This is a genomic window from Paenibacillus sp. TC-CSREp1 (assembly GCF_050171015.1).
GTDB lineage: Bacteria > Bacillota > Bacilli > Paenibacillales > Paenibacillaceae > Paenibacillus > Paenibacillus silvae.
Map to the genome: position 1 here is coordinate 341265 of NZ_JBNOKM010000003.1, position 57671 is coordinate 398935.

The following is a 57671-nucleotide window of genomic DNA, read 5'->3' on the forward strand; positions in this document are numbered from 1 at the left end:
TGCGGAAGGAAATTACAAAGATAACCTGACCATTTCTGTAGCGAACCTGACTGAAGTGAAAAACGGAAACATGGACAATGAGTTCCACAAGTTCTGGGAAGACAAATTCAACATTAAATGGGATTACAACTATATTGACTGGGATTCCTGGGGTGAAAAGCTTCGTCTGTGGATCAACTCTGGCGACCTGCCGGATGTAGCGGTATGGAACTATGTACACGGCGATGCAATCAACAATATTGATCAAGGCTTGTTCTACAAGTTTCCGGATGACTGGAAAGAGCGCTGGCCAAACGTTGCTGCAGCATACAAGCTGACAGGACTTGGCGATAAGCTGGAAGAACTGACAGGCGGTACGTATGTGCTTCCTAGACCGATTTATTTTGAAAACAAACCGGCAGACCCGTTGACGAACCAAATTGGTGTTATCGCTCTTCGCAAAGACTGGGCCAAAGCCGTTGGTTTTGAACTGAAAGATGCGTACACAACTTCTGAATTGAATCAGTTCGCTGAACTCGTGAAAGAAAAAGACCCGGGCAAGGTGGGTAATAAACTGGTGCCATTGTCTTACAATGCTGCCGATGCAATGACAAACATCATTATGCCTAACAATGTTCATGCAATTACAGATGTTCCTTTCTACAAAGGCGAAGATGGTAAGTTCCATTGGGGTCCTGCAGATCCGGAAACACTGACAGGCCTGAAATTGATGCAAAAAGCATACAAGGATGGTCTGCTTAACCCAGAGTTCTACACTTGGAAAAACAATGAAGGACAAAACAACTTCAAAGTAACAGGTACTGCAGCTGTAACCAGTCTTGGTGGACTCGCTTCATACAGACAAGGTCTGGATTCCGATATGAGAAAAAATCTTGGTGTCGACAGTGATGAGCTTGTTCACACAGCGATCGTGCTGGGCGATGATGGAAAATACCGCAACATGGAACAAGCGAACTTCTGGTCTGCTCTGATCTTCAATCCGAATATCAGTGATGAGAAATTCGAACGTATCATGGATCTGATCGATTACTCCGCAACCCAAGAAGGACAACTGCTCATCAATATGGGCTTTGAAGGAAAAGACTGGAAATATGATGACAACAAAGAGCTGGTAAGCTTGCTGCCTGAGGGAACTGTACTGGAAGACAAATATCCTGCACGTTTTGAAGGACTTTATCTTCTTGGCGATGACTTCAGTGTTGTGAATCCTGCAATCAAAAAAGATTACCGTGACAGAGCTGTGGAATTATTCCAAGAGAAAGCGAAGTTGGGTACAGAAGGAAAATCGTTGGCACCATACGATTGGGATGTTAACCTGTACGATTCCAAAGCGAAGAGTCAAGCTACTTTCGATTACCAAAACGAATACGCCAACTTGATCCTCAAAGGCGGAGACCTGGAAGCCAACTGGAAAGAGTGGGTTAACAGCAAAATGTCATTGGTTCAACCATATCTGGATGAACTGAACGAGAAGTTCAAGTAAAAACGTAAAGCAGTAAAGAACAGAATGGGGATGGCAGGAGCGTTCTGTCTCTCCGTCCGATTGAACCCGGTGCGCGGTCTCTCCCCGAACGCAGCCGGGTTCTTTCAATTAAAATGTAGTGGAGGATGGTTACGTGAATAATCAGCAGTTGATGGATTTGGTGAATCAGATGACGCTGGAGGAGAAGGTAGCCCAGTTGCTGCAGCTGACTGCCAACTTCTATGAGGGAACAGATACACAGGGTCAGATTACAGGGCCGATGGAAGAGATGGGCATTACAGAGCAATCGGTCAACGCAAGTGGCTCGATTCTTGGATTGTCTGGAGCACAGGCCATTATGGATGTGCAGCAAGCTTATTTGAAAAAAAGTCGTCTAGGCATCCCGCTGCTGTTTATGGCAGACGTGGTGCATGGTTTCAAAACGATCTTTCCCATTCCGCTGGCAATAGGCTGCTCATGGGATCTGGAGCTTGCGGAGAAAAGCGCCGAGATTGCGGCGCGCGAATCCGCGGTATCCGGGCTGCATGTTACCTTTGCACCGATGGTTGACCTGGTGCGTGATCCACGTTGGGGCCGTGTAATGGAAACAACGGGTGAAGATCCGTATTTGAACAGCTTGTTCGCTGCTGCTTTTGTACGCGGTTATCAGGGAGACAACCTGACGGAAGAAGTGGATCGTCTTGCGGCCTGTGTCAAACATTTCGCAGCGTATGGTGCAGCTGAGGGCGGTCGTGATTATAACACGGTGGATATGTCCGAGCGTCAGCTTCGGGAGTATTATTTGCCAGCATATAAAGCGGCACTGGATGCAGGTGTGGAGATGGTGATGACCTCCTTCAATACGGTTGACGGTATCCCGGCCAGCGGCAACGAGAAATTGATGCGCGGCATTTTGCGTGATGAATGGGGCTTTGACGGAGTGTTAATCTCCGACTGGGCCTCGATCCGCGAGATGATAGCCCATGGCGCGGCAGAAGACGATCGTGAGGCAGCATATCGTGCTATTCGTGCGGGTGTAGATATGGAGATGATGACACCATGTTATGTTAATCATCTGCCAGAGCTGATTCAGAAGGGGGAAGTGGAGGAGCAGCTAGTGGATGAAGCGGTGCTGCGAATTCTGCAGCTCAAAGACAAGCTGGGGTTGTTTGATAATCCGTTCCGCGCTGCTGATCCTGTACGTGAACGCGAGATTGTTTTTTCCAAGGAACATCGTGAGGTGTCGCGAGAACTTGCGGCGAAGTCCGCTGTATTGCTGAAAAATGAAGCGCAGGTTCTACCGCTTCAGCCCGATGCAAACGTTGCGTTAATCGGACCGTTTGCCCAAAGTGAGGATATTCTCGGCTGGTGGGCTTGTGAAGGCGTCAAGGCTGATGCAGTGAAGCTGGGAACTGCACTTCAGGAACGTCTGCCGCAAGGTACGGTTCGAACAGCGCAGGGCAGTGATGTACACACGATTACGGACGAGCAGATTGCTGCGGCGCTTGAGGTTGCACATCAGTCGGATGTGATTGTGCTTGCGCTCGGTGAAGATTCCGAGATGAGTGGGGAGGCTGGATCGCGGACAGATATTCGTCTGCCAGCAGCGCAGCTGCAGCTGGTACAAGCGCTGAAGGCAACGGGTAAACCGATTGCCAGTGTTATTTTTAACGGTCGTCCATTAGACCTGCACGGAGTGGTGCATGAATCACATGCTGTGCTGGAAGCCTGGTTCCCTGGTAGTGAAGGTGGGGCAGCTATTGCTGATGTGCTTACAGGCGCGGTGAATCCGTCAGGCAGACTTACGATGTCTTTCCCTCAATCGGTTGGACAAGTGCCGGTGTATTACAATCATTTCAATACGGGTCGCCCAATCAACCCGGATAACACCGAGAATCGTTATGTTTCCATGTATCTGGATAGTGTTAATGAACCGCTGTTCCCGTTTGGTTACGGACTTTCTTACACTTCATTCGTATATGGTGACGTTGAGGTTTCGGCTGAAGAGATGACGGCAAACAATCCGCTGACTGTTCAGGTTTCTGTAACAAATACCGGTGATCGTCATGGTGTGGAAACTGTGCAACTCTATGTTCGCGATGTGAGCGGTGATGTCGTTCGTCCAATGCGTGAGTTGAAGGATTATGTGAAGCTGTCTCTTGCGCCGGGTGAGCGCGGAACAGCAACCTTTACCTTGTCTGAGACTCAGCTCCGTTACCACCATGCTGATCTTGGATATCGCAGTGATCGCGGGGAGTTCCGCATTATGGTAGGACCAAATAGCAGCGATACACAGAGCCGTACGTTTAAGCTCGTTTAAAGCATTTTGTTCTATGGTGTAACACCAACCATAAGCTATATTTAAAAATCAGGTCTTTCAGTAGTGAAAGGCCTGATTAACATAACAGAGGAGCGAAGAATATGGTCAGTATCAAGGATATCGCCAAAAAGGCGGGAGTTTCCATCTCGACCGTATCATACGCGCTGAATGGAAGCAACAAAGTGACCGATGAGACCAGTTCCAAAATACTGGCGATTGCCAAAGAGCTGAATTATGTGCCCAATGCGGCGGCCAGAACATTGAAGAAGCGAGAATCGCGGATTCTGGGTGTGTTTCTTACGGATTTCAGCGGTGATGTATACGGGGATCTGTTAAGTGGCATGAAGGCGGTATGCAATGCTCAGGGATATGATCTGATCGTATGCAGCGGCAAGCAGTCCCATCGGATGCTGCCCGAAAGAATGATTGATGGTGCGATCATTCTGGATCATACGTTTGCAAGTGAGGAACTTATGCAGTATGCCGATCGAGGGCATAAGATCGTTGTGCTTGACCGCGAGCTGGAGCATGCCAACATTAATCAGGTGCTGCTGGATAACAAGGCTGGAGCTACACTGGCGATGGAATATTTGATAGAAAAAGGGCATAAAAAGATCTATGTCGTGACGGGGCCGGAAGGTTCATTTGACTCGGTACAGCGCTTGAAGGCCGTAAGACAGGTAGCAGAGCGTGAAGCGGAGGTGGAGTGGATCGAGATTGTCGGTGATTTCGAGAAAAGCGGAGGAGAACGGGCTGCAGATCAAATTGTGCAGACGTATACGGAACCGGCCGCTGTATTTTGTCTAAACGATGAGATGGCGATTGGATTATGTGACCGTCTTGCGGAAAGTGAATTAAAGGTGGGCAGGCAGATTGATGTCATAGGCTTTGACCATATTGAACTCAGCAATTACATGCAGCCTAGGCTGGCAAGCATCGATTATTCCAAACGCAAGTGGGGTGCGCTTGCAGCAGAGCAGTTAATTAAGATCATAGCTGGAGAACCTGTAGATCACGAGCGAATCTATGTCACCTTGGTAGAGGGAGAGTCTGTAACGGGGCCGAAACAGGCCGATTCCCTGTTGTCCTTGCCTGGTGAACGTGCAGTAAGCTATTGATCAGATATGGCGTCTCGCCCGGTGACTGCCTGTCAACATTAGAACGTTATAGCAAGAGACAAGCTTTGGAGGAATGGCGCTGTTCTTTCAAGACTTGTCTTTTGCTGTATGCGGAGACATGAAAAAAGCCTCTCCGGGGAGAGGCTTTGCCTTACAGGCCTTTTGTTTTGTCTTGGTTGTAGGATGCAGTGAGAATGCCTGTGATAAATAGCGTTAGTACAACTGCAATAATCCAGAATGTCAGTGAAAACGACATGCACTTTGCACCTCCTGCACAAGCTCATTTACTTCTATTATAACCATAATAGGTAGAAAAGGAATGCTTTACCCTGTCATTTGTAAAATAAAAAGTGGGTAGGTACAGGTCTCAGATTGCCATCTGAAGGTTTATTGATGACCCGGTTGTTCAGAATCAGGGAGGAGGAGCCGCCCCCATCCAGATTATAAGCGTCTATTACACCGAGCTTGGCCAATCTGCCCTGCATCTCTTCCAGTGTTGCGCCGGAGCTTCCATTTTCATTATATCCATCAACCACAATGATTAATAGCTGATCATCCTTGTAGTTGCCAATGACGGTTCGAGGTGCACGCTTGGGAGATACCTTCCATTTGTCCGGAATAATCGTTTTCTGTCCATTTTTCATAAGTACGGGTACAAAGGTTGCTCCGAATTGTGGCCGCAAGCGGTCCAGAGAGCCTTGATCAAAAAATTTGCCTCCGACAAGCTTGCCAGCATCGTTAAGTCCGACGAAGAACAGGTCCTTGAAACTGGCTTGAAAACCGTTCACATATTTTCCGTTCATTACAGTTGTACTCAAAGGGTAACGTTTGCCGCCACTGTCTGCGAATCCGCCAGCGTTAATACCCGCAATGGCTCCGCTTCGTTTCACGGCCTGCATCGTTGTCTCGGATCGTCCAGGCTCACTGTTCAATGCCATCTGCATCGCGCTGTGATCTTTCAGTTTGACCTTCATCGCATATCCGGTATAGGTACCCGGATTGACTCGATACATCTCAATCGTAATCCGGTCGCTGTCTACTCGTTCAAACGGCACACCAAGTTTGGAGGTAATCCGCTTGTTGTAGATCGTTTCCGGCCTGGATGCCTGAACGGAAGCCTTCTGCACAATAGTAGACATGGTACTGGTCGTTTGGTTATAAAGCTGTGTTGTTCTTTTAATAGAAGAAGAAGTTTGAATCGCGGCCTCCTTTGCTCCCGCCAGTTCCTTGCTGATTGTTTTGGTCTGAGCAGTAACATGCTCTTCAGGCAAGTTAGCAGGAAGCAGAGTGCCTGTATCAAGTTCAGGACGTAATAGCAGCAAACAGAAAATTAACCCAATGAAAGGAGCGAGCGCAAGCATAAAAAAACGATTAACCTGTTTGACGGGTGTAATCATTTGAGCAGATCCATCTTTTTCTGGAGTGCGTCCAGTTGTTTTTTCACTTCGCTCAGTTGGGTATATAATTTGTTGCTGTTATCCGTTTTGTTGCTCGCATTATCCTTTGTAAAAGTGAGCAGTTCATTGAAGGATTGAACCTGTCCCTGCAATGCGGCTACTTCGGATGAAATGGTAGAGAGCTGCTTTTCATAATCGGTTTTCAAAGCATCGATCTGCTGCTGTGTATGAACCTGAAGCTTGCTGATCATCTGTTGCTGAAGATGGTTGCTATAGTAGTAGGTACCTACAACTCCTAAAGCAATGAGAATGATCCACATGACAAGAAACAATTTGACGGATGATCCAGCCTTGCCTTTGGCGCTCCGGGTGTGATGGATGTCAGAAGACGGATCGGATAAATTCATAACATCACTCCTGGTTTTGATATTAAGGTTAAAAAATTACCAATTCTCATTCTATCATGCTGTTATTCATTACGCAAAAATGAAATTCTTTAAATAATAGAATAAAAAGAGATTGCATCGGAAGGAAGTCCTAGGATACAATTTCTTATAGATGCAATAAGTAGGAACTTTGGGCGGGGTTTTCGACTTTTTTAGATAGAAATGCAGGAAAATTATACTAGGTTTTGATTATTTCAGGCATGTAAGAGTATCTATCTGGGCGTTTTCGTAGTGAGATACAGTCAGGAAACAGAGCTTTTGAGCGTCTGAAACCTGTATTTTCCTATTATTCGACACAATCCGACTTTTACTTCATCTATACTCGGACTGTCGCATAAACTGCGAAAAGGATATGGATGGATAACAGAAGCCAATTGTCCAATACATAACAGGAGGAAGCACAATGAAAAAAGTATGGCAGGTGGTCATCGTAGATATCCACCCCACCAGCATGCTGGGTACAAAATTAATTTTGGAAGAGCAGCAGGATTTGAGCGTACAGGGTATGACTTCGACCGGAACAGAGGGTCTTGACCTGGTGAGTCTGCACAAGCCAGATCTTATTCTTATGGATTACCGTCTTCCGGAGGGGCAGGCAGATCAATATATCTCCAGGATCAAAGAGCTTTCGAAGGATACCCATGTCATCATTCTGACCGATGAAGACAATGTGAAGCTTTTTCGTCATCTGATGGCCCTTGGGGCCAGCGGTATGTTATCCAAACAGGCCTCCCCGAGCCAACTTATTCATCTGATCTCCGGCCTGAGGGAAGGGTACGTTTCTATTCCTTTGTCATGGCTTGATAGTGCAGAATGGGGTCAGCCTTCCGAACCTCCTTCAGAGCAATACGCAGTTGAGTTAACAGAAACGGAAACTTTTATCATGGAAAGGATTGTTCAAGGGGTAACCTATGATAAAATAGCGAGTGAAATCAATGTGAGCAGACGCTCGATTGATAATTACTTGCGTAAAATCTATGTGAAGCTGGATGTCAGCAGCAGAGCACAGGCCATCGAACGTTATGCCTTGCATGCAAGGCAGTCCAAGACGGTATCCTGATTATCGCTTGACAGGTGATCAATCATGTATCGTCCGGTATATTTGGTGTCTGGCTGGAATAGGTTGTAGGGCGGCTGCGAGAACAGTTTCGGAATAGAATAAAGGGGGATCTATCCATGAAATATTTCTTTGCTTCCCGTACCAACAGGCTTTTGTCATCACCGCTGAGGGATATACGCGATATGTCAGGCAAGGAGTATTTCATTTCACTCGCTGAAGAACTGCCCGCGGAGGAATTGTTTCCGTTTAAGCTGCTGGAGCAAGCGGCACTGTCTGTATTTAGTTCAGGCCCTTCTGCTTTGCAGTATGGAGAGCCGGCAGGTTATCCCCCGCTCAGGGAATGGCTGAACAAGGATTGGAATGTACGTAAAGGGATACGGACTGTATCCGATCAGATTCTGTTGACAACAGGCACGCAGCAAGCAATTGACCTGGTGATGCGTCTGTTGCTTGAGCCGGGAGATTCCGTGCTTGTAGAGCACCCTACGTCCCCCGGCTGTCTTGAGGTATTGGAAATGCAAGGCGCAACCATTGTACCAGTATTTGGCGATCAGGATGGCATTCTGCCGGATTTATTGGAACAGCACATGCAGCAGGTCAGACCAAAGCTGCTTTTTGCTGCACCCAGCTTTTCCAATCCTACAGGAATTCTGTGGAGTATGGAACGACGAGAAGCTGTCCTTGATCTGTGCGCGCGTTATGGTGTTCTGCTGGTTGAGGATGATTCATACGGTGAGCTGCATTTTGACGGTTTGGAGCCCGCTGCGTTCTATCACAAGTACCCTTCGCTCTTTGCACTCGATACTGCCGATCAGGGTGGACATGTTCTCTACATTGGCTCCTTCAGCAAAACAGTGGCACCTGCACTTCGCACAGGCTGGGCTGCCGGACATCCAGCCTTGATTGAGGCTATGACATCTCTGAAACGAATTGCAGACGGACAGTCCAGTCCTATGAATCAACGACTGCTGTACGAGTTGCTTGCGCAGTCTCCTTTTCGATGGGGGGATCACTTATCCATGCTGAACAGGGAATATAAAACAAGGCTCAAACTGATGCTTGAACTATTGAAGAGACCTGGCTGGAAAGGGTGCAGCTACAACATACCTCAAGGTGGCATGTATCTGTGGGTACAACTTCCGGAAGGACTGAACAGTGAGGCGCTGCTCAAAGCAGCTTTGTTGAAGGGAGTTTCGTTTCTGCCTGGAACATTATGCTCTACAGGAACGCTTGATCAACGTTATATCCGCTTGAATTTCAGCCGTCCGGGACGTGACGAGCTGTTACTTGGCATGAATCTGATCAGCGAAGCGATCTCGGAATTTACGGCACGGAGCTAGGGATGTAACAGGTTGTTCACTTTGTCATCCAATTTGTATCACAATTTATGAGATTACGTTATTGCATCCACTAACATTTTTATATATAATGTGAATTAATGAGTTGTTGGTTTCTTTATACTAGCAGCAACGGTTGCGAGTTCAGAATACGCACTCATATATTTTAATTATTGGGGGAAATTTCAACATGTCTAATGTTCTTTTTATTAAAGCTAATGACCGTCCTGCGGATCAAGCAGTTAGTGTTCAATTGTACGATGCATTCCTGAGCGCATACAAAGAGTCCCACCCAGGTGATACAATCACTGAGCTGGATCTCTACAATACAGATCTTCCTTACTACGGCAACACTGTAATCACTGGTGGTTACAAAGCAGCTAACGGTATCGAAGCAACTCCAGAAGAGCAAAAAGCAGCAGCGCTGGCTGCACAATTGCAAGATCAATTCCTGGCAGCTGACAAAGTGGTATTTGCGTTCCCACTGTGGAACTTCACTGTTCCAGCACCACTGGTGAACTACATCTCTTACCTGAGCCAAGCAGGTAAAATGTTCAAATACACTGCTGAAGGCCCTGTAGGTCTGGTAGGCGACAAAAAAGTAGCATTGCTTAACGCTCGTGGTAGCGTATATTCCGCAGAGCCTATGGCATCTGCTGAAATGTCCGTTCGTTATGTAACAAACGTACTCGGCTTCTGGGGTATCCAAAACCCTGAGGTTGTTGTTGTTGAAGGTCACAACGCTTCTCCTGATCGTTCCCAAGAGATCGTGGCAGCAGGCTTGAAACTGGCTAAAGAAGTAGCAGCAAGCTTCTAATCCATTTTAATATCGGTTTAAAGAAAACGCCTGTTGTCTCCTAAAGAGATGACAGGCGTTTTTTTTGTGCTGTTGGGCATGGAAATGGAGATGCATCCGACATGTATCGGCATACACTGGCATGTTTTTCTATACATTTTGTGGTGTGAGCGTGGGCGTCATTTTCTGGTACTGTTCAGGAGATAACGTTCAGAAACCTCGGCAATCTGAGGAAGCTCCTCCAGCGAATGTTCCGCAGCAGTATCTGGATCAGCATAGGTTATTCCGGTATGAACGTTCCATATATGCTCGTCGCTAGCTGCCTGTCCCTGATTTTGTATCATCAGCGTATGCTCGGTTAAGGCCTCCACGCCTTTGACCGTCAGTATGTATTTGCCGCGAGAAAGACGTTCGAACCAGCCGTAATAATTTTTCTGCAATATGGCTGCAGCCGAGCCTACTCCGGTCAGACGGGCAAGTGCCGCAGGTGAGGATTCACCACTGGATCTCAGTGCAGCCGCGACACGTATCGCTTTTTCGCGATAAGCTGTCATCAGCTGCCGGCCTGTGCTGCCGCCCGTGTTATAATCCCCGCTCCGCTCATCGAATTCCTTGAGCAGACGCTGGCGGCGGATACCGCTTCTTCGAGCTGACAGAACACTTCTGCTTGAGCTTGTTATGACCGCAGGCTCACATAAGACATCAATCAGTGGGGCCTTCGTTTTGTAAAAGGTGACTGTGATCAGCCCGAGGCCGAGCTGGCTGCACAGTGCTGTAAGCTCACCCCAGCGCTGGTTGACAGCTCCGCGTTTGCTTCGGTTACGCTCTACCGCCAGATAGACGAGCGGGCTGAGCTTGAGGCGCTGCATGCCCTGCAGAAGCAGAGACAAGTTAAACGTTTTTTTCATCTCCACAATGAGTGGTTCATCCTGATCCGCCCTGACTCCAACCAGGTCACAATGCTTGACCTCGGCCTTGACCTCGAATCCCCGCTGCTCAAAAAATGCTTTGACGGGGGAGTACAGCTCCGTTTCATATTGTACAGCCATGCGTTCTGCTCCTTTCTTGTAATATGTGTCTGCCTGATGGCATTGTCCGCTTTTCTTCAATAGAACCTTTATTATAGCATATTGATGCTTTTTTTTCTGAGGTCACAAGATGTCTGATAGAACAGGGCATACGTAAAATTCAGGGCGAAGGTTTGAAAAAAAGAGGTCAACTTATCCAAGTTGCCGCATAGGTATGTAATACACTTTTCACATCATTAAAAGACGTTTGCATCAAACCAGCGGGACTAAGCCGGACCGCAGAAGGGTATTCAAGCAGGAGCTGCAACTCTATTGATTTCTTCATACCATTCGGAATGGTTGACAATCACACTAAAGGAGCCATGGGAGGTACCAAGCATGAATATTTTTGAACGCGTTGCGGAATATCGGGCAGAGAGTGACCGTTTGACATGGAACGGAACATTTGAAGACTATATTGCACTGCTGAAGGAGGACCCGACTCCGGCAATGACGGCTCACGCACGAGTGTATCAGATGATTGAATCGTATGGCGTAGAAGAGGTCGGGGGACATAAGCGATACAAATTTTTCGAGCAGGAGATTTTTGGACTGGATCGTTCCATTGAGAAACTGGTGGAGGAGTATTTTCATTCCGCTGCACGCCGTCTGGATGTACGAAAGCGGATTTTGCTTCTGATGGGGCCGGTAAGTGGAGGTAAGTCCACACTGGTAACGTTATTGAAACGGGGACTGGAGCAATTTTCACGTACGGAAAAAGGGGCGGTCTACGCGATTGAAGGCTGCCCGATGCACGAGGAGCCGCTTCACCTCATTCCGCTGGAGCTTCGCCCCGAAGTCGAGAAAGCGATTGGTGTACGCATTGAGGGCAATCTGTGCCCATCCTGCCAGATGCGAGTACGGACCGAGTATGGTGGTGATATCAGCAAAGTGCGGGTGGAACGTGTCATTATCTCCGAGGATAACCGGGTAGGAATCGGTACCTTCAGTCCTTCGGACCCGAAATCACAGGATATCGCCGACCTCACAGGCAGTATTGACTTCTCCACGATTACCGAATTTGGATCGGAATCTGATCCTCGGGCATACCGTTTTGACGGCGAGCTGAACAAGGCCAATCGGGGGCTGATGGAGTTCCAGGAGATGCTGAAATGTGATGAAAAGTTTCTGTGGAACCTGCTTTCCCTGACGCAGGAAGGTAACTTCAAAGCGGGCCGTTTCGCACTGATCAGTGCGGATGAGATGATCGTGGCACATACCAACGAGTCCGAGTATAAATCATTTATTTCCAATAAGAAAAATGAGGCGTTGCAGTCCCGGATGATTGTTATGCCGATTCCGTATAACCTGAAGGTGTCGGAAGAAGAGAAAATTTATGCCAAGCTGATTCAGCAAAGCGATATGAAGCATGTGCATATTGCACCGCATGCGCTGCGTACGGCAGCTATTTTTAGCATACTTACCCGATTGAAAGAAACGAAAAAACAAGGCATGGACCTTGTCAAAAAAATGCGGATGTATGACGGTGAAGAGGTTGAAGGTTACAAGGAAGCTGATCTGCGCGAGATGCAAAATGAATATTTGGATGAGGGCATGTCCGGTATCGATCCACGTTACGTCATTAACCGGATATCCAGCGCTTTGATCAAGCAAAACCTTCAGTGCATTAACGCGCTGGATATCCTGCGTGCCATCAAGGACGGGTTGGACCAGCACGCTTCCATTACAAAGGAAGAGCGTGAGCGTTATTTGAACTTTATCGCCTTGGCCCGCAAAGAGTATGATGAGCTGGCGAAGAAGGAAGTGCAGAAGGCTTTCGTTTATTCTTTTGAGGAATCTGCAAAAACATTATTCGAAAATTATCTCGATAACATCGAAGCCTTCTGCAACTGGTCAAAAATTCGTGATCCGCTGACAGACGAGGAGATGGACCCGGATGAGCGACTGATGCGCTCTATTGAGGAACAGATCGGCATTTCGGAAAATGCCAAAAAAGCGTTCCGCGAAGAGATTCTGATTCGGATCTCGGCTTACTCTCGTAAAGAGCGCAAGTTCGAATACAGCAGTCATGATCGTCTGCGGGAGGCCATTGAGAAGAAGCTGTTCGCTGATCTGAAAGACATCGTGAAGATTACAACCTCTACGAAGACACCGGATGCCACACAATTGAAACGTATGAATGAAGTAATCAAACGCCTTATTGAAGAGCACGGTTATACGGCTGCCAGCGCAAATGAACTATTGCGATACGTGGGGAGTCTGCTTAACCGCTAAACTGCTGCACCATTCCGAACTAGGTCCTGTAGATTTGCTGCGAGGCTCCTTCGCAGCAATCTCAGGGCCTTTTTATATTGAGATTGAGTCCAAAATAAATAATATTTTACAAAAATTATTATAGTTTACAAGTGAATTAGTTCTTATGGTATATGAATGTTTAGGTATTTTAGTCTATAATCAATTAACATATTTACAATTAGGAATAAAAAATGACAAGGAGTTGATCTAATCAGATATGGGGAGCATTTCAGCAGATCGGCAGAAGCAATTGGATTATATGGGTTTAGGTGTACGGGACTTGAAGCTGCTTGCGGATCATCGGCCTGTCTTTGAGAAGGTGGTTGAGGAAGTGGTGGATCATTTCTACAATCATGTAGGCAATTACCCGGAACTGATGGAACTGATTGCACGCTTCTCTAATATCGATCGGTTGAAGGAAACGCAGCGAATGTACTGGTTATCCATGACAGACGGCATTGTGGACGATGCTTATATTGAGCAGCGCATTGCAATCGGATTGGTTCATTCCCGAATCGGTTTATCTGAAGATTATTATCTGGGTACATATATGGTTTATTTGGACATTGCAACAAGTATATTTCAGCAGGTTATTCCGGATTCATGGCACCTGGTTGTACAGGCATTAAGTAAAATGTTTAATCTGGATTCACAGCTGGTGCTTGAAGCATATGAGAAAAAAGAGAAAGAGAAGCTTCACCAGCTTGCTGCGGATCAGAATAATACACTGCTGGCGATTACGCAGATTACCCAACAGCTTACTGGCATGATCAGTGAATTGAACGAAAATGCCATGTCCATCTCGAGTGTAGCGAATGAAACGGCTGTATCTCAGGAGCAGGCGCATACACTTCTGGAGGAACTGACGGGAGAGATTCATCAAATAGGCAAAATGGGCGAGCTGATTCGTGAGATTTCGGATCAAAGTCATCTTGTCGGTTTGAACGCTGCGATCGAAGCAGCACGGGCAGGAGAGTTCGGCCGAGGATTTGAAGTGGTCGCAAGCGAGGTCCGCAAACTGGCTGCCAGTTCCCGTGAGGCACAAGGTAAAATTCAGGCCAATCTGCAGCAGATTATGAGAAAACTGAGCAGCGTGCAGCTGGAGTCCGAGCGTACGTCCAAGGGCGCAAGAAGCCAGGCCTCACGTTCATCCGAACTTGCCGTATTTGCGACAACGATGGAGAAGCTGGCGCTGGATCTGAAAAAATTGGAGCAGTAAACTGGATTCGCAGAGATTCATGGCGCATCCATTACCGTTTCGGCATGTAATAAGCTATAATGAGTAGACAAACCTGCCAATGGTATAGATAATATAGCCGAAGACAGGCGATTTATGAAGAGGTTGAGGTGATTAGATGGCTTCTATCCATGATGTGGCCAAAGAAGCGGGCGTATCCGTTGCAACCGTTTCCAAAGTAATAAATGACTACCCGGATGTTAGCGAAAAAACACGTAAAAAAGTGAATTCAGCCATCGAATTATTGAAATATCAACCCAATGTGGTCGCGCGTGGACTGGTTAAGCGCCGTTCATGGACAGTGGGTGTGCTGCTTACCGTTCCGTTTACGAATCCGTTTGTTGCCGAATTACTTGAAGGTATCAAAACAGCCCTGGAAAACAGCGGTTATGATCTCGTTCGCTTATCTACAAGATTTGATGATCCTACATATTCATTTATTAAGCATTGCCGCAGCCGAAACGTGGATGGTGTTGTTGTTTTCGGGGAAGGCCGGGAAAATACAAGTATTCAGGAACTGGTTACAGCCGAGATTCCGACCATGTTTATTGACACAGATTTGTTTGGCAAACGTGCGGGTTACATCACAACAGACAATGTCAACGGAGTTGCGATGGCGGTCAAACATCTCTATGAGCTGGGGCATCGTAAGATTGCTTACATTTCAGGCACGCTGGGACCTGCTGTAGCTAATCTGCGTCTGGATGGGTACAAGGAAGGACTTCGTTTATGTGGTATTCCGTATGCAACGATATATCTTGAGGTGTGTGATTATTCCTTTGATGGTGGTGCGAAGGCAGCACGGCGTTTATTGGCTCTTCGCGAGCAGCCTACAGGTATCATCTGTGCATCGGATATGTCTGCCTTTGGAGCTATTCATGAGATTGAGAAGCATGGTTTTAGTGTACCGGAGGATATTTCAGTCGTGGGCTTTGATAATACGTATTACGCGGAAGTGTTCAAACCAAGTCTGACAACGGTGAATCAGAACATTTATACGATCGGCATTCGGGCGATAGAATATCTGATTGCTATGATTGAAAATCCTTCTTACACACCGCCAGTGGTTACGGAGCCTTCGAATTTGATTGTTCGTCAAACGACAGCACCTGTGAATGAAATGTATTCTGAAGCACCTGCACAGCCATAAGGCTGTGCTTTTTTAATGAGGCAGGCAAGTCAGTTTTTCGTTAAATAGACACAACAAAGGTAATCAGAAATATAAAAAGAGGGGGTTGGACACTAAATTTCCATATTTACAATAAAAGGCACGATGGCATAAATTTGAATGTGTAACCGCTTACTTTTTTTTGAAGGGCAGGTTCCCCAGGGCATTATCGGGCTCACTTGAGGAGGTTAAGGACCGTGCATTGAATGTTCCTGATCCCATCCGTGCAATCGTGTTATGGTTGCCAGCGAATAAAACCAGCAGAGGATATCCATGCATGCAGAAGTGTGTCGTGAAAAGCCTGATGTTTGACCGCGTTACAGGATGGATGAAGAAATTCATAAGGAGGAGTTTACGTGCGGGGAAGATGGTTGAGGTTATGCTTGGCAGCGGTTTTGATCGTTAGTTTGCTGCCAGGTCTCGGAGCAGGAGAATGGAAGGCAAGTGCAGCGAATGCGGGGGATATTCTGTTATCTCATTCGTTTGAGGATGGTACGACGCAAGGCTGGACAGCCCGAGGTGGAGTGAAGGTCGATGTGACAGCTGATCAGGCGTATCAAGGCAAACAGTCCCTGCAAACAACGGGCCGTACAGAGGCTTGGAATGGTCCTTCATTATCCTTGAGCGATGTCGTTCATAAGAATGAAGTTGTAGAAATCTCCGGTTACGTGAAACTGGTAAATGGCTCAGCTCCGGCTGATCTGAAATTTACTGTGGAGCGCCGGGATGGTAATGGGGATACGCAATATGATCAGGTCAACGCAGCTGAGCAAGTGACGGATCAGAAATGGGTGAAGCTGCAAGGTCAGTACAGCTATGAGCAAGGCAGCAACCTGCTCCTCTACCTGGAAAGCACGGATGCAAAGGCATCTTACCTGCTGGACGAATTCCAGATTCGTCTCGTTAAACCTGCGCCGGAGAATCCGGGTGAGCCGGGAGAACCAGGCCAAGTGCTGTTCAATGCTGATTTTGAAGATGGAAATGTCGGAAACTGGCGTGCCCGGGGTACGGAGAAGCTGGAGGTTGTCAGCGGCATCGGACATAATAGCAACCGCAGCTTGAAAACCTCCTCCCGCAGCGAGACTTATCATGGGCCGCTTGTAGAGGTGCTGCCTTATCTGCAAAAGGGAAGCACGGTTCATATCTCCTTCTGGGCGATGTATGATGAAGGACCTGCAACACAGGTCATTAACGGCTCCCTGGAGAAGGAGTTCAATGGTGACACAGCAAACCTGGAATATGCTACGTTTGCTTCTACAACGTTGAACAAAGGCCAGTGGAAGAAAATTGAAGCAGACATTATTGTGCCAGCCGAAAGCACAGGCATCAGCGGCTTGCGTATGTATGCCGAAACACCGTGGAAGCAGTCTTCCGAAGTGACGGAAACAGATACGATTCCTTTTTATATTGATGATGTACAAATTACTGCAACCGAAGCGATTGCTATCGAGAAAAATATTCCGGACTTGGCCAAGACGCTAGGTACGTCGTATGCGCTTGGCGCTGCCATTGATCAGACGGCACTGGACCCTAAAGACCCACACTCTGAACTGCTGACGAAACATTTCAAAAGTATTACGGCAGGCAACTTCATGAAAATGGATGCAATGCAGCCTACAGAGGGCAACTTTGTCTGGTCTGAGGCGGATAAGCTTGTCAACTTTGCTGCAGCGAACAACATGCAGGTGAGAGGTCATACGCTGCTCTGGCACAGCCAGGTGCCGGATTGGTTCTTCACCGATCCAAATGATCCATCGAAGCCAGCGACGCGTGAACAGCTGCTGCAGCGCATGAAAACACATATTCAAACGATTGTGAGTCGTTACAAAGGTAAAGTACACACATGGGATGTAGTTAATGAAGTTATCTCGGACGGTGGCGGTCTGCGTAATCAGGCGAGCGGTTCGAAATGGCGTGATATCATCGGTGATGTGGACGGCGACGGGGATGACAGTGACTACATTGAACTGGCTTTCCGTTATGCACGAGAGGCTGATCCGGATGCGGTATTGGTCATCAATGATTATGGCATTGAAGGCAGTGTCAGCAAGATGAATGACATGGTTAAACTTGTAGAGAAGCTGCTGGCGAAAGGCACACCGATTGATGCTATTGGTTTCCAAATGCATGTATCCATGTATGGACCAGACCTGAAGCAAATCCGTGAGGCATTTAACCGGGCTGCGGCTCTGGGGGTTCACATTCAGGTAACGGAGCTGGATATGTCCATCTATTCCGGGAACTCCGAACAGGAAAAACCGGTCACAGACGAGATGATGCTTGAGCAGGCATATCGTTATCGTGCACTGTTTGATCTGTTCAAGGAGTTTGATGATCGCGGTATAATGGATAGTGTAACGTTATGGGGACTTGCGGATGACGGCACATGGCTGGATGATTTCCCTGTCAAAGGCAGAAAAGATGCACCACTGCTGTTTGATCGCAAGCTGAAAGCGAAAAAGGCTTACTGGGCACTGGTTGATCCTTCAACGTTACCCGTATATCGAAACGAGTGGACGGCATCCCAAGCGAAGGTATCCTTGCCTGATCGTAAAGGACAGGAGGATGTTCTCTGGGGAGCGGTCAGAGCTCTGCCATTCTCTCATGTTGTGGAAGGTGCTTCAGGCACGACAGGAGAAGTAAAAACGTTATGGGATGGAAAAAAACTGAATCTGCGCATTGAAGTGAAGGATGCTACACGTCTTAAAGGTGACCAGGTTGAGGTTTTTGTAAGCCCGGAGAATGTGACCGCCGGCAAGAAAAACAGCACACCGAAGGACGGACAATACATCTTTAACCGGGATGGCGGGAAAGGCAAAGATGAGAAGCTGTATCAGGTAAAGGAAAACAAGTCGGGATATGTTGTCTATGCATCCCTGCCGTTATCCTCTGCTGACCTGGCGGCAGGCAAGGTACTGTCTCTCGATTTCCGAATTACAGATAAACAGCCTAATGGCAAAACCTCGATTGTGGTATGGAATGACACGAACAATCAACAGCCGCAGAAAACGGAGAATCGGGGCAAGCTCAAGCTAGGCTCTGACTTGAAACAAGCTAAAGTTACGTACGGAACACCAACGGTGGATGGCAAGGAAGATAAACTGTGGAAGAAAGCCGTGACGATTGCAACAGACGTCAAGGTAGAAGGCAATTCCGGTGCCAAGGCGAAGGCAAAGCTGCTTTGGGATGAAAAGTATCTTTATGTATGGGCTGAAGTCAAAGACCCGCTGCTTAGCAAAAAAAGCGCCAATGCACATGAGCAGGATTCCATTGAGCTTTTTATTGATCTGAACAAAAATCAGACGAGCAGTTATGAGGACGACGATGCCCAGTACCGGGTCAATTTTGACAATGAAACTTCCTTTGGCGGTAGCCCGCGTAAAGAGCTGTTCAAATCAGCTACCCGTCTGACGAAGGAAGGATATGTTGTTGAAGCGGCGATTCCACTTGAAAATGTGCGCGCCAAGGAAAGCAAATGGATTGGTTTCGATCTGCAGGTGAATGATGATGGTGCAGGAGACGGAAAACGCAGCAGCGTTTTCATGTGGAGTGACCCATCGGGCAATTCATACAGGGATACATCCGGTTTCGGCAGTTTGCTGCTGATGAAGAAATAGCATTGTTGTGTTCAAGCTCTGAAAAGGGGTGTTAAGACTAGGCTGAGACACCGTAAATGAGGGATAAACAGGCTCTGCTTCTGGAAATAAGTGTTGATTTTCAGGGCTGGGACGTTTAGACTATAGACATTCAACATAAGCGGGTTTCAGATGTATGCCATCGGTTTAAACTAAGTCGCTGGTCGCAAAGTCAAATGATGCGGAGGGAGTGCCTGTCATCCGGACAGCGCACTCGCTTCTTTTTTACATTTAACATACATATGAGGTATTGCCCGGCTGAAAGGACAGAGTGAGTGGAGCACATACATGGCACGTACAATCTACAACTTGTTATTTTATCCTATATCATTGCTTCGTTAGCCTCTTATGCAGCACTTGATCTTGCAGGCCGTGTATCCATGACGAGCGGAAGGGCGCGTCACTGGTGGATTGCTTGCGGTGCCATCTCTATGGGACTGGGCATCTGGTCCATGCATTTTGTGGGCATGCTTGCGTTTGTGCTGCCTATGCACGTTTCGTATTCGACGGATAAAGTTATTTTATCCGTGCTGCTTGCTATTGCTGCATCGGGAGTCGCGCTGGATTTTGCTGGACGGAAGTCTAATAAAATAAGCAGGCTGGTGATTGCAGGACTGCTTATGACCACTGGCATCACTTCTATGCATTATGTGGGGATGGCAGCGATGTCTACACCAGTGACGTACAAACCGATCCTTGTAGCTTTATCGGTTGTCATTGCAGCTGTAGCTTCCTTTGCGGCCCTATGGCTCATGTTTTATTTTAACCGCCGCGATTCAAAGCATGACTGGATCTACAAAATTGGCAGCGGACTCATCATGGGTGTGGGCATTACAGGCATGCATTATACCGGGATGGCAGCAGCTCATTTTCATCAAAGTAGTGTAATTCCTGATACGTTGACCCGACAGATTGAGTCGGAGGTACTTGCATATTTGATTGCTGCGGGCACCATTATTGCGATCGGGCTTACGTTGTTCGGAAACTTTATCAATCAACGGATGTCCCAGAAGGATCAGCGTATTCGTGAGAACGAGCAGTGGTATCAGGCGCTGTACCATAATCATTCAGATGCCATCATTTCGGTGGACAGAGAAGGCATCATTAAAGGGATGAATGCAGCGGTAAGCACAATCACAGGCTACTCTGAGAGAAAGGTGATTAATCGCCCGGTTCATCAGATTGTAGAGCAAATTGAGATAGAGTGTACGAGTAGTGATAACATGTACGCATGGGATAGTCGGGATAAGGAACAGAAGCATTATACGGCAAAAATGAGAAATGCACAAAATGAACTGCTCGACCTGAGTATCGCAGTCATTCCAGTCATTATTGATGATTCCCATGTGGGCAGCCACATTCTGATTAAAGATATTACGGAGGAAACGCAGGCTCAGGAAAACATTCGTCATCAGGCTCTGCATGATCCACTTACAGGGCTTCCTAATCGGCGTAAATTGGACGAGGTACTGGCTAAGACGATTAACGTTTTGGGAAAAAAGCAAGCCAGATTCGCTGTTATGGTGATGGATATTGACCGCTTCAAGATGATTAACGATTCTCTGGGTCATTCCATCGGAGACGTGTTTCTCAAAGAAGTTAGCGACCGGATTGTAAGCACTATCGAAGCATCTCATCCTCAGGCGATGTCCAATGTTACGCTGGCCCGTATGGGCGGGGATGAATTTACGATGGTGGTTACAGGAGAGCAGGCGAACGAGCAAGAAATTATTAGGCTTGCCGAAGAAGTCGTTAAATCGATCCAGCAGCCGTATCGTTTGAAGGAAAATGATTTTTATGTTACTGCAAGCATCGGGATTGCGATGTATCCTGAGCACGGGGCAGGAACGGATGCGCTGATTAAACATGCCGACTCCGCGATGTATGAAGTGAAGAAAAATGGCAAGAACGGTTATCAGTTCTACACAGCCCAGCTTGACTCGGAACTGTATGAGCGGATTGAGCTGGAAGGTTATCTTCGGAAAGCGCTGGAGCGAAACGAAATGTTACTGTACTATCAGCCCCAGATTCGAACTCACGACAGCCGCATGATTGGAGTCGAGGCTTTGATTCGCTGGCAGCATCCAATGAAAGGGCTGCTTGCACCGAATGTATTTATCCCGCTCGCCGAGGAGACGGGGCTGATCTATGATATTGGTAACTGGACGCTGAGGGAAGCCTGCAGACAGATGAAGCTGTGGCATTCCAGCGGTGGGCCGCTCATACCGGTATCTGTGAACTTGTCCAGTCAGCAGTTTCACCAGTCGAACCTGGTGGAGCAGGTCAAAAATGCATTGATCGAGACGGGGCTGGAGGCCCAGTATCTGGAGCTGGAAATTACGGAGAGCATGATGATGGATGCTACCGTATCAACGGCGATTCTCAATGAGCTTACTACCCTCGGTGTGAAGATCAGTCTGGATGATTTCGGTACGGGGTACAGCTCCCTGAGTTATCTGAAGCATTTTCCGATTCACAAGCTCAAGATTGATCGCTCCTTTGTGACCGACATTACGGAAAGCCATAGCGATCAGGCCATCGTGGCTACGATTATCTCCATGGCTCAGAACCTCAAGATGGAGGTCATTGCTGAGGGGATTGAGACCAAAGGACAGCTGGACATCCTGATGCAAAATGATTGCAGAGAAATTCAGGGATATTACTTCAGTCGCCCGTTACCGGCAAGCGAAGTAGAGCACAGTTTCTTTGTACCGCTTCGCATGCTCGGAAATAGCAATGAGGCACTTCATTCTTTATAACATCGAAAGCGGCAAGTTCCCGACCTGTATCGGGGACTTGCCGCTTTTTCAGTTACCGTGAATATCAGTGCTGATGAAAGCTTCAACATCAGTACTCATAAAAACTTGCGATGGTGCTTTTTGCCGTCGTAGGTGAACCAGATTGGTTTTTCCTCCACACGGGTCTCGACATGCACCGTGCGCCCCCAGAGGCGATACAGATACGGAAGTGTACGTTCCATGTATTTCAGGTCCAGCTCAATGCCCTCATACTGGTGTTTCAGCACCAGCTCGCCAGTACGCAGGTAGTCTGCGTCTTGTACGACCAGATACGGCGAACCGCCGTTAATGCGGGAAAATACAAGCTGGTCGCGGATGTTCTCCCAGGATTTGTCGGTGATCTTCCAGTCCGGGCCTTTTTTCTCGAACACGTAGAGATCCAGGTCTTCCGTTAACTTCTTGGTCATGTAGTTGCGGATAAAGGAGGTGTCCGAGTCGAACTCGCGTACTTCGAACATTTTTGCCCGGCCTTGACCCGGCTGTCGGCCCCAACGTTCCTGCTCTTCGCGTGTGGGATGATCCCAGCGGCGTTCGATGTCCTCGAAGATTTTCAGTCCCAGATAATATGGATTCAGGCTCTGCTTGGATGGCTGCACGACAGAAGAATTCAGCTTGGCAAATTCGATCGTATCCTCACTGCTCAGGTCGAGCTCGCGTATAATACGCTGATGCCAGTAAGAAGCCCAGCCCTCGTTCATGATTTTGGTTTCCATCTGCGGCCAGAAGTAGAGCATTTCTTCGCGCATCATACTCATAATGTCCCGCTGCCAATCGGTGAGCACCTCGGAGAACTCCTGAATAAACCACATAATATCCTTCTCCGGCTCCGGCGGGAAATGATGCACCTGCACACTGTCAGCCGGTTTTTCTTCAACCTGCAGCTGGTCGAGTGACCACAGATCGTCATATTGACCTTCCGGTTTGGGTGTTTTCTCCCCACGCTGCTCACGGATTTTCATCTCCATGTAGCGCTGTTTATCCAGGTGTCGCGGTTTGATGAGCTGCGGGTCTACATGCTCCTGAATGGCGAGAACGGCGTCGATGAAGGATTCCACAGCCTCTGTACCATATTCCATCTCATAGTTGCTGATGCGGTCTGCCGTGGCGGCCATGCTTTCCACCATATTGCGGTTGGACTTGGAGAAGCGGGCATTGTTTTTGAAAAAGTCGCAGTGAGCCAGCACGTGGGCTACAATCAGCTTGTTCTGGATCAAGGAGTTGCCATCGAGCAGAAAGGCGTAACAAGGGTTGGAGTTGATCACGAGCTCATAAATTTTGCTAAGACCAAAATCGTACTGCATCTTCATCTTGTGAAAGGTTTTGCCAAAGCTCCAATGGCTGAACCTCGTTGGCATGCCGTACGCACCAAAGGTATAGATGATATCCGACGGGCAGATCTCGTAGCGCATCGGGTAATAGTCGAGGCCGAATCCATCGGCAATCTCCATAATTTCGGCAATGGCGTATTCCAGTTCGCGGATTTCATCGGTCATCCCAGGCTGCCTCCTTCTCTTTTTTGAAAAAAGCTGCGCAACGCTTTGTACACTTCACCTTTTTCCTTGATGACGTAATACATAAATTGATCGATCTTGATATGGCGATAAGCGGACATCAGTGTGCTGCTGCGGTTGTACTGGTTCACCTCACCGTACCCGAACATGTTGCTGCGCTTCATCAGCTCTCCGATCAGCTTCACGCACCGTTCATTATCCGAGGTCAGATTATCACCATCCGAGAAATGGAACGGGTAGATGTTATAGCTGGAAGGCGGATAACGCTTATCGATAATATCCAGTGCCTTCATATATACAGAGGAGCAGATCGTGCCGCCGCTCTCGCCGCGAGTGAAAAATTCCTCTTCGGTCACTTCCTTGGCTTCGGTATGGTGAGCCAGAAACACGATCTCGACTTTCTCGTACTGACGACGCAGGAAACGGGTCATCCAGAAGAAAAAGCTGCGGGCGCAATATTTTTCAAATGACCCCATCGACCCTGATGTATCCATCATGGCAATAATGACCGCATTGGACTGAGGGATAATTTTGTCTTCCCATGTTTTGTAACGAAGATCGTCCGGACTGATATGGTGGATGCCCGGATTGCCCGTGGTTGCGTTGCGGCGCAGGTTCTCCAGTATCGTACGTTTCTTGTCGATGTTGGACTGCATGCCTTTTTTGCGAATATCATTGAAAACGACGGTATGTGTCTCGATCAGATCTTTATCTTTCTGTTTCAGGTCCGGCAGCTCCAGCTCGGCAAACAGAATGTCTTCCAATTCTTCGATGCTGACCTCGGCCTCGACAATGTCATGGCCAGGCTGATCGCCGGCTTTTTCGCCCTTGCCAGGCTTTTGGGATGCAGGGTCACGACCAATGACATCGCCAACCTGGCTGTCCCCGTCGCCTTGACCGACATGTTTTTGCTTCTGGTAGTTATACACAAAACGGTACTCATCCAGACTTCGGATTGGTACCTTGATGATTTGTTGTCCATCGGACATGATAATATTTTCCTCAGTAATCAGATCAGGCAGATTCTGCTTAATGACATCTTTCACCTTTTGCTGATGGCGCTGCTGGTCCTGGTACCCTTTGCGGTGAAGCGACCAATCTTCCCGGGATACGACGAACGAGTAAGGCTGGTGTGAATTTGACATGTAGGCACCCCCCATTGATTACGCGGCACAGTTTGGCCTGTCGGTAATTAAGTATATTCACGGGCGGGGACGATATGTGATGCGGACGCAACTAAAATGAATGAAATATGCCGGAATCGCCTTACGATACGCTGATCAACGGTACATGCCGGAAATTTTACAAAAATCATGATCCAATGTGATGTCTTTCCTTTACAATAGAGGAAATAGACTGATTCTGAGCATCGAATTCTGATGCGTGTAAAGGAAGGATTATGTGTGGATAAACGTGCGGTAAAAGCCTGGGTTATGTATGACTGGGCCAATTCGGCTTATGCAACAACGGTACTGGCAGCAGTGCTGCCTGTATTCTATGCTTCTGTCGCAGCGGCGACAGTGGATAAGGATACCGCAGCTTCCTACCTTGCTTATACACATTCGATCGGAATGCTGTGTGTGGCCCTGTTAACGCCTTTATTGGGAACGCTGGCTGATCTGTCTGGACGAAAAGGCAACTTTCTGCGTGTCTTTACGATCACTGGAGTTATCGCCACATTAGGTTTCAGTGTAATCGGAGAAGGGGATTGGCTGCTTGCCTCTGTACTTCTGGTGTTATCCACGATTGGTTTCGCCGGGGGCAATACGTTTTATGATGCCATGCTGCCCGATCTTGTCCCGGCAGAACGAAGGGATATGGTGTCTTCCAAAGGGTATGCCTATGGTTATATTGGCGGTGGGCTGCTGCTTGCCATTAATCTGCTGATGATTCAGCAGCCGGGCTGGTTCGGGTTGCCGGATACACTCGCTGGCACAAGAATTGCATTTGTTTCGGTTGCGTTATGGTGGCTGCTGTTTTCCGTCCCCATCTTCCGTCATGCACCTAGACGACCAGCATCTCCCGAGCTGCCTGCATCGTGGACGGGATATGCCAAGGTGGGCGTACGGCGCTTACGTCAAACCTTTGGTCAGATTCGGCGTTTTCCGCAGCTGCTTCGCATGCTGGTCGCATTCTGGTTTTTCAATGATGGCATTAACACCATTATTCTCATGGCAACGATCTATGGCACAAGCATTGGCATAGGGACAAGTGATCTGATGCTGGCGCTGCTGCTTACACAGTTCATCGGTTTTCCGTGTACACTGCTGCTTGGTGCATGGGCGCAGCGGTGGGGAGCGAAGCGGGTGTTGATTGTAAGTTTAAGCGTATATATCTGTATTGTCATTCTGGGGTATTTTATGACCCAAGCGCTGCATTTCTATATTCTTGCCGGGCTCGTAGGGGTGGTGCAGGGGATAAGTCAATCGACCGCTCGTTCTCTGTTTAGCAACCTGATGCCGGCTGGTCGCACGGGAGAGTATTTCGGCTTTGTTAATGTTACAGGCAAATTTGCTTCAATCTTTGGTCCGTTTGTATTCGGTTATGTTGGACAGATTACAGGCTCCACGCGCTGGGGCATTCTGTCACTGATTTTCTTTTTTGCGGCAGGCATTGTCATGCTGTTGATGGTGAATGTGCAAAGAGGGATACGGGACGCCGGGTTAGCTGATCAGGAGGAGCAGGAACGCATCCGAGGCATGAATATAGCGGGGAAAGCGACAGGTGTACCATTTACTCATTAAATGCCGTCCGGCTTGTGCACTGAAGTTTTATCAAGGCTCCAGACACTGTTCCTGACAGAACAGAGGTCCGGGGCTTTTTGGCATGCACACATAAGCAGCATTAAATGAAGAACCAGTGAAGTGAAGAAATTATGAAAAGGTGAAAATAAAAGATTGACATGATACATATTGTATCATAGAGTAATGGTATGAATACATACTGTATCTGAGAGTGTCGAAACGGCCTGTCAATGAGAAACATAATTACCCGGTCGATCCAAGTCCACATCGCATATTTATTAATATACAGAGGAGAGGCTGCCATTGATAGATACGCAAGGAAACGGACTTGTCTTTTTGTTATGTGTTCCCCGAAGCGGCAGTTCGTTATCTACAGTGATGCTGCAAAATCACAGCCGTATATTTGCCACGCAGGAGATGTGGTTCCTGATGAATCTTGTTGATTTATCCAGGGCTGACGCTCGCGCATACGGTGGAAGTTCCATTGTTCGTCAATTTTATCAAGCGATGGTGTCCGAAGAACATTACGAAAAGGCATGCAGAAGCTTTGCTCTTGAAATATATAATGGGTTCCTGGAAGGGAGCGGAGCAGACTTCATCGTTGATAAATCTCCGCGGTATTATTATATGCTGGAATGGCTCGACCGACTGTTCCCGCAATCCAGACGTATCCATCTGCAGCGCAACCCCCTTTCTATAGCGGCATCCTTCAAAAAAGTAAACCGCCATATCGGCGAAGGCTTTAATCTGACGGAGAGTCTTCACAGCTCAAAGCTTAATATGAGGGCTATTGATCTTACGCTTGGATTAGCTCGTTTGGATGCGTACTTTAGCGAGCCCCATCCCTTAGCTTATGCATTGAAGTATGAGCAGTTGGTGATGAAACCGCAGGAAGAGCTTGAGAAGTTATGTGCTTTTCTCGGTATTTCTTATGAACAGGGCATAGAACGGTACGGACAGTTTGTGAACAGTACCAAAGCCGACATGTTTTATAGTATGGGGGTGGGAGATCCTTTCCTTTCAACCCATGAGGAAGCACATCAGGGTTCTGTTAACAACTGGAAAAATATACTCGATCGGCAAGAAATTGAATTGTACTGCCGTGTACTGGGTGCGAATCTGTTTCACCGGATGGGATATAGTGAGCAGCTGGTGGAAGCGGAACAATGGACAGGAGTACGGGTGGCGGCTGAGCCCGATCATGAAATTATGGAGCGGCTTCACCAGCAGCTGGCCGCAGCAACGGGGTGCAGCTGGGAGCCGGACTACCGCATGAAGGCACCGAGCAATGGTGACATCGTGAAAGTGGACTCGGTTCAAAGCGACGCAGGGGCTGAGCCTTCTGTGAAGCCGGACCCGACACTTGAGGCGATGGTTACGATTAGACAGCTTCAGGCGGCACTTAGGGCAGCAGATCAACGCCTGGAGCATGGCTATACCGAACAGCAGCGTTTGAGGAAGCAGCTTGCCTCTGCTCATTATAAATTGCAGCGAATTAAATCATGGATACCATTTGGTCATCAGATCAGCGCGTGGGCATCCCAGCGTAAGATGGTTCGGGGAGGAAAGTCATGAGTGCCATAGCGGGAATTGTACATATGCATGGTCAACAGGCGCTATGGGAGGATAGCTGGCGGTTATATGCCAGCCTTGGACATATCCCGGCAGATACGACGGGGGTATGGAAGGGGGATGAAGCCTTTCTCAGCTGTCATGCCCAGTGGATCACACCCGAGTCCATCTACGAGAGATTACCTCTGTATGACGAAGAGAGCAGATTGACGATTACCGCTGATGCCATTCTGGATAACCGTGAACAGCTGGCAGAGCAGCTGCGGATTCCAAGATCAGCACTCAGCGCTATGGCCGACAGTGAGTTGATACTGCTGGCATATCAGCGCTGGGGAGAAGAGGTAGCTTCATATTTGCTGGGCGACTTTGTGTTTGCAATCTGGGATGAACGCCGCCGCACACTGTTTGCCGCGAGAGATATTACGGGCATGAGAACCTTATATTACCGTCTTGATGGTCCGCGGTTTGCATTCTGTACGTTGATGAAACCCCTGCTTGAACTTGAAGGGGTCCAGAAGTCACTTGATGAAATCTGGTTATCTGATTTTCTGGCGATACCTGACATGCTTGACACGGCAAATATTCATGCAACGGTGTATCGTGGAATGAAACAACTGCCCTCAGCGCATACACTCACGTTTCGAAGCGGCAAGGTCGAAATGAAGCAATATCATCGCTGGGATAACGTGGAGCCGCTCAGGCTCAAATCAGATGATGAATATATAGAGGCTTTTCGTGATGTATTTAGCCAGGCTGTCGGAGCACGTTTGCGAACACATAGACAGGTCGCTGCCGCTTTAAGTGGTGGATTGGACTCAGGGTCCGTCGTTGGATTTGCATCTGGCACCCTTCGAAGCCAAGGAAAGCAACTACATGCTTACAGCTATGTGCCTGTTCCGGATTTCACTGATTATACGTCGAAAACATTACTGGCAGATGAGCGCCCTTTCATTCAGTCTACGGTTAGTCATGTAGGCAATATCTCGGAAAACTATCTCGATTTCGAAGGTCGGAGTCCGCTCAGCGAAGTGGATACGTGGCTGAATATGCTGGAGATGCCTTATAAATACTTTGAAAATTCATTTTGGATACGCGGATTCTATGAAAAAGCGAGTGAACAGGACGCAGGTGTTCTATTAACAGGAGCACGCGGTAATTTCACCATCTCATGGGGGCCTGCACTGGACTATTATGCCAGCTTGCTGAAAAGCGGCCGTTACTTCCGCTGGTTCCGCGAGATGCAGCAGTACAGCGGACGGACAGGTATGGCGTTATCACGCATTGCCAGAATTACAGGCCGGAAGGCTTTCCCACAATGGTTCCAATCGAAAAATAAAGGTACAGCTCCAGCGTTAGGAGCACCATTGATACATCCGGACTTTGCCGCAAAAACGGGTGTGCTGGACCGACTCGGCTCCATCATCGTACAACAGGGTGGTGCACAGGCTGATGCGCTTAAAGTAAGGGCCGACAAGTTCAATAATCTGGCGATTGCAAATAAAAATGGAACTGTGGCTACCAAATGCTCTCTTAGGTACAGAGCATGGGAGCGTGACCCGACGAGTGATCCGAGAGTCATTCGATTCTGTCTCTCTGTACCCATTGAGCAGTATGTGCGTCAAGGGACCGATCGCTCCTTGATCCGCCGCGCTGCATCACCGGAATTGCCGGATAAGGTGAGACTCAATCAGCGTGTAAGGGGAGTACAGCCTGCGGATTGGCTGCATCGCATCCTGCCTGATTGGGAGGCTTTTACTTCCGAACTTAGGACATTATGTTCTGACAGCCAGGTTGCAGGCATATTAAACACGGATCGGATTAGCACAGCTCTGTCTAACCTACCGAGTCCGAGGCCTGAGCTGGCATCTCATCCAGACTTGAGGTTAATGATGCATAGCCTCATTGTATACCGGTTTATTCAGAAGTTCTGATTCATAGTAAAGAGCGCGTGGCCCAATGCTCATGAAAGGAGGTGAATACGATGCAAAACGAAAAAAAGGAATGGCAAGCTCCGGTACTTGAAGTATTGGACGTTAATAAAACGATGGCAGGTACTGGCTACAGACAAATTGACTGGATTACGGAACATGATGCTGACTTATACGATCCAACAACGTCTTAATTTTGTTTTCCCTTAGTAAAACCATACTTATAGGGCGGAATTGCAGCCAGTCAAGCTTTTTCGCCTCCGCCCTAATATTGAGCATATGAATATCAGGGCTTTTTCTTATATTTTTACACGAAGGAGGCATCCTTATTGTTGCCTGTGCATTATGAAGCTTACGGGTTAATCTGGTCGAGCCAGATACTTATGCCCGAATTGCAGCTTGCAGCACCAGAAGCAGGAACGGAAAGGCAAGTTGATGTGCATATGGAGACCCGTGATCTGACGGACTTATGGACGAAATGGGATGTCGGGAGCGACAACTTTGTGGCGCGGGACGGTTGTCTTTTTTTCAGAATCGAAGATACAGGTTTGTTTTTTATGGAGCAGGGCAAACGAATTATGGTATCACCTGTACCGGGTGCGGATGAGAAAAAAGTTCGGTTATTTCTCCTTGGGACATGTATGGCTGTTATTATGATGCAGCGCGGCATTCTTCCACTTCATGGAAGCGCTGTTGTTGTGGATGGATGGGCGTACGCATTTGTCGGGCATTCGGGTGCAGGAAAATCGACTTTATCCGCTGCACTTGCTTCACGCGGTTACCCGCTTCTCACGGATGATGTCGTTGCGTTGACTTGGGATGCTGGTGGAAGGGCGATCGTGTCCCCGGGATATCCGCAGCAGAAGTTATGGCAGCCCAGTCTGGATGGCTTTGGCATGAATAAGCAAAACTATGCAACCGTGCATGCCGAAATCACGAAGTACGCTATACCGGTACAGCATTATTTTTACGAGAGACCCGTCCCGCTTGCAGCAATATTTGAGCTTGTACCACAGCCGGATCATGAACCGGGGCCCGTACAGCTGGAGCAGGTTATTGGTCTGGAACGCCTTCATTTGTTATGCACGCATACGTTTCGCGGGGGACTGATCGCACGTCAGGGCTTGGCTCAATGGCTGTTTGAAACAGCTTCAAGACTGTCGGCCAGTGTCGAGGTTAACAGATTAAGCAGGACAGGTTCACATTTTACGGCATTCGAGATGGTAGAACGAATCATTACTCATATACGCAAAGGGGTGCATGCAGAATTATGACAGCCAGCACAAAAATCAATGCGAATGACCGGGTCACTCGCAAAGAGGGCAATCTGGTCAGTGATATGGGCGGGGAGAAGGTCATGATGAGCATCGCTTCCGGCAAATATTACAATCTGGGAAGCACAGGTGGACGGATTTGGGAACTGATTGCCGAAGAGCAAACACTGGAGCAATTGATTCAGGCACTCGCGGCAGAGTATGATATTGAGCCTGATCGATGCGGTGAGCAGGTTGTCTCTTTTTTGGAGCATCTGCTGCGTGAAGATTTAATCGACGTTACCGTATCCAGCGGAGTATGATGAGATGTTTCGTAAAATAAAAGCCTTTTTCAAGCTCTCCGGTTCGATGCGACGTTTGGTGTGGGAAGCTTATGTTCTTCTTGCCTGGGCACGGATACAGAAAGCGAAGCCGTTCGCTAAAATTGCTCCTGGGCTTGGCGCTCCGATGTTCGAAACGCCGATGACCGGGTTGAACCGAGACCAGATCGCTATGATAAAGAACATATCAAAGGCAGTTATCATTGCCGCCAAATATACGTTATGGGAAAGCCGCTGCCTCGTCATGGCTGTAGCCGCAATGAAGATGCTGGAACGACGTCATATTGAAAGCACGCTGTATATGGGGACAGCACGGAACGAACAGGGACAGCTGAAGGCTCACGCCTGGCTGCGGAGCGGAAAACTGATCGTGACTGGAGCAGACACGATGGACCAATACACGGTAGTTGGCGTATTTGGCAAACGATGTCCTGAGAAGGGAGCAGGGGAGATTGTCTATGACACATGAAAGCGAGCAGTATGCAGCAGAGTTCCCGAAGGAGCTCAGACTGATCTTGAGCATGCTTAGAGGGGATATGACAGCTCTGACTTCCGAGGAGATTGAGAGCCGACTGCATGGTGTGGATTGGTCACTTTTTTTACGCCTTGTCTATCATCATCGACTGTATTCTGTAATGTATCTCTATTTGAAAAAGGAGACAGCGCTGCCCGTTCCTCAGGCGGTGATGGAAAGCTTGAAACAACAATATACGATGAATACGTTCCGTATGCTGCAGTTAACGGCCGAGATGGAGCAGGTTTGCGGAGCTTTTCGTGAGCATGGCATTCGAAACATTACGCTGAAAGGTCCCGCAATGGCTCATGATCTGTATGGAGATGTGTCCATGCGAACCTCCAAAGACCTGGATATTTTAATTCCCGTTCAGGATGTGGAGGCTGCCGGAAGAATACTTCAGGGACTTGGATACCAGTGCAAAGAGGGGGAACGAGCTCTGACGGTTCGCAGCTGGAAGTGGCGTGAGCATCATATCTGTTATATTCATCCGGTCAAGCGAACACAGATCGAGATTCACTGGCGGCTCAATCCGGACTCCGGCCGGGAAAGCGAATTTGAATTGTTGTGGCAGCGAAGCCGGTTCAGTACGTATACCCAGACACCTGTACGCATGCTGGAAGCGGAGGATTTATGGGTGTATCTGATTACCCATGGTGCAAGGCATGGCTGGTTCAGGCTGCGCTGGCTGCTCGATATCGACCAGATGATTCGTACGATGCCACTGGATATGAAGAAGATCGAGCGGCGCTTGAAAGCAGAAGCACGTTTGTCCATCGGTTCGCAGACATTACATCTCGTTTCGAATCTGCTGCATACCCCGCTGAATGATGCATATAGATCCATCATGTCGATGAATGCGCGTGCTGGAAAACGTTTGGCTAGAGAAGGTGTGCTGTTTATGAAGGATATGCTGGACAGTCCGGCAGATTTAAACCAGTATAATTCTTATTTATTTGCCCTGCGCAGCACCAGGCAGAAATGGTTTTTCTTTATTGAGCGATTATATCCAAGCACATGGGATGTGCACCAGCTGCCGCTTCCGCGTTCACTGTACTTTTTATATTTCCCGTTACGCCCGGTTCTCTGGTTCTGGCGGCGCTTGAAAAGAAGCACGGTGACAGAGAGGGGTAAAGTATGAAGTCTGAATTACGTTATTTTATGCGAAAACTTCACCACGTTACGGGGCCTGTATTATATTGGAATCTGCTAGGTATGGTCTGCATTGGTTTAATGGAGGGCATCGGCATTTATATGCTGGTTCCAATGCTGAGTTTGATCGGCATTTTTGATATGGGCACTTCCGGAATACACATTCCTTGGTTAACCGACTTTCTCCATCAATTCTCGCAGCATTATCAATTAATCATAGTATTGTTTACCTTTGTACTGATCGTGTCAGGACAGGCGTGGATGCAGCGCCTTCAGACGATTCGCAATGCCCGCATTCAGCAGCAATTTATACGAACGCTGCGTATGGAAACCTACAGCGCCATCCTGATGGCGAAATGGTCCTTTTTTCTCCAAAAACGAAAATCCGATTTTAACCATATATTAACGACCGAGCTTGCACGTGTCAGCCAGGGGACGAGTATTATGCTGCAGATGGCCGCTTCGCTTGTTTTTACTGCAATTCAGATTGGGCTGGCCTTCTGGTTATCTGCCAGGTTAACCGCACTTGTGCTTGTCTGCGGTCTCGTTTTATTTTTCCTGCTCAGAACGTTTGTGAAACGTGCGAAAAGCATTGGAGATCAAACAACGGAATTGTCACAAGTGTATTATAACGGGATCACCGAGCATTTTAATGGAATTAAAGACATCAAGAGCAACATGCTTGAGCATTCACATATCCACTGGTTTGATCGGATGTGTAGACGAATTGAGCGCAATGTCGTGCAGTTCAGTCAGCTTAATACGGGTACACAACTGATTCACCGGGTGTCTGCGGCGTTAATTATCGCGGCGTTTATTTATTTATCCCTACGTGTGATGTCAGTGCCTCCAGCCAGCTTGTTATTGATAATTTTGATTTTTTCACGATTATGGCCGAGATTTACAGCTATTCAGTCCAATCTGGAGTACATAAGCTCCATGCTGCCTGCATTTCGAATCGTGAGAGAACTGCAGGTACAAACCGGGAAAAGTCGTGAAATCAGTGACAGTATAGTTGCAGCCCCACAATCTACTGCATCGGCTCATTCTATCGTTCCCATGGATCTCAAGGACTCCATTATCTGCCAGGATGTATATTACCGTTACGAAGGAAATGATAACTATTCATTGTCGAATGTATATGCAGCCATTCCAGCCAAAGGAATGACAGCGATTGTTGGTAAATCGGGGGCAGGCAAGAGCACATTAATCGACCTGATTATGGGGCTAATGCGGCCTGAGAGCGGGAACATCCTGATTGACGGGAAATCTTTGACCGAGGAACGGCTGCTTAGCTGGCGCAGTTCCATTGGTTATGTATCCCAGGACCCTTTTTTGTTTCATACGAGCATTCGTGAAAATTTACGTCTGGTCGATCCTGACGCGAGTGAAGAGCAGATGTGGCGAGCCCTTCAGTTTTCTGCTTCTGCCTCGTTTGTTCGCAAGCTCCCCCAGGGGCTGGATACAATCATAGGGGATCGCGGAATCCGTCTGTCAGGCGGTGAGCGTCAGCGTCTGGTGCTTGCCCGCACGATGCTCCGTAATCCTTCCGTGCTGGTTCTGGATGAAGCCACAAGTGCGCTGGACAGTGAAAATGAACAGTATATCCATGAAGCGCTTGAGCAATTAAAAGGGCATGTTACCATTATCGTTATTGCCCATCGCTTATCCACTATTCGTACAGCAGACCGCGTAATCGTTCTGGAGGAAGGACGTGTGATTCAGGAAGGCGGTTATCAGCAATTATCCGCAGACCCGGTGGGCACATTCAGCAGATTGCTGAATATGCAGGCTGGTGCTGCCGGGCAGTAAAAGAAATGTGTATGAGAGGGATTAAATGATCTTGTTCTCGAATGAGCAACGTTAGAGTGTATGAGTAAAGGCGTACCGTTCGCGGTACGCCTTTGGCACATCGTATTCTTTCTTGATATTAGAGTTTGAATTGGAAATTAACCGGTCAGGACCGAGCCAGGCTTCAAAGGCAGATGCAATGCTCCGATCTGCTGCAGATGCTGAATGATGTCCTGAACCGCTTCTTCAATGGTGCATTGTTCTGTATCTATGATGAGGGAAGGGGATTGCGGAACATCATAAGGGGCAGAGATGCCTGTAAAATGAGCAATTTCACCTCTGCGTGCTTTTTTGTAAAGCCCTTTGGGGTCACGTCGCTCACATTCTTCTATGGAACAACGTACATAGATTTCAATGAAATCCTCTGGTTCAAACATGTTGCGAACCATGGCCCGATCCGAATCATGTGGAGAGATAAAGGCGGAGAGCACAAGTAATCCTGCATCAACCATCAGCTTGCACACTTCTCCGATACGTCTCAGGTTTTCCTGACGATCTGCTGCAGTAAAGCCAAGGTCCTTGTTCAGTCCATGCCTGACATTATCTCCGTCCAGTACATAATTGCGGACTCCCTGCTCGTGTAGGTACCTCTCCAGTGCAAAAGCAATGGAGGACTTGCCCGAACCGGATAAACCTGTAAACCACAATGTACGGCTGTGATGCCCGTTATTATTCTCGCGATCCTGCCGGCTCAGGCTTGAAGCTTGCCAGGTAATGTTGCGATCTTCGTTCGACATGTTATCCCGCCCTTTACACCTGTGATTTGTATAATATTTTAACATATTTACTAGATTATAGACTATGAATGTTTTCTGCAAAATAAGCGTGAAGGGTCTGTATATCGGGTATAGATGTTATACATATAGAGCAGGAGGCCAATATTTATGCGTGAACACATTCAAAACATACAAGTAGGTTTCAAATGCCCTGATTGCGGGCATGACGTGAGCACGCATTTTCTACAGGAACAAGTAAGCACCGTTCGCTGCGAGGGCTGCAATCGAGCGTATACGCTATTGAAGCCGACGATTGGAGATGAGATTTTGCTGGATTGGGAGCAGGAGGCGTTGTATCACAAGCTGCGGGCGGAGCGCTCGGAAAAGGACAACCATAACATGTCGGCACTTATTATCAAAGTCATTGAGTTGCTTACCTGGCGCGATCAGGGTGATGGTCAGACCCGCGCTATTCAAACGGTGAAGGAGTGGCTGGCTGCCAGCGGCAAGCCGCAGACTTTGCTTGAACTGTTTCATCAACCTACATCCATTAAACGTGAAAATAAACGGTTGTAGCCTTAATGTTACATAATATAGATGCTCCTGCGGCATATTACCTGAAGGTGTTTGTATAGCTATATATCAAACCGAATATTCAGGAACAGGAGCGGATAACATGAAGCGAATCGTTCGCTATCTGCTGCTCGGCTTGTTAACTGTTAGCATGCTGGCATCATATGCAGAGGCATCACCCATTAACGGAGCGTATCACTTTGGTTTTAAGAAAAGTCAGAACGGTCAGCTGCCTTCGATTGATCAGGAAGGGTTCAAATCCATACTGGAACATAATCATGCCATTTTTCTGGGGGATACCAAACAAAAAGAATTATATCTGACGTTTGATAACGGCTACGAAAATGGCTTTACCCCTGCCATATTGGATGTGCTGCGAGCCAAGAAGGTACCGGCGGCTTTTTTTGTCACAGGTCATTATCTCAAGGATCAGCCCGAGTTAGTGAAGCGAATGGCGGCTGAAGGCCATATCGTGGGCAACCATTCCTGGAGTCATCCTGATATGACTCGAATCTCCAATGGTCAGATTAAAGAGGAACTGGAGAAAGTAAAATCCGAAATAGAGCGGCTCACAGGGCAGAAGGACACCTTTTTACGTCCACCTCGTGGTATCTTTAACAACCGTACGCTTGCCGAGAGTTATGCGCAAGGATATATAAATGTGTTCTGGTCTGTAGCTTATAAAGACTGGGATACGAATGTTCAGCGGGGAGCACAGTATGCTCACCAGCAGGTGCTGAAGCAGCTTCATCCAGGGGCAGTGATTTTGCTGCATTCGGTGTCCAAGGACAATACCGAGGCACTTGGCTCCATTATTGATGAGGCACGGAAGCAGGGATATGCATTCAAAAGTCTGAATGATTTGAAAACAAAAACGTATTAATGTTGTCGGGTGAATTGGACGAGAATAAAGAACAAGGGCATGCCAGCGATTATGCTGAGCATGTCCTTTTTAGGTTATGCTTATTCAAGTGCCCCAACAGGCATCCATAGCAATTGAATAATTTCGAATATGAAGTTGTTCTAAAATGTTGTGTTATAAATGATACCGATTGTCTTGGGACCACAGTGACTGCAAATAACGCAGCCAGCTGTTGTTAACTCTACACGTGCACCCGTTTGTTCCTGAAGCGTTTGTTGCAATGCGATGGCATCTTCCTCCGCCATAGTGTGAACAACAATCAATAAATCTCGATCAATTCGCTCCTTGTCACTGAGTGTATTTTGTAACATTTGCTCAAGCGCCTTTTCCCGTTTGCCACGCACTTTGTAGGCCGGGGTCATTTTACCATCGGTTACGCGAATGACAGGGCGAATTTTAAGCAGGCTTCCAATCAGGTTTTGCATACCGGAGCAGCGTCCGCCTTTGTATAAATACTCGAGTGTATCGATTACAAATTCGGTGCGCACAGTTGGTTTCATCGCTTCGATCAGTTCAGTAATCTGTGCCAGATTCTGTCCTTGCTCCGCCGCATGAGCAGCTTTCATCACCATCAGGCCGATGCCTGAGGAGAGGTTTAGTGAATCGACGACAGAGATACGAGCCTCCGGAAATTCGGAACTGGCGATCAGGGCATTTTGATATGTGGATGAAAGTTCGGAAGATAAGGAAATATAGAGAATATCATCGCCTTGTTCTATGTAAGGTTGAAATGCTGCCATAAAATCTGCGGGTGAGGGAGCAGCAGTTTTAGGCAGAGCACCGTCACGGTTTACACGTTCATATAATTTCTCTGGTTTGATCTCGGCTCCATCCTTCAGTGATTCCTCGCCAAATACGACATACAGAGGAATGATCCCGATATCATATTGCTGCACCCACTGGGGTGTCAAATCACTCGTGCTGTCCGCGAAAATTTTAATTCGTGCCATGTCAATCTCCTTTATCAATCCATATTTTTCTGCGAGTTATAAATGATCATAATTTTAGGTTGTGACCATTGCAGATCCTGCACGGCCGCTGAGTTTAATTATAAAGAAGCTGCTCTTTCATGCAAAGCATTACATCATGTATATGCCTCCGAGCAGTAGCCCTGCGAATAACAGAATGAGCAGGCCATTCAAAATGGTGCCGATGATAGCAAATACTTTTCTGCGATTTTTGAGCACCAATCCAATAACGCCCAGAATGATGCCGGACAGGTTAAGAATCAAACAGATCAGGAAGGCTAATGACGCCAAAACGATGGCTGGATGAAAGGCAAGCTCTTCCCGACTTATGGATGAATCGAGAAGTTCCATCGAGCCGTACAATGCAAGAGAAGCTAGCACAAAGGTGATGATGTGCCCGATGAGTCCAACCAGACCCACAATGAAACTGGCTATGCCCGGACCTGAATGCTTGAGCCGTGCCGGAGGATGTGCTCCTGAATCAGATGAAAGCATGTAATCGGTGTTACTGGAGCTATAGGGATCTGAATAGCCTGATTGGGAGGAGGAATTATTATTCCAGCCTGAATTTTGAGAGTTATGGTCATCCATGAGTAAGGACTCCTTTTTACAGATCATATAGTGTAAACAGCTTTACTTAACTTATAATTTAAACAGAATAATGAATACGTATTACCCCGTTTGCAGTGGAATGATTCGCATCTGCTCTGAATACGGCATTCCTTTCTACTTTTCCACAATTATCGAGAAAAAGCAAGGTTTCATATATGAGGTTTGTAATAAAATTCGTTGGGAATATTCATACGTAAAGTCTTGGAATCATGAGATGAAACATTTCAAGCTGGCTGGTAATGCGATCATGAATTAGCTACAATAATATGAAGTCAGAAATGAATCTAGGGAGAGAATGAATATGCAGCGAAAATGGATGATGGTTGGAGCGATTTTAACGATGCTGTCTGTAGGTATTGGTGCATTTGGTGCACATATGCTCAAAGACAAAATCGGGGCGAGTGCAATCGCTACATATGAAACCGGAGTGCAGTACCATATGATTCATGCTCTGGGTCTGCTTATTATTGGATTGACGGCAGGACAACTTGGAGAATCCCTGAAGCTGAAATGGGCGGCGCGTTTGCTGTTTGCCGGTATTATCATTTTTTCGGGCAGTCTGTATGTGCTGAGCATCTCGGGTATTAAAATTTTGGGGGCAATCACACCCATTGGCGGAGTAGCTTTTATCATTGGTTGGCTGCTTTTCGCAATAGATGTTTGGCAGCGAGGTCAGAGAAGGTCAGCGAACTAAAGTCATGCTATCGATGAAATGTCATGTTACAAAAATGAGATTATAATAAAAGCAACCTGCGATCGAATGTTTTGCATTCCAGCTCAGGTTGCTTTTTGTGTTTTTTTCAATTAGCAGCGTTATTTCATTCAAAGTTACAGCAAAAACTCATCAATTTCGTTTGTGCGGAAAGTATAGACCTGTTTTTCATCCACATGGTAGATGCTTACCACATTATTATCCCGATCAAAATTAAGAATACGACAAGGAATGCTCTGATGTTTACCGTTTTTGTTGTTCACTACAATTCGAGTGAGGCGATTTTCTTTAATCAAGGATTGAATCCAGGCTTCGAACGAATTGGTGTCAGCCACATGAGATGAGTCGGAAGCAGGAACAGAATTAGCCTTATCCGACTTGTTGGAGGTCTGCTGTCCATCGGGTACTTGTGGTTGTTGTTCTTGTTGTTGTTGCAAATCCATCTGAATGGGCTCAGTGGCGCTTGTTTTGTTTTGCTGAAGCATCGCTTCAATAATGTTACCTAGTTCTATTCCGGAATGAATCCGAAAGTCCGCAATTTGTTCCTGTTTGTTGATGAACTCCATAAGGGACTGCAGTGCCAGTGCATTTGATCGGCTTTTGATAAGTATATCGACGTTAAATAAAAAGCCGATGTCATCTTGATTGGATACGGTTTGTTTCATTCATCCCAGCCCCGTTAAATAGTGTGTCAGCACAAACGTGCTCCAATATACTATAGCATTAATGTGCTGGAAATCATAGTACTAGAGACTTATGAAACAGGTATGAAACTAGTGTGAATCTCTTCTATGTTGTGCGAATAGTCTTCTTTTTTCAGCCCGGAATCATCCCTTTTGCAGGCTTCACAAACCATTTACGCAGCTATAATTTAGTAAAGCAGGTCAGGAAGCAACAGGGGGAATAAATAATGAGCACTTCATATCACAATCGTTTGAGATACGTATTCAAGGTTACATCTTCTCGCATTCGAAAAGCGGATTTTCATCTTAAACTTACCTATCATGAGGCTTTGATGAACGGAGAAATGGCGGCAATCGGCAATCATCAGGTGTTTCGATTTATTGATCATTTACGTATGAACAAGAAAATGGAGGAGCGCTGGGTTGAGATTGCACAAGAAATTCAGCACGTAAAGGCTTCAAAGACAACGATAACGAACAAACGAATGATTAAAAAGCTGCATGAAGCTCAAAATGAACTTAAATTTGTTCCGGATTACGTACTGGTGATCATCGAAAATAATAAAGAATATGATCGTTTAAATTCTTCCAATGGATTCTATGTGAATGGTTTAAAATATAAGCGTTTGCTGGCTACAACCGGTGGAGCCAAAAGTTCAACGGTTATCTATGTTAGTGAGGATATTCATAGTCAATTAGAACGCAGATTAAATAATGGCAGAAATCCAGAAATGGAGTTGATTCCTGCCAAATTAGAAGCTTATAAGGCTCTTGCCTGCAGCACCAGTACTCCGGTTTCTCATCCCGAGCGTGTGCTTGTTATACCGGACTGCATTACCGAGTTTTGTGCTGATATTATCGAAATTGATGATTCCAAGACAAAATATCCCAGGGTGGAAAAGAAAAAAGGACATCCCATTCAATTGAATATGAGTGACGGCTTCGGACTGATCTCCCCCAAACTTAGTCGGTTATGGGCACAAGAGCTTGGACATAAGTATATCCCCAGTGGTTTTTGCATCCGTAACAGCTTTTGCAAGGGGATGGTATTTACATTCGATTACCATGAATTCGCAGAACGAATTGCAGGACAATATATGGTTAAAGACGCTTGGGGCGAACTTGTAGATATCCGTGAAGTGGATTTAATTCTGACAACGTCTATGCTCAAGCTCTGGAAGGCATATAGTAACATAAATGATTATTTATTATGTTGTGCTTATCATGGGTATACCTTCAGCGTAACCAAAGTGACACCTGAACAATTAGAGGATGAACGACATCTGAACTACCAGTTCATTCAGTCTCTGCCGCTCAGCGATGACGAAATTGATGAACTAATCTCTCCTACGGTGAGTACGATTAAAGATGTGTTAGGTGGGGATTATCGTAAAGCTCTTTTATTTCTCAAAGGCATTCATATTCAAGAGAAGGACTATCTGCACAGTCCTGATGATTATGTAAAAGGTCTGATGCTTGAATCCGGCTTAATCGATGATCCATATGTAAAACATAAAATACATGCTCTCATTCGAAAGCGGATAAATGAAGCCAAAATTGGAGTTTTACGTGTTCGAGGTAATTTTAGTATTATTTCCGGTGATCCATATACGTTGTGTCAGAGCATGTTCGGACTACCTTTAACAGGGTTATTACAAGCTGGACAGTTCTATTCAAAGTATTGGAATAAAAAGCAGGTTCGTCAGGCAGCTTGCTTCAGAGCTCCGATGACATGCCATAACAATATCAAAGTACTTCGGTTCTCCAATACCCCAGAGATGCGATATTGGTATCGCTATATGAAAACCGTTACCATATTGAATTCATGGGATACCACGACACATTCGCTTAATGGTGCTGATATGGATAGTGATCAGATCCTGACTACAGATAACGCTACCATTTTGGGTGCGATCCAGGAGTTAGACGCCATTGTTTGTGTACAAAAAACAACTGCCAAAAAAATTCCGGACGAGAACGATCTTATACAAGCGAACAAGGACAGTTTTGGAGATCTGATCGGGTTCACGACTAACAAGATTACCGCTATGTTTGATGTGTTGGCTAATTTTAAAAAGGATACTGCTGAATATGATGAGATCATGTACAGAATACAATGTGGTCAACATTTTCAACAGAATGCCATCGATCAGGCCAAAGGCATTGAATGCAAAAGAATGCCTAAGCATTGGTATGATCTGCGGGCTGCTTTGGGCAATGAAACCGATCTAAAGCTAGTTGCTGACAAGAAGCCGTATTTCTTCATCTACAATGATCCTGAACAAAAGAAGCAATATGATGCGTATATAGATAAAACTCAGCAGAAATGTTTGCAGCTTTTCGGAATGACCATGCAGGAGCTTAATAGTTTGCAGGAGCATTCTGTTGAAGCCACACAGTTTCTGCAACAATATCAACAGAGAATGCCGGTATCCAAGGCACCATCCGTAATGAATCGATTGTGTCAGCAAGTAGAGAAGAAGCTGGATGAAATAAAATTGAAACAGACTCAACAACCTTTTGATTACAATCTACTCAAGACATCCAAGAGCTATTCAAAAACAAGGTACAAAGAAGTGCAGCAGTTATACCAGCAGCATAATGAGGAACTTCGAACTTATATGATTCAATTGCGCAAGAGCAGGGCCAACAAGGAAGATCGATCTGCTCGCTGGCAAGTATTTATTTCACGCTTCAGGGAGCAGGCTTTGGAAATCTGCAACAATGAAGAGGATCTTTGTAATATGATCGTAGACATGTGTTATCACAGCGGCGATAAGTCCAAACAATTTGTATGGGATGTATCGGGTGAGCAGATCATTCGAAATCTATTACATCGTCATAACCATGTCATACATTATCCGGTTGTGTCAGATACAGCAGGAGAATTCGAATATGCAGGCAAGCCTTTTAAAATGACCCATGCTGATGTAAGAGGGGTCACCTCATGAAAATGATTTTGAATGAACGAAAGCATGCAGAGGAAGCTCTGGCCTATGGCAAAATGGATAAGAAGCCAACCAGAACTCTGGTGTGCATAGCAAAGCTGGGGCTTGAACAGGGTCAAAGCATCGATGAAGTGCATAATGTGTTACATCAGTTTATGTCGAAATATTATCTGAATTACAACGCTGTACATTGGGATTCATTTTTTCATCGTGTTATCCATCAAGCAGCATGTTATTTCAAAACTAGAGAAAAAGCGGGAAAGTCGAGACTGATTGAAATTGATGACATATCTATAACCTATACGGAGTTACTTCGTATCAAAGAACTTCGAAGTAAGCGGCTGGAGAAGTTAGCTTTTGTATTGTTGGTTTACAGTAAAATCAATAACCGTATCCACGAAAGCAATGTTTACTGGGTCAATAATGTTTGGAGTGAGATATACAGTGATACAGGAATGGCGGTTAGTAAGCGGGATCAAGGATTACTGGTACACAAGCTTATTCAATCAGGGCTACTGAAAGAAAGCAAACGAGTCGATTCAACAAATGTTCAGGTATTATTTGCTCAAGAAGAAGATGATGTTGCAATAAAATTAATATGTTTTGATGATTTTATTTTAGAATATTTGCGTTGGACAGGGGAGAGGATAAAAAATTGTACTATTTGCGGCAAACGTTTAATCGCAAAGTCCAATCGCCAGAAATATTGTAAGGAATGTAGAAATATACAAAGATCCTAGGACTTGTCTTGAAAACTACTGAGGTGCATCTTTTACCGCCTTCAGAGTTTTCAGACACACCCTGATTTTCTTTTTTTCTGTACATTAGAAAACAGTGATTTTACTAGATGCACCATAGGATTGAGCGGTTGATTAAAAATCTCTTTAATGATAGTACATAGAACACAAGTAGCTGATAGGGGAGATGCTTCGTGTGGTTTCGTGGTAACTATCCTAAAGTTATGTACGAATAGGTAATCTAGTAGATTAACAGTTAGGTAGGTGAACTATGTCAAATGGACTAACATTAGCGCAAGTAGAAGCATTAATTAGAGGAGCCGTAAAGGTCGGTGAAGGCCAGCCTGGTGATCATGTAGAAGTAGAAAAAGCGATCGAGCAGGCAATCGAAGCTACAAAAAAGGCTTTAGAGGCCGCTGAATATGCAGAAGAAGTTTATCATACAACTCAATTAGTATTCAAAAATCCTGTCCCTGACCTGATCGAGCTTAATGAATCTTACCCGTCTCCTGAAGTAGGCTGGACGGTGCAAACGTATAAAGATGGCAAAAGATTTCGTTTCAACGGAGAAATCTGGGATGAGATAGATATATTTGGACAAAATCTTCAAGTTGTAAACTCATCAATGAACGGACTTATGAGTTCAGCAGAGCACATAAAATTAAATGAGATTCCATTAGAAGTAAAGGATCGAGTCCTCGTTTTTTGTAAAGAATCATATGTGTATCCTGAAATTATCGGGGTCTTAGCCCCTTTTCCATTTCAAGGAGAAATTCTAAGTGTGAAAGGGTATTGTTCTGTACCGGGTGAGTCGCTAACGGAAATTAGGATTGAACGATCAAAAGATTTTGTTGAGTGGCAAGATATAATGGAAGTTCCGATGAAATTTGAAGCACTGCAACATCAAGATAACGGCGAAGCTACATTTTTTGAAAAAAAGGTAGAGCCGGGGGATGTTTTCAGAATACATATCGTTAAAGCGGATTCGAAAATGCGGCACCTTACAATTCAATTAACTATTAGAACATAACCATAAAGGAGAATGATGAGTATGACACAACCAATTATTACATGGATGGACGCAACACATAGCCAAGAGATTGTAGGCCCGTTTGATTATCAAGTTATTGATGCAGATGATAAAAGTGAAATTTTTATTTTTAATATTTGGAACAACAAAGGCGGTGCTACGGATGTATCCAAAATGGAAGATTGCACAATCACTACACGAGACCTAAACGGAGGTACTGGAGATACTCCAGAATTCAATATTGAAGCTGTAAAAAACAACTGGTTCCATGTACAGGTGGACTCCCTTGGAGAAAATGATCTGGATGAAGAAAGCTCTCGAGTAGGTAAAGATTTCTCGAAACCGATTGGAACGACAGGTAAAACAATACTGGATCATTCCGGAACACCGTATGCTACACCACTTGTGCCTGGAACAAAGGAAATTTTAGGCGTCAATAATAATGGCCAACCTCAAGATGCGGCAGGCAACTATGTGACGCTTTCCATTCAATGTGAGGTTCCTTTGAACGCTCGCAGCGGGAAACAGGAATTCAAGAAACGTATCTCATATCGTTACGTTTAAGTAGGATATGGTAGGGGTTTATAGAAAGAGGCAGGCGATTTGCCTGTCTCTTTCCGTTTTTTATAAAATATTCAAGGAGGTAAATCTGTGATCTTAGGTCAGAAACAGTATGCTCGTTCACCGGTACCGCAAGCTTACGTTTGGATTGCTGATTATTATGATGGAACTTATTTGAGCGAATATGATTTGCAGACACAACGTGCAGCGAATTTTTATAACATTCAAAAAGATAAGCTTGTGTATTTCGGAGTTATTGGTCAAGGCTCGCAAGCGTATTACAATGTTGCTAATGGTGTCTTTCATATTAACATGGATCGCTATTCGATCGCTTATGAATGTGAAGGACATGAGTACCCGCTAACGGGAAGAACTTTCGTTTACAACGATATTATCCAATACAAGAATGGATCTTCCGAAACAAGCATGAGAGGATTCACAGGTCGAAATAACACGGGAACTTTCAAAAATGCAATTGAGTGTTTTAATTTTGGCTACAAAAAAACAATGGATCTGCATAATGCCAACATTAACTTTCAATGTGTTTGTTCTTTACCAATGAATCAGGGTGCATTTTTTCAAATTAAAATCACTTCGAATATAGACCTGCCAGGTCAGTTAGTCATTCGCAAAAATGGATTGATCATAGATCGGATTGCAGCTCCCTTGAAAGCAAACCATGCAGGCATGATGAACTGGGATCTTCGCTAACGAAATTTTCGACAAGACAGGAGGTGTATAGATATGGCTATTCAGGAGATTGGTTTAGACATTGATTTGTCTATAGGTATTTTTCAAAATATGATTTACGAGAATCAGAAGTTATCACTTACGGAGCAGGGACGAGATTTGGAGGGCAATGTGATTTATGCTTCCTCCGGTTCATGGGAATCTAATCCTATTCGAATTCAGGATAAATTTGCTTCTTTCAAAGGTGTATCTGCCAAAATTAATAGCTCGGCTGGCTCGGAATATAAAATCTACTGGAGTATCTCGGATGATGGATTTCAGTGGACGGAATATGAGGAAGTGCAGGAGCAGCTTGTAGAGCCCAAAGCTCAAGCGAAATATGCCAGAGTGAAAATCGAAATTACTGCCGAAAAACAGCAATCCACCTTTTACATAGACAGCTTCATGGAGAAGGGCAAGTATAGCAATTCTTACGTAGAGAGTGATTCTGGTGCACTTCAGTTAAAGACCAAGTACTCATTAAACATGGATCAGACAGCGGTCACTTCAACAGGAGTGGTCTATCGGCAGAAGGTTGAGCGTACGAAATTCAAAAAGACGGATCAGATCAGAGTAGGGAAGGGGTGATTCGATGGCCGTTCCAGCAACGACGGGGCAATTGAGAGAACGTGTGGAAGATATGGAGATTGGGGATTACATTGTCTGGAAATACGATAGCACGATTACTGGATATATTTTTGGGGGAAGTACAAGTGGGTATACCGAGATTGCGGTAACAGGACATCCATTAGGCAGTATGCCAGCAAAGTATTTTTGGTATGGGATTAAGGTAGATAAAGGACTATTAATTTCAGATCGAATTGTAAGTCACACGGTGACATGGGATTGGTTGAACACGAATAAATTTGTTGAAGGTTTTCCACTTACAATAAGTGGGATTTCGGGTGCTGTTCGTTCTCTTTCTGGTGGTGTATTGTATGCGGACGCTAACGGAAATAAGTCAAATGCCGATTTAGGATATGGTGCATTTCCTTCTATGAATGAATGGGATAAATATATTATTAAATTTCCATTCAACAAAATTTCAACAGGGAATACGTTGGATGACGTTTTTCATTATTTAACGAATTATACATGGTGTAGAGAAACACCGATTTATGGAACATGGAAAGACTCTGCTGGTAATACCAGTTCGTCTGCATCTAGCTCGCATCGTATCGGTAGGGGAAGTAATACTAGAACACAGTGGAGTGACTTGAACTATGCTGGAAGTTCAAATTCTTCTGCAACATGGGGATTTCGTCCAGTATTTGAATATAAGGAGGTGTAGTGGATGGCAACAATAGGAGATCAATTAACAGCGCCAGAAAGTGATTGGAGAAGGTATGATGACATTGACCCAGTAATTGTCTATACAGGAACTTGGTCAACAGAAACTCTGGCTGGTAACTTTGGAGGGAGCGCAAAATATACCTCTACAATTGGTTCCGTTATGAGCTTCACCTTTTTTGGCACAAAGCTTCGCATTATCGGTGGATTGTATAGTGGTAGAACAACAACAGCACAGGTGATAATTGATGGTGCTGTTGTAGGAACCATTAACGAAGACTCGACAACTTCAAGAACGAAAGCACTTGTTTTTGAGAAGTCTGGACTAACTAAAGGAAATCATGTTGTCCAAATTAAAGCTATGGATACAAAGGTACTTATTCTTGATGCAGTTGACGTTGATGAGGATGGATACCTTACCAGAACAATCGGAACTGTATTGACTACACCAGATACAGGATGGAAGAGATATGATAATACTGATTCTGGCTTTAAATATACTGGGTCAAGCTGGATTCATGAGTCTAATACTTCCGCTAATAATTATAACAAGACTGATAGTTACACTAAAGATAGCATAGGGGGGCACTCCATAAAGTTTAACTTCTATGGAACTAAACTAAGGCTCATTCAAGCTAGTTTTTATAAGAATGACTTTTATTCTGATGAAGCAAAAATTATTATAGACGGTGTTCAAGAAACGTTTTCTAAGAAGGACTCTAACTCTTCCAGTACAGTGCCTAATCGTCAGATGTTGTTATATGAGAAGTTGGGTCTCGAACTCAAAGTCCATACTGTAGAAATTCTTTCAGGATCAAACGGAGTCTATAGAATTCAAAATGATGCTATTGACATCGACTCGGATGGTCGCTTATTTCATCCTGATGAAGTAACTAATCCCATAGATCTTACTATTGGAAAGCGGATTCGCTGTTACTACTCTACAAATAATGGAGTGGTGGGGAATTTTGCGTTCTTTGGTCAAGAGACAGCACCATTTATTACAACTTCTGCTGGTGCAGGTGGAGACTTGTATTTTATTTGCGTAGACAAAGATCATGCTGGTCGATTGAAACTTATTGCAGATCGAAACATTCAGCATAGTATTAGTTGGGATGCGATAAATGCAAGCGGTGTTGCTTCTGGTAGTGGAGTTCAACTTCCAAAGAGTGGATACTATTCGAGCATGATTCCAGCAATGACATCCAATACAAGTCCCCAAGGTGTAGCGGCGGCAAGCACAATTTACAGTGCATCCTTGGATGCATGGAAAGCATTTGATAAAAATACCACTGATGCAGGATGGCTCATGCAGAGTGGAAAGTGGAACGGAGCCTGGATCAGCTATACATTCTCACATCCAACAGTTATTAATAAATATGGAATCAAAGGGCCGAATTCTAATGCAAGTACGGATTGCGCTAAGAGTTGGAGATTCGAAGGATCTAATGACGGAACGAATTGGACTGTGTTAGATACAAGAACCAATCAACCAGCATGGTCAACAGGGGAATATCGGGAGTATGTGTGCACGAATAAAGCTAATTATAATACATATCGCCTAGTATACACTGCGAATTATGGTGGAGCATACGTTCGAACAATGGCAGTTGACATGTTCCAATTGATCGAAGAGAATTCAATGCCAAGTGTTGATTTATTAACTCTTCGGCTCCCTACTGGTGGTATTAATTCTAGCGACAAAGATAACGAGTGGGATCAATACATTGTAAACTCTACTCTAGACGGAAAAGTTACTGCTGGAGATAACAATGTGTGGAATTATAATGGCGGTGCTTCTTGGACTTCAACGACCAATGTCGCTGGATCAAGCAATAGAACGGGTCGAGGTGCTAATGGCGATGCTGGTGCAAGTGGGTATAATCCATCAGCCTATGTAGCGGCGGCAACTGCCACAGGATTCAGACCAGTCATGGAGGTTACTATCCTTCCTATGTATAGATCGCTAATTAAGTATGAAGGAAATTATGATAAATATTCACTTAATGAATATATTAAATCATCAAATAATAATGCTATTCCAAATATGACATCTAACACTTCACCATCAGGTGTAGCTAGTGCAAGTAGCATGTATGTTGGTGTATCAACATATGAACCATGGAAAGCATTTAACGGAACATCATCAGATGGATCAGACGGTTGGGCAACTGAAAATGGTAAAGTTTCAGGTTGGTTAGCTTATAAATTTACAAATCCAATAAATATTTATAAATATGCAATAACATCAAGAAACTCTGCAGAATCTGGTGCTCATTCTATAGATTCAGCACCTAAAACTTGGACTTTTGAAGGCTCTAATGATGGAGATAATTGGGTTGTACTAGATACAAGAGTCAATGTCACAGGATGGAATATAAATGAGACAAAGAACTTTGAGTTAGAGAGAAAATATATATCGAATTTTGTTCATTATAGATTAAACATATCTGAAAATAATGGTTGGGGGAGTTTTACATGTTTCGCAGAATTGAGATTGTTTGAAATAAAAATTATATCAACTTCAGGATGGAGTACAGTATCAACAACTTCACCTCCAGAAAACACTTTTATTAATGAAGGAATGGGCGATTTATCTATCCTTGATAGAAAATCAATGGATATCGTTCAAGTTATGACCAATACAGGTGATTTAGGTTCAGGTAAAGTTTTTAAGTCAACAGTGAGCTTAAAGAAATATATTGATATTAATAACTTTTATGTAAAATAATGTTTTTAAGGAGATGGATAGTTATGCCCGTAAAAGTGTCAAACGTTATCCCTAAAATGACGTCCAATACTGCACCATCAGGAGTAGTGAGTGCAAGTAGTATTTACTCAAGTGCATATGACTCTTGGTACGCATTTAATCAAACGAACGACCAAGGTTGGGCATCAAGTGGTACAACAATTGACCAATGGTTATGTTATCACTTCGCCTATCCAATAGCAATTTCTCAATATACTATTACTTCCAGAAATTCAACAACATCAAGTGATTTACTTCAGTCTCCAAAAAAGTGGAGATTTGAAGCATCAAATGATGGTTTGATTTGGACAAAGATTGACGAAAGGGATAATATTACAAATTGGGGCGTTGCAGAAAAGAGAGTTTTCACCTTTAATAATAACATTAAATTTCAATACTATAGAATTTATTGCATCAGTAATAATGGATCAACCACCGCATTCGCGATAAATGAACTAGAAATGATGGAATATGATTATCTCAGTAAAATCTTACTTTCTTCTGGTGGTAGAGCCTATTCAGTTTCACAAGACATTTTCTCAACTGAAATTGCCATTCCTCCAATGACTTCTAACACTGCTCCTTCGGGAGAAGTTAGTGCAAGTTCACAATATACTGCAACCACTTACTATCCTTATTTTGCATTTAATCAAACCAATACAGGTGCAGGGGATTGTTGGGTAACAGCGAATGGTCAAACGACTGGATGGTTGCAATACAAGTTTAATATTCCAAAGGTTATTTCTAAATACGCTATAACCAACCGAAACAATGGAAATGTCTATGACAATACTCCTAAATCTTGGACATTCGAAGGATCAACTGATGGGGTGAATTGGGTAGTGTTAGATCGAATAGAGAATAATCCAGCGTGGACAAGTGTGGAGTCAAGAAACTTTAACTTCAAAAATGAAACATCATATCTCTACTATCGTTTGTCAGTTACAGTCATACATTCAGGAACATACTTAGCTATTGGTAAGCTTGAAATGTATGAGTACATCAAAGGATTCGTTTACTCCTTGCCTAGTAGCGATGAAGAAACTTTCATTAAATATGGAGTAGATCAAATTAAGTTAAACAGTCTCTACGGAAAAAAGGTGTCTATGGAAAAAATAAAAGTTGTATTAGGTTCAGGGAAAACATTCGAACACACAGTTGATATGTCAAAACGAAGGGTAGATAAAATTAAATTAGGATAATGCAGAACACATCTATATGGTGTGTTCTATTTGTTTTGATAGGAGATGATTAAATGGAGCAATTTATAGCAATAACACCTAAAATGACAAGCAATACGGCTCCGTTAGGTACAGTTAGTGCCAGTAGCCAGTTAGTAATATCACCAAATAGTTATTCTGCTTGGAAAGCATTAGATAAAGTCGATGATTCTTTTCCTTGGGCATCCACAGGGCAAACAGGTTGGTTAGCTTATGAGTTTACACAGATAACCACAGTAAGCAGATACTCTTTATTACCAAACAGCGCCGCTTTAACTCAAGCTCCTAAGAAGTGGACATTTGAAGGATCGAATGATGGAACAAATTGGACTGTTTTAGATACACAGATAAATCAAACGGCATGGTCAGTTGGAGTAGCAAGGCAATATGATTTAAATCAGAGAGCCTTTTATAAAAAGTATAGAATTAATGTTACTGAAAACAATGGTAACACCTATCTATCAATAAGTGAGTTTGAAATGTATGAAAAGTTTTCTAAATTTTTAATTTCATCTGAAGATGGACACTATAGTATCAAAAATATACACAAAGATAATGCTATTCCTGCTATGACAAGCAACACTTCTCCATCGGGTATAGCTGAAGCCAGTTCAACATATTCTACTTTTTACCCATGGAAAGCTTTCGATAAAATTGTAGATCAGAATGGATGGGTTACTGCAAGCGGAGTTTTAGTAGGTTGGCTTAGTTATGAGTTTCCTTCTGTTATAACCATAACAGGATATTCTATAAAATCTGGTACAACTCCAGCTAACAGACTCCCGAAGAATTGGACTTTTGAGGGATGGGATGGCGCAAAATGGATCATTCTTGATTCTAGAGTAAATGAACCTAACTTTGGCACAGAAGAGTCACGTTTCTATGTATTTATAAATAAGATTGCTTATAAGAAGTACAAGATCAATGTCACTGCGAATCAAGGTGCTGGAGACTTCTTATCAATTGGTGATTTTGGTATGTATGAATCTAATAAATATGTATCATATGTGCAAAATACAGAGAGAGATTTCATTATAAATGGCATGAACAAAGGAATGGTCATTGAATTGAATGATGAATTTTCAGAAAAAAGATTGTTGGTCAAGAATAATTTTCAGCTTGGTTCAGGCAAAGTATTTAAGCAAAAAATAAACACATCGAAAATACCAATCAAGAAAGCATCTATCACATAGCTACGTTAAATGATCGTTTGATGTGAGATTAAGAAAGGAGAAGAAGCCGTGGCAATAGTATATATTAAAACGCAAGCGAATAATGCAGAGAGTATTGGGATGTTTTTATGGATGCGACTTAAACAAAATGGATCTTATGTAGCTATAAATAAAGATGATAATCTTGTCAGTCATAACATGAACGCTCGTACAGAAGGTATTAATGAAGTTTTTAATGGTGATAACAGAACCGGAGCACCTTACTATAACGGTACAGCATCCAAAGCATATTATATTTTCAAATTTGTTATTGAAGGCACATTCTCCTTGGAATTCGTGGATTGGGTGAATACAACCTATGGTAAAGCATATAGTGTTTTCATTAGTTACGATAATATTAACTACGAGCTAATTGCTAACAACAATACTAATAATGGAACAGGTAAAATCTTCAGTGTGATGGTAACCGTCATCAAGAATCGTTTAATTGTAAGTGACAATCTAGGTTATAAGTCATACATGAATGGTTGGATTGATCTTGGTTTAGCGTATCCTACCGAAACTATGTTTATAAACCAAGGAATTCTTAAAGAGAAAATACCAGAAATTCCATTATCAGCATGGAAATCTCTTGGAGGAGAAGTTGAATTTCATTTTTACACAGATGATCCCAACAAAACAGAGGTATCCTTCAACGTCGAAACCGAACCTTTTACCCTCGCACAAGAGTGGGAGGACAAAGAAATCAAAATTATAGAATACACAGACGATCCGAATCAAACGGAATCTACAATCACGATTGAAACCGAACCGTTTACACTTTATGACGAGTTAGGAGACAGTGTGGACGTTTTTTATTACACTGACGATCCAGAGAAAACAACGGCAGAATTGAACATTACAGCGAACTACTCCCCATTGGATGAACTTGAGGGAGATTTTGACGTGGTAACATGGACAGATGATGAGGATGTTATTAAGGGTAATAGAGAACTGGTACTATCTTATGATGCGCTGCCTTTCGAGCAGATTATTGTACAGCCAACTGATTTTGAATTATATGGCGATTTAAAAAAGCTGGTGGCTGCCAAAATCAATGACAGTCGCACCGAAGGAACGTTAAGACTCGCTGCTTCGTTCGACTCTGGTCTGACGTGGAAGACATATCGTTTTGATAAGTGGGTAAGTCTGGACATTCAGAACACAACCTTGTTCAAAAGAAAAGGCATGATTGTTGAAACGTTAAATACCATTCCTGAACAAGACCTGACAGGGCTAAATCGGGTTGCGTATTACTTAGATAATAGTGAGCATTATGAAAACAGCTACGCTTTGGATCAGATGAAGATGGTTGTGGATGCTCCTCGTCATACGGCGGAAGTGCAGCAGATGGCACTACAAATTTTGAATAGGACCGCTACAATAAACCTGACCTTTTCTGGAAATAAACTGCAAGGTGTACTGGATGATGCAGACAAGGGTAAAGTGAGATACCGGGTGCTCTTAAATGGTCAATCGTATTACCCAGCAGATGGACAGTTTACACGTTTACTGCTTTCGCCTTTTAATATTGAGATCAACATCGATGAACAGAAAGTCCTCTTCGGTAAGGAAAACACAATAAGAGTAGAGTTTCAGGATTATTGGGGTACTGTAGATATCTGGGAATCTAAATTTATTGGAACTTACTCAGGACTCATGTTTATGGACGAATCTGGCGACTTCCTTTCGGATACGTTTGGCGGCATCCTGAAACAGCTTGATTATGGAGTCCTTATTGCTGGACAAACGACATTAACGAAGAAGGTGAAGCTGATCAATCAGCTTGGTTACACTGTCGACCACGTTTATCTCGAGATGGATAAGAAATTCCAGACGAGTGGAGTGGAGGTTCAATTATCCAGACAGGCTGATCCATTTCTGCCGATTGATTATCTGACATACGGGTTGATGGAACCGGAAGGGAGTGTTGATTTCTTTATTCGAATTGCAACCGATATTCATGCCAAGCCAGATCCAAACGGAATTTTTGAGATGAAGGTCAAGGCTGACCGAGTGTAGCTCTCAATACAATGAGACAGGAAGTGAGTGAAATTAACAACGGGGAGACGTCATTAAACAGCTATGTACATATTAAGAGTCCGGAGAATCGCTTTAGAGCGAAGTATGTTTTATATAATCAGATAGACACAGATTTGCCCTCAACATTGACATCTGCTATAAGGAAAAATAGTGAGAGATTTTCCCGTGTTTCTGCTCGTGTAGAGCAATCCAAGGATATGAGCAGTTCATTATCTGTTGTATATGCAATGCAATCAGAGCTACATGCATCTATTCAAGCATCACCGATAAGTGATCTGGCAAGTGCATTTTATGTAAGAGAGCATAATCGTGCACAGGGCAAATATGAGCTTTTGGAGGCCCCGCGCATCACGGTGAACCTGCAACCTGTTGCAGATGCGACCACTCGTAGTCAGCTCCGCTTACAGACAATCAATTTTGGTGATACACAGCGTATGATGATAGGCCGGGATGAATTGGAGCAATTCGAATCCTTTATCCATTTCGGAGATATAGACACACGGATACCTAACCTGATGTACCTGGAAGAAGCCAAGCTAAAATTATATTACACAGGAACGATCACGCCAGGTGCATCTATTGAGCTGCATCAGCCTAATACCTTGTGGAGGGAATATGGAATCACACATGCCAACAGGCCTCATTCCATTCAACAGTTGACTTCAAGCTATCGAATCAATGCGAATGAGCGCTATGTTGAATTTGATATGATGGATACATTGAAGATGTTGAGAAACGGTGAACTCCAGAACATCGGCATGATTATCCAGTCTAACGATTCATTTCCAATCTATTTCAACACCCGTGAGTCTGCCAAGCCACCTGTATTACAGATCAAATATATTACTTCGCAGATTTATTCCATTGGACGTACAGAAAAAGAAAGTGGACTTTTTGTCTATGGAGTAGGACGTAAGGAACTCAAAACGACGTTATTTGTGCACAGTGATATTGGTTTCGCTTGGCTTCAATCTAACTTATACATACATCGCTATGAAGATCATATGCATCATGATGTACCTGCTGTTATAGCTGTGAATCGTCCAGATCTAAACTCATATATGGGCATAGCTAATCGAACAGTAGCAAGGTTGGATGCAATCCTTTCGGTAGTTGAAAGCACGGTGAGTGAGAGAGAGGCGTCCATTTATGTCTCCAAGCCTGAAGTTCCAGCCATCATCACAGTCTCGATAAGTACAGAGACACAGAGGGCTGGTGAATTAGCAGTTAGGCGGAGCACCGATGATGAGAAAGTGGCGGAACTTGCCGTATCTCATCCTGATTTACCAGCCTTTCTGGAAGTCTCTAATTACATCCAGGCAAGAGAACCTTTAAATTCTGTGGTAACAGTTAGATGTGACGCTGAGACTTCAATAACTTCTGAATTTTCAGTTAGTAGGCCTGATCTTGGCGGTGTGTTCTGGACCAGAGTAACGGATGAAGATGAAAAGCGCGGTATTATAGAGATTCCTTTCGTCGAGGATATGATTTCTCATTTGACTGTATCCAGACCCGATGTTATTTCAAGCTTGGAAGTTAAATATTCGAATGATCTGAAAGCACATATCGGTGTCAAGGAAAGAGCATACTTGGAGGGCTTCGTTCAGGTTCGAGCATGGAATGATTTGCGGTCCATGGTTGATGTTAGGCAGATTACGGATTTGCATACTGAGATGATCGTTTCTAAACCTGACCTGTATACGTGGATCCAACCAAGAGTAGTTGCTGATGAGGGATTGAATTCCGTTGCGAGCATTCGTAAACGGAATGCGAGTGATCGAGTCGTGACATTAATTGTAAAAGAGCCTGGAAATCAGGCGTATTTCTATATTTTATAAAATTCTACTATTAATGAAGCCGATAAAATGTTGGGAATAGAGGGCAACTGTGCCCTCTATTTGTTTGCCTATTTTTCGCTTCTTCTTCTCTTTCTCCTTAGCTATTTCTTTTCTACTCCCATAAAATTTGCATAACTGCAAATAAGACAGCCCAATTATGCACACCAATCTCTCTGTGATAAAAACTTATTGCAGAGGAAATCGATACACTTTTTCTTTTTTCACGGCTGGTGTCCACACGGCGATCCGCCAAAAGGCATACACTTATCGTGATCTGTGGAAGAGGAGGTGGATCGGGAGATTATGGTGACAATGGAACCGATCGTAGTGGGAGACCATGTGCTCGTGGGAGTAGAAGTCAAACTTCCCAAAACGACACTGTTAACAATTAATACATCCAAAGGATACATTATGTGCGGAGCGCTTGATGTGGGGTTGTTGAATGAAAAGTTGGGGGATCGCAAGATCGTGGCCGCGAGGGCTGTGGGTGTTAGAACGTTAGAGCAGCTGCTGAATGCACCGATGGAATCGGTGACGACTGAGGCGGAGGCCATGGGGATTACAGTAGGCATGACAGGTGTAGAAGCATTGTTGAAAATGATGTGATGTAATGATGTGACGTAAATGGTCTGATCAGGAGCAGCCTTTATGAGGCTGTTTCTGGTATAGTTTTTTTAAGGTATGCTGCTGCTGATGTGCGTGTGGCTTGGGACCTCACTGCAAGATATGTGCTTGGAAAATGTAAAACGAAGAAGAAGGGACCTTCAACGCATCGCATTTCGGCCGTGAGCCAACCAATGGCAGATTGTTGATTCTGAATTTTAACGATTCTCACAAACCTTATTTCGGTGAAATTACAGGTTTAATAAACGTAACGATTCCCAGTGACGCTATTTCCTTCGGAATAGGGTATTTTGAAGGATTTTATAACAGAAAGACTAAAATAGCGTTTCTCGGAATCGTTACGTTTTCATAAGGGCGGAAATACATCAAATAGCGTCATCTCGATTCGTTAGCGTTCAGCACCATGTTGTCCAACACCGAAAACCCAACAAATTCTCAAACGTATCCTCTCATCATATCTCACCTTTAACTTACGACTAATCATTATTCCACCTGACCAAACATTGCGCACGGCACCCCCCACACCACACATTGAAGACCGC

Annotated in this window: 45 protein-coding genes (1 of these 45 only partly in view); 36 read left to right on the forward strand and 9 right to left on the reverse strand. The window is 45.0% G+C overall.

Annotated elements, in window-relative coordinates; genetic code table 11:
- From ACQSGY_RS06390 to ACQSGY_RS06400, 3 genes are all read left to right on the forward strand, one after another.
- On the forward strand, positions 1-1483 hold the 3' portion of the coding sequence (locus tag ACQSGY_RS06390; protein ID WP_216519473.1) for an ABC transporter substrate-binding protein. The gene continues 119 nt to the left of window position 1, outside the view; the window shows 1483 of its 1602 coding nt (coding positions 120-1602); its start codon lies beyond the left edge, outside the window; the stop codon is at positions 1481-1483.
- A gap of 133 nt (positions 1484-1616) precedes the next feature.
- Entirely contained in the window at positions 1617-3782 is a 2166-nt protein-coding gene (bglX, locus tag ACQSGY_RS06395; protein WP_427051152.1) for a beta-glucosidase BglX, read from the forward strand.
- Positions 3783-3883: 101 nt separating this feature from the next.
- Positions 3884-4900 (forward strand): LacI family DNA-binding transcriptional regulator, encoded by a 1017-nt coding sequence (locus tag ACQSGY_RS06400; RefSeq protein WP_427051153.1) that lies wholly within the window; start codon positions 3884-3886, stop codon positions 4898-4900.
- Positions 4901-5232: 332 nt separating this feature from the next.
- On the opposite strand, the gene ACQSGY_RS06405 is transcribed toward ACQSGY_RS06400, so the two are convergent.
- Together ACQSGY_RS06405 and ACQSGY_RS06410 are read right to left on the reverse strand one after the other, a co-directional pair.
- Entirely contained in the window at positions 5233-6297 is a 1065-nt protein-coding gene (locus ACQSGY_RS06405; protein WP_216519474.1) for a phosphodiester glycosidase family protein, read from the reverse strand.
- Complete coding sequence (locus tag ACQSGY_RS06410; protein WP_184184183.1) at positions 6294-6704, reverse strand: hypothetical protein; 411 nt, start codon at positions 6702-6704, stop codon at positions 6294-6296. The genes ACQSGY_RS06405 and ACQSGY_RS06410 overlap by 4 nt, the downstream gene beginning before the upstream one ends.
- A 442-nt stretch (positions 6705-7146) precedes the next feature.
- Here ACQSGY_RS06410 and ACQSGY_RS06415 point away from each other — a divergent pair, with 442 nt between their 5' ends.
- The 3 genes from ACQSGY_RS06415 (at position 7147) to ACQSGY_RS06425 (ending at position 9957) form a co-directional block, all read left to right on the forward strand.
- Complete coding sequence (locus ACQSGY_RS06415) at positions 7147-7803, forward strand: response regulator transcription factor (RefSeq protein ID WP_216519476.1); 657 nt, start codon at positions 7147-7149, stop codon at positions 7801-7803.
- Positions 7804-7919: 116 nt separating this feature from the next.
- A complete protein-coding gene (locus ACQSGY_RS06420; protein ID WP_216519478.1) occupies positions 7920-9143 on the forward strand; it encodes a PLP-dependent aminotransferase family protein in 1224 nt (407 codons plus the stop codon).
- Positions 9144-9330: 187 nt separating this feature from the next.
- A complete protein-coding gene (locus ACQSGY_RS06425; protein WP_216519480.1) occupies positions 9331-9957 on the forward strand; it encodes an FMN-dependent NADH-azoreductase in 627 nt (208 codons plus the stop codon).
- A 158-nt stretch (positions 9958-10115) separates the two neighbouring features.
- Here ACQSGY_RS06425 and ACQSGY_RS06430 read toward each other — a convergent pair whose 3' ends face one another.
- Positions 10116-10985, reverse strand: coding sequence for a DUF2161 domain-containing phosphodiesterase (locus ACQSGY_RS06430; protein ID WP_216519496.1), 870 nt, complete (start codon positions 10983-10985; stop codon positions 10116-10118).
- A gap of 357 nt (positions 10986-11342) precedes the next feature.
- Here ACQSGY_RS06430 and ACQSGY_RS06435 point away from each other — a divergent pair, with 357 nt between their 5' ends.
- The 5 genes from ACQSGY_RS06435 (at position 11343) to ACQSGY_RS06455 (ending at position 22058) form a co-directional block, all read left to right on the forward strand.
- Positions 11343-13238 carry a PrkA family serine protein kinase gene (locus ACQSGY_RS06435; protein WP_111271465.1) on the forward strand — a complete coding sequence of 632 codons (1896 nt, stop codon included), beginning with the start codon at positions 11343-11345 and terminating at the stop codon, positions 13236-13238.
- A 238-nt stretch (positions 13239-13476) separates the two neighbouring features.
- The gene (locus ACQSGY_RS06440) at positions 13477-14478 is read left to right on the forward strand and encodes a protoglobin domain-containing protein (RefSeq protein WP_426334414.1); all 1002 of its coding nucleotides are present in this window, start codon (positions 13477-13479) and stop codon (positions 14476-14478) included.
- Between the two features lie 136 nt (positions 14479-14614).
- Complete coding sequence (locus ACQSGY_RS06445) at positions 14615-15646, forward strand: LacI family DNA-binding transcriptional regulator (protein ID WP_111271467.1); 1032 nt, start codon at positions 14615-14617, stop codon at positions 15644-15646.
- A 374-nt stretch (positions 15647-16020) separates the two neighbouring features.
- Positions 16021-19281 (forward strand): endo-1,4-beta-xylanase, encoded by a 3261-nt coding sequence (locus ACQSGY_RS06450; protein ID WP_427051156.1) that lies wholly within the window; start codon positions 16021-16023, stop codon positions 19279-19281.
- Positions 19282-19574: 293 nt separating this feature from the next.
- A complete protein-coding gene (locus ACQSGY_RS06455) occupies positions 19575-22058 on the forward strand; it encodes an EAL domain-containing protein (protein WP_427051157.1) in 2484 nt (827 codons plus the stop codon).
- A gap of 95 nt (positions 22059-22153) precedes the next feature.
- On the opposite strand, the gene ACQSGY_RS06460 is transcribed toward ACQSGY_RS06455, so the two are convergent.
- Together ACQSGY_RS06460 and yhbH are read right to left on the reverse strand one after the other, a co-directional pair.
- Positions 22154-23590 carry a SpoVR family protein gene (locus tag ACQSGY_RS06460; protein WP_145403048.1) on the reverse strand — a complete coding sequence of 479 codons (1437 nt, stop codon included), beginning with the start codon at positions 23588-23590 and terminating at the stop codon, positions 22154-22156.
- Positions 23587-24753, reverse strand: coding sequence for a sporulation protein YhbH (yhbH, locus tag ACQSGY_RS06465; RefSeq protein WP_145403047.1), 1167 nt, complete (start codon positions 24751-24753; stop codon positions 23587-23589). Before yhbH ends, ACQSGY_RS06460 begins: the two co-directional genes overlap by 4 nt.
- A gap of 258 nt (positions 24754-25011) precedes the next feature.
- Between yhbH and ACQSGY_RS06470 the strand changes: the two genes are divergently transcribed.
- The 9 genes from ACQSGY_RS06470 to ACQSGY_RS06510 all read left to right on the forward strand — a co-directional run bounded on the left by ACQSGY_RS06470 (position 25012) and on the right by ACQSGY_RS06510 (position 34924).
- Positions 25012-26352 (forward strand): MFS transporter, encoded by a 1341-nt coding sequence (locus ACQSGY_RS06470; protein WP_427051158.1) that lies wholly within the window; start codon positions 25012-25014, stop codon positions 26350-26352.
- Positions 26353-26655: 303 nt separating this feature from the next.
- Positions 26656-27927 carry a sulfotransferase family protein gene (locus tag ACQSGY_RS06475; RefSeq protein WP_427051159.1) on the forward strand — a complete coding sequence of 424 codons (1272 nt, stop codon included), beginning with the start codon at positions 26656-26658 and terminating at the stop codon, positions 27925-27927.
- On the forward strand, positions 27924-29855 hold the full coding sequence (locus ACQSGY_RS06480; RefSeq protein ID WP_427051160.1) for an asparagine synthase-related protein: 1932 nt from the start codon (positions 27924-27926) through the stop codon (positions 29853-29855). Before ACQSGY_RS06475 ends, ACQSGY_RS06480 begins: the two co-directional genes overlap by 4 nt.
- Before the next feature lie 50 nt (positions 29856-29905).
- Positions 29906-30046 carry a paeninodin family lasso peptide gene (locus ACQSGY_RS06485; protein ID WP_216519526.1) on the forward strand — a complete coding sequence of 47 codons (141 nt, stop codon included), beginning with the start codon at positions 29906-29908 and terminating at the stop codon, positions 30044-30046.
- A gap of 138 nt (positions 30047-30184) precedes the next feature.
- Positions 30185-31126 carry an aldolase gene (locus tag ACQSGY_RS06490; RefSeq protein ID WP_427051161.1) on the forward strand — a complete coding sequence of 314 codons (942 nt, stop codon included), beginning with the start codon at positions 30185-30187 and terminating at the stop codon, positions 31124-31126.
- The gene (locus tag ACQSGY_RS06495) at positions 31123-31428 is read left to right on the forward strand and encodes a lasso peptide biosynthesis PqqD family chaperone (RefSeq protein ID WP_427051162.1); all 306 of its coding nucleotides are present in this window, start codon (positions 31123-31125) and stop codon (positions 31426-31428) included. Before ACQSGY_RS06490 ends, ACQSGY_RS06495 begins: the two co-directional genes overlap by 4 nt.
- 4 nt (positions 31429-31432) lie before the next feature.
- Positions 31433-31915, forward strand: coding sequence for a lasso peptide biosynthesis B2 protein (locus tag ACQSGY_RS06500; RefSeq protein ID WP_427051164.1), 483 nt, complete (start codon positions 31433-31435; stop codon positions 31913-31915).
- Positions 31905-33101: a nucleotidyltransferase domain-containing protein gene (locus ACQSGY_RS06505; RefSeq protein WP_427051165.1), complete on the forward strand. Its 1197-nt coding sequence runs from the start codon at positions 31905-31907 to the stop codon at positions 33099-33101. The genes ACQSGY_RS06500 and ACQSGY_RS06505 overlap by 11 nt, the downstream gene beginning before the upstream one ends.
- Positions 33098-34924, forward strand: a complete 1827-nt coding sequence (locus tag ACQSGY_RS06510) for an ABC transporter ATP-binding protein (protein WP_427051166.1) — start codon at positions 33098-33100, stop codon at positions 34922-34924. Before ACQSGY_RS06505 ends, ACQSGY_RS06510 begins: the two co-directional genes overlap by 4 nt.
- A gap of 137 nt (positions 34925-35061) precedes the next feature.
- Here ACQSGY_RS06510 and cysC read toward each other — a convergent pair whose 3' ends face one another.
- Positions 35062-35700: an adenylyl-sulfate kinase gene (cysC, locus tag ACQSGY_RS06515; RefSeq protein WP_427051168.1), complete on the reverse strand. Its 639-nt coding sequence runs from the start codon at positions 35698-35700 to the stop codon at positions 35062-35064.
- Between the two features lie 147 nt (positions 35701-35847).
- Here cysC and ACQSGY_RS06520 point away from each other — a divergent pair, with 147 nt between their 5' ends.
- Entirely contained in the window at positions 35848-36255 is a 408-nt protein-coding gene (locus tag ACQSGY_RS06520; protein ID WP_216519548.1) for a hypothetical protein, read from the forward strand.
- Between the two features lie 100 nt (positions 36256-36355).
- Entirely contained in the window at positions 36356-37135 is a 780-nt protein-coding gene (gene pdaA, locus ACQSGY_RS06525) for a delta-lactam-biosynthetic de-N-acetylase (protein ID WP_184179458.1), read from the forward strand.
- Positions 37136-37275: 140 nt separating this feature from the next.
- On the opposite strand, the gene ACQSGY_RS06530 is transcribed toward pdaA, so the two are convergent.
- Positions 37276-38124, reverse strand: a complete 849-nt coding sequence (locus ACQSGY_RS06530) for a DegV family protein (protein WP_427051169.1) — start codon at positions 38122-38124, stop codon at positions 37276-37278.
- 129 nt (positions 38125-38253) lie between these two features.
- Positions 38254-38733, reverse strand: coding sequence for a hypothetical protein (locus ACQSGY_RS06535; RefSeq protein WP_427051170.1), 480 nt, complete (start codon positions 38731-38733; stop codon positions 38254-38256).
- A gap of 322 nt (positions 38734-39055) precedes the next feature.
- Between ACQSGY_RS06535 and ACQSGY_RS06540 the strand changes: the two genes are divergently transcribed.
- Positions 39056-39448: a DUF423 domain-containing protein gene (locus tag ACQSGY_RS06540; protein ID WP_216519554.1), complete on the forward strand. Its 393-nt coding sequence runs from the start codon at positions 39056-39058 to the stop codon at positions 39446-39448.
- A 134-nt stretch (positions 39449-39582) separates the two neighbouring features.
- Here ACQSGY_RS06540 and ACQSGY_RS06545 read toward each other — a convergent pair whose 3' ends face one another.
- On the reverse strand, positions 39583-40131 hold the full coding sequence (locus ACQSGY_RS06545) for a hypothetical protein (protein ID WP_427051172.1): 549 nt from the start codon (positions 40129-40131) through the stop codon (positions 39583-39585).
- A gap of 503 nt (positions 40132-40634) precedes the next feature.
- Between ACQSGY_RS06545 and ACQSGY_RS06550 the strand changes: the two genes are divergently transcribed.
- The 13 genes from ACQSGY_RS06550 to ACQSGY_RS06610 all read left to right on the forward strand — a co-directional run bounded on the left by ACQSGY_RS06550 (position 40635) and on the right by ACQSGY_RS06610 (position 57111).
- A complete protein-coding gene (locus ACQSGY_RS06550) occupies positions 40635-43100 on the forward strand; it encodes a hypothetical protein (protein ID WP_427051173.1) in 2466 nt (821 codons plus the stop codon).
- The gene (locus tag ACQSGY_RS06555; RefSeq protein ID WP_427051174.1) at positions 43097-43837 is read left to right on the forward strand and encodes a hypothetical protein; all 741 of its coding nucleotides are present in this window, start codon (positions 43097-43099) and stop codon (positions 43835-43837) included. The genes ACQSGY_RS06550 and ACQSGY_RS06555 overlap by 4 nt, the downstream gene beginning before the upstream one ends.
- A gap of 268 nt (positions 43838-44105) precedes the next feature.
- A complete protein-coding gene (locus tag ACQSGY_RS06560; protein ID WP_427051175.1) occupies positions 44106-44864 on the forward strand; it encodes a hypothetical protein in 759 nt (252 codons plus the stop codon).
- A 12-nt stretch (positions 44865-44876) separates the two neighbouring features.
- Positions 44877-45428, forward strand: coding sequence for a hypothetical protein (locus tag ACQSGY_RS06565; protein ID WP_427051176.1), 552 nt, complete (start codon positions 44877-44879; stop codon positions 45426-45428).
- An 87-nt stretch (positions 45429-45515) separates the two neighbouring features.
- On the forward strand, positions 45516-46136 hold the full coding sequence (locus tag ACQSGY_RS06570; protein ID WP_427051177.1) for a hypothetical protein: 621 nt from the start codon (positions 45516-45518) through the stop codon (positions 46134-46136).
- 33 nt (positions 46137-46169) lie between these two features.
- Entirely contained in the window at positions 46170-46742 is a 573-nt protein-coding gene (locus tag ACQSGY_RS06575; protein ID WP_427051178.1) for a hypothetical protein, read from the forward strand.
- A 4-nt stretch (positions 46743-46746) separates the two neighbouring features.
- Positions 46747-47445 (forward strand): hypothetical protein, encoded by a 699-nt coding sequence (locus tag ACQSGY_RS06580; RefSeq protein ID WP_427051180.1) that lies wholly within the window; start codon positions 46747-46749, stop codon positions 47443-47445.
- Positions 47446-47448: 3 nt separating this feature from the next.
- Positions 47449-50175, forward strand: a complete 2727-nt coding sequence (locus ACQSGY_RS06585) for a discoidin domain-containing protein (protein WP_427051181.1) — start codon at positions 47449-47451, stop codon at positions 50173-50175.
- Between the two features lie 23 nt (positions 50176-50198).
- Positions 50199-51395, forward strand: a complete 1197-nt coding sequence (locus ACQSGY_RS06590) for a discoidin domain-containing protein (protein WP_427051182.1) — start codon at positions 50199-50201, stop codon at positions 51393-51395.
- 53 nt (positions 51396-51448) lie between these two features.
- Positions 51449-52606, forward strand: coding sequence for a discoidin domain-containing protein (locus ACQSGY_RS06595; protein ID WP_427051183.1), 1158 nt, complete (start codon positions 51449-51451; stop codon positions 52604-52606).
- A gap of 48 nt (positions 52607-52654) precedes the next feature.
- The gene (locus ACQSGY_RS06600) at positions 52655-54646 is read left to right on the forward strand and encodes a hypothetical protein (protein ID WP_427051184.1); all 1992 of its coding nucleotides are present in this window, start codon (positions 52655-52657) and stop codon (positions 54644-54646) included.
- Between the two features lie 23 nt (positions 54647-54669).
- Positions 54670-56505 carry a DUF7594 domain-containing protein gene (locus ACQSGY_RS06605; RefSeq protein WP_427051185.1) on the forward strand — a complete coding sequence of 612 codons (1836 nt, stop codon included), beginning with the start codon at positions 54670-54672 and terminating at the stop codon, positions 56503-56505.
- A 303-nt stretch (positions 56506-56808) separates the two neighbouring features.
- Entirely contained in the window at positions 56809-57111 is a 303-nt protein-coding gene (locus ACQSGY_RS06610) for a YunC family protein (RefSeq protein WP_427051186.1), read from the forward strand.
- Positions 57112-57671 lie beyond the last annotated feature (560 nt).

What these genes read in the sequence shown, in the direction of transcription:
- ACQSGY_RS06400 (WP_427051153.1), top strand. Translation starts at nt 3,884, where the DNA reads ATGGTCAGTATCAAGGATATCGCCAAAAAGGCGGGAGTTTCCATCTCG.
- ACQSGY_RS06405 (WP_216519474.1), bottom strand. Translation starts at nt 6,297, where the DNA reads ATGATTACACCCGTCAAACAGGTTAATCGTTTTTTTATGCTTGCGCTC.
- ACQSGY_RS06410 (WP_184184183.1), bottom strand. Translation starts at nt 6,704, where the DNA reads ATGAATTTATCCGATCCGTCTTCTGACATCCATCACACCCGGAGCGCC.
- ACQSGY_RS06415 (WP_216519476.1), top strand. Translation starts at nt 7,147, where the DNA reads ATGAAAAAAGTATGGCAGGTGGTCATCGTAGATATCCACCCCACCAGC.
- ACQSGY_RS06420 (WP_216519478.1), top strand. Translation starts at nt 7,920, where the DNA reads ATGAAATATTTCTTTGCTTCCCGTACCAACAGGCTTTTGTCATCACCG.
- ACQSGY_RS06425 (WP_216519480.1), top strand. Translation starts at nt 9,331, where the DNA reads ATGTCTAATGTTCTTTTTATTAAAGCTAATGACCGTCCTGCGGATCAA.
- ACQSGY_RS06430 (WP_216519496.1), bottom strand. Translation starts at nt 10,985, where the DNA reads ATGGCTGTACAATATGAAACGGAGCTGTACTCCCCCGTCAAAGCATTT.
- ACQSGY_RS06435 (WP_111271465.1), top strand. Translation starts at nt 11,343, where the DNA reads ATGAATATTTTTGAACGCGTTGCGGAATATCGGGCAGAGAGTGACCGT.
- ACQSGY_RS06440 (WP_426334414.1), top strand. Translation starts at nt 13,477, where the DNA reads ATGGGGAGCATTTCAGCAGATCGGCAGAAGCAATTGGATTATATGGGT.
- ACQSGY_RS06445 (WP_111271467.1), top strand. Translation starts at nt 14,615, where the DNA reads ATGGCTTCTATCCATGATGTGGCCAAAGAAGCGGGCGTATCCGTTGCA.
- ACQSGY_RS06460 (WP_145403048.1), bottom strand. Translation starts at nt 23,590, where the DNA reads ATGACCGATGAAATCCGCGAACTGGAATACGCCATTGCCGAAATTATG.
- yhbH (WP_145403047.1), bottom strand. Translation starts at nt 24,753, where the DNA reads ATGTCAAATTCACACCAGCCTTACTCGTTCGTCGTATCCCGGGAAGAT.
- ACQSGY_RS06480 (WP_427051160.1), top strand. Translation starts at nt 27,924, where the DNA reads ATGAGTGCCATAGCGGGAATTGTACATATGCATGGTCAACAGGCGCTA.
- ACQSGY_RS06485 (WP_216519526.1), top strand. Translation starts at nt 29,906, where the DNA reads ATGCAAAACGAAAAAAAGGAATGGCAAGCTCCGGTACTTGAAGTATTG.
- ACQSGY_RS06495 (WP_427051162.1), top strand. Translation starts at nt 31,123, where the DNA reads ATGACAGCCAGCACAAAAATCAATGCGAATGACCGGGTCACTCGCAAA.
- ACQSGY_RS06500 (WP_427051164.1), top strand. Translation starts at nt 31,433, where the DNA reads ATGTTTCGTAAAATAAAAGCCTTTTTCAAGCTCTCCGGTTCGATGCGA.
- ACQSGY_RS06505 (WP_427051165.1), top strand. Translation starts at nt 31,905, where the DNA reads ATGACACATGAAAGCGAGCAGTATGCAGCAGAGTTCCCGAAGGAGCTC.
- ACQSGY_RS06510 (WP_427051166.1), top strand. Translation starts at nt 33,098, where the DNA reads ATGAAGTCTGAATTACGTTATTTTATGCGAAAACTTCACCACGTTACG.
- cysC (WP_427051168.1), bottom strand. Translation starts at nt 35,700, where the DNA reads ATGTCGAACGAAGATCGCAACATTACCTGGCAAGCTTCAAGCCTGAGC.
- ACQSGY_RS06520 (WP_216519548.1), top strand. Translation starts at nt 35,848, where the DNA reads ATGCGTGAACACATTCAAAACATACAAGTAGGTTTCAAATGCCCTGAT.
- pdaA (WP_184179458.1), top strand. Translation starts at nt 36,356, where the DNA reads ATGAAGCGAATCGTTCGCTATCTGCTGCTCGGCTTGTTAACTGTTAGC.
- ACQSGY_RS06530 (WP_427051169.1), bottom strand. Translation starts at nt 38,124, where the DNA reads ATGGCACGAATTAAAATTTTCGCGGACAGCACGAGTGATTTGACACCC.
- ACQSGY_RS06535 (WP_427051170.1), bottom strand. Translation starts at nt 38,733, where the DNA reads ATGGATGACCATAACTCTCAAAATTCAGGCTGGAATAATAATTCCTCC.
- ACQSGY_RS06540 (WP_216519554.1), top strand. Translation starts at nt 39,056, where the DNA reads ATGCAGCGAAAATGGATGATGGTTGGAGCGATTTTAACGATGCTGTCT.
- ACQSGY_RS06545 (WP_427051172.1), bottom strand. Translation starts at nt 40,131, where the DNA reads ATGAAACAAACCGTATCCAATCAAGATGACATCGGCTTTTTATTTAAC.
- ACQSGY_RS06550 (WP_427051173.1), top strand. Translation starts at nt 40,635, where the DNA reads ATGATTAAAAAGCTGCATGAAGCTCAAAATGAACTTAAATTTGTTCCG.
- ACQSGY_RS06555 (WP_427051174.1), top strand. Translation starts at nt 43,097, where the DNA reads ATGAAAATGATTTTGAATGAACGAAAGCATGCAGAGGAAGCTCTGGCC.
- ACQSGY_RS06560 (WP_427051175.1), top strand. Translation starts at nt 44,106, where the DNA reads ATGTCAAATGGACTAACATTAGCGCAAGTAGAAGCATTAATTAGAGGA.
- ACQSGY_RS06565 (WP_427051176.1), top strand. Translation starts at nt 44,877, where the DNA reads ATGATGAGTATGACACAACCAATTATTACATGGATGGACGCAACACAT.
- ACQSGY_RS06575 (WP_427051178.1), top strand. Translation starts at nt 46,170, where the DNA reads ATGGCTATTCAGGAGATTGGTTTAGACATTGATTTGTCTATAGGTATT.
- ACQSGY_RS06580 (WP_427051180.1), top strand. Translation starts at nt 46,747, where the DNA reads ATGGCCGTTCCAGCAACGACGGGGCAATTGAGAGAACGTGTGGAAGAT.
- ACQSGY_RS06585 (WP_427051181.1), top strand. Translation starts at nt 47,449, where the DNA reads ATGGCAACAATAGGAGATCAATTAACAGCGCCAGAAAGTGATTGGAGA.
- ACQSGY_RS06590 (WP_427051182.1), top strand. Translation starts at nt 50,199, where the DNA reads ATGCCCGTAAAAGTGTCAAACGTTATCCCTAAAATGACGTCCAATACT.
- ACQSGY_RS06595 (WP_427051183.1), top strand. Translation starts at nt 51,449, where the DNA reads ATGGAGCAATTTATAGCAATAACACCTAAAATGACAAGCAATACGGCT.
- ACQSGY_RS06610 (WP_427051186.1), top strand. Translation starts at nt 56,809, where the DNA reads ATGGTGACAATGGAACCGATCGTAGTGGGAGACCATGTGCTCGTGGGA.